Here is a 46786-nt window from a genome sequence, read left to right on the forward strand (position 1 = left end):
TTTATATGCCCGAGGCCCCTGACCCCCGGTGAGCTGAAGGGGACTTTCGTCGCGTAGGACGAGCTGAAGGGGACTTTCCTCGCACGCGATGAGAGGAAAGTCCCCTTCAGCCCACGCTCAGGAGAAGACCTCTCGGAGGAAGGCGGCGGCCTGGGCGTGCGAGCGCGGCGACGCCGGAAGGTCCGTGTAGAGGCCGTAGAAGCCGTGGATCTGCCCGGTGTAGCGGGTCAGTTCCACCGGGACACCGGCATCGGCGAGGCGGCGGGCGAACTCCTCGCCCTCGTCGCGCAGGACGTCGTATTCCGCGGTCAGCACCAGCGCCGGAGGCAGGCCGCCGAGATCGGGCGAACGCAGCGGCAGCAGGTACGGATCGTCCAGCTGCGCCGGATCGGTGACGTACTGCGCGAAGAAGAACCGCATCGCCGCGGCGGTCATCCCGAAGCCCTCCGCGCAGTCCACATAGGACGCGAAGCCGTCGTCGGGATGGCCGTAGACCGGGCAGATCAGCACCTGCGCGGCGATCGGCGGGCCACCGCGGTCGCGGGACATCAGCGAGACCACTGTGGACAGGTTGCCCCCGGCGCTCTCCCCGCCCACCGCGATCCTGGCACCGTCCACAGCGGATCCGGCACCCCCGGCGTGCAGCCACTCGACGACGGCGTAACAGTCCTGCGGCGCCGCCGGGTAAGGGTTTTCCGGCGCGAGCCGGTAGTCCACCGCGACAACGGCGACCTTCGCCGCGTTGCACACCGCCCGCGAGGCGACGTCGTTCTCGTCGATCGAGCCGATCGTCCAGCCGCCGCCGTGGATCCACACGAACACCGGCACCGGCACGTCCGACTCCGGTAAATAGAGCCGGACGCGGACGTCGCCGCCGGGGCCGGGGACCTGATGCTCGGTCACCGACGCCACCGCCTCGACCGAGGCCGGACGAGGCCAGGACGCGTCGAAGGCGGCACGCAGTTCCGCCGCCGTGGGCGGCCTGGCGGGAGCGGCAGAGGAGGCCGATGCGCTGCGGGCGAGCAGTTCCCGGACCGCGGGATCGAGAGCCACGGTCATTCCGCCTTGGCCACGAGGACGCGAGGACTGCCCGGCAGGGTCAGCCGGTCCACCGGGCGCCAGCCCGCGTCCGCCAGCCAGGCCCGCACCTCCGCTTCGGGGTACACCACGGTCCCGTCGATCACGAGGTACTCCCCCGCGTGCAGGGCGTCGAGCGGCCGCTGGACCGCGTCGTCGTCGAGGAAGAAATCGAGCAGCAGCAAAGTCGCGCCGGGTACGGCGGCCGCACGGGCACGGCGCAGGATCTCCCCGTTCTCCCCGGCGCCGAACCGGTGGACGACGTGGTTGACCATGACGAGATCGAACTCCCCCGACGGCCGCGCCTCGGTGGTCGGCTCGCCCACCACGGTGCTCCGCTCGCCGAACCCGGCGTCAGCCACCGCGCGGGTCACCGGCTCGACCGATCGCGGGTCGAAGACGAACGTCGTGTGCAGTTTTTCGTTGGCCCGCATGGCTTCCACAGCGAATTCGCTCGACAGGCCGCCGAGGTCGAGGAGTTTTTCGTACGGCGCGTAGTCGAACGCGGCGGCCAGCATCCGGGCGTGCAGGGCGTTATACGTCATGACACCGGAGAGGAAGGTGTCCCAGCGAGCGCCCTCGACGTCGAGCTTGCCCGGCTCGCCGGTGTCGACGGTGTGCTCGAACTGGAGCCAGTGCGGGTAACTGATCGTTTCGAGGAACGTCAGGAACGGCGAGAGGTCCAGACCGCCTCCGGCGAGGTACGCGGCAGCGTCGGCGCCCAGCTCGTAGCGGCCTTCGACGCGCGAGAGCAGGCCCAGCGAGGACATCGTGTCGCCGAGGATGCGGGCGATCTTCTCCGGTTTCCCGATCTTCGCGGCCAGCGCGGCGGCGTCGAGCGGGCCGTCCGCGAGCGCGGCGAACAAGCCGATCCGGCTCGCGGCGAAGAGTTGTTTCGCCGCCATGTAGCCCACGGCGATGTCCACGATCCGGTCGGGACTGGCTGCTCTGGTTGACCCGGTCACGGTCACTCTCCTCAGGGTTGACTCGCCGGACACTCTACAACCGTAGACAAAAAAATCCAGGGTCGATTTTCCCCGCACAGCAAGCAAAACCGGATGGAAATCGACTTCCTACATTTGTAGAATAAAACCATTGACACGACCGGACACCGGTGTCAACATGCGTAGAACTACCCCTGCCGGAGCCGTTCGCCCGGCAGTCCGGCCCGTGCGATGTGACGGGCACCAGGAAGGGGATTTCATGACGCTGCTCGCGATCAAGGATCTCACAGTCGGCGTCGTCACCGACGATGTCGAGCGTGAGCTCGTGCGAGAGCTTTCCCTCGATCTCGCCGAGGGCCGCACGCTCTGTGTGGTGGGCGAGTCCGGCAGCGGGAAGACCGTGACGGCGCTGTCGATCATCCGGCTGCTCGAGTTCGTCGCGCCGGTCCGCACACGCGGAGAGATCACTGTGGACGGTGTGGACGTCACCACGCTGTCCGCCGAGGAGATGCGCGCCTACCGCGGGCCCCGGATCGGGATGATCTTCCAGGAGGCGCTCGATTCGCTCAACCCCGGCCAGCGCGTGGGGAAGCAGCTGATCGAGGCGTACCGGAAACCCGGTTCCGCGCCACGGCAGGCGGTACGCCGGCGATCGCCGCTGCACCAGGAGGCCGACGCCAAGGCGCGCAGCTTGCTGGCCGAGGTCGGCCTGCCCGACGCGGACCGGATCATGGCGCTCTACCCGCACCAGATGTCCGGCGGTATGCAGCAGCGCGTGATGATCGCGCTGGCGCTGATGGCGGATCCGGACCTGCTCATCGCGGACGAGCCGACCACCGCCCTCGACGTCACCACGCAGGCCGAGATCCTGACCCTGCTCGACCGCGTCCGCCGCGACCACGGCATGGCGTGCGTGTTCATCACCCACGACATGGGCGTGGCCGCGCAGGTCGCCGACCGGATCGCGGTGATGTACCGCGGTTCCCTCGTCGAGTCGGGATCCACAGAGGACATTCTCTTCCGAGCGAAACATCCCTACACACGCGCGTTGCTGAGCTGCGTGCCCCAGCTGGGCGTCAGCAGACGTGACGGATTCCCGACGATCTCGGAGACACTGCTCGAAGCCGCGATGACCGGGGAATCGGCCACTGCCACGGAAACCAGGGCGCTCTCCCCCGAACGTCCCGCCGCCGAGGGCAAGGGCGCGGTGCTCACCATCGACTCGGTGTCCAAAGTGTACGGACGGCGCGGCCGGTTCTCGCTGAGCCGCGAGCCCGAAGTGCACGCGGTGCGTGCGGTGTCACTCGAGATCGCCCCCGGCGAGTTCTTCGGGCTGGTCGGCGAATCCGGCTCCGGCAAGTCGACGCTGGGCCGTCTGGTGAGCGCACTGGAGACACCGACGTCCGGAACGATCACCTTCGGCGAGCACCGCTGCACCGCTGACGGGCTCGACGGCGACGAACGCGCGTTCCGGCGGCGCACGCAGCTCATCTTCCAGGACCCGCAGAGTTCGCTCGATCCCCGCCACACCGCGGCCCGGATCATCGCCGAACCCTTGCGGGAACTCACTCCCCTACGCGGCGCCGAACTCGAACGACGCGTGCGGGATCTGATCGACGAGGTCGGCCTGCCCCGCGACACCGCGGGCAAACTGCCGTCCCAGCTGTCCGGCGGACAACGTCAGCGGGTCTCGATCGCCCGCGCCATCGCCGCCGAACCGGAGCTCATCGTCGCCGACGAGCCGACCTCCGCGCTCGACGTCTCGGTGCAGGGCCAGGTGATGAACCTGCTGCTGGAGCTGCGGCGCACCCGCACCCTCAGCCTGCTGTTCATCACGCACAACCTGAGCCTGGTGCTCTCGGTGGCCGACCGCGTCGGCGTGATGTACCGCGGCGAACTGATCGAGGTCGACACCCCCGACGCCGTCCGGCTCACCCCGCGTCACGAGTACACCCGCCGCCTGCTCGCGGCGAATCCCGAACTCCCCGTCCCCCACACAGGATCGCAGGGCTCATGACCACCACCCCCGTACGGCGGCGCACCGCCGTCCTCGCCGCGCTCGGTGCCGCGGGCACCCTCCTTCTCACCTCGTGCATGGGCAACGCCCCTGGCGCGCAGTCCGCGGACGGCCCGCCCGTGCGCGGCGGCAACCTGACCGTCGCGGTGCCCACCGATCCGCAGTCGCTCGACATGGTCGCCAATCCCGGCCAGGTCACCGCGCACATCGGCAACATGATGTACGAGAAACTGTTCGAAGTGGACAAGACGTTCACCGCGCGGCCGATGCTCGCCGACAGCTTCACGACGAGCCCGGACAAGCTCACCTACACGTTCAAACTGAGGCAGGGGGTCACTTTCCAGGACGGCAACCCGCTCACCGCGAACGACGTAGTCGCCAGCCTGCAGCGCTGGGAGAAGGCGCACCGGACCGGGCAGCTGGTCGCCCCGGACATCGAGTCCGTCACCGGGCCGGACCCGGCGACGGTGGTGATCAAGCTCAAGAAGCCGCGCTACCCGCTGATCGACGAACTCGCCGGCGCGGGCACCGAGATCTACGAGGCGAAGAACCTCGAAGGTCTCCCCGCCACCGGATTCGGGCAGGACAAGGCGATCGGCACCGGGCCGTACAAGCTGAAGAGCTGGGACATCGGCCAGCAGCTGGTGCTGCAGCGCTACGACGGCTACAAGTCACGGTCCGAAGAGGACTGGGGCGGGCAGGCGGGCGCCAAGCACTCGTACCTCGACACCGTCACCTACAAGGTCGTCGCCGATCAGGACGCGCTGATCAACGGGCTGCAGACCGGCCAGTGGGACCACGCGATGCCGACCAACGACCAGTACGAGATCCTCAAGAAGAACCCGGGCGTCGTGGTGCACAACCTGCCGGGCGGCAACGAGAACGTCGTCATCCCGAACTTCAACCCCGGCTCCCGCTTCGCCGATCCGCGGGCACGGGAGGCGCTGAACCTGCTGCTCGACAAGCCCGCGATCAACGCCGCGACGGGCGGCAGCAAGGAACTCACCGTCGAGACCGGCGCGTTCGCTTCCCCGGACAACAAGGCGTTCTACTCGACGGTCGGCGACGACGTCTACCGGCGGCACGATCCCGCGAAGGCCAAGCAGCTCCTGGCCGAGGCCGGCGTCACCGCCGGGACGCCGATCCGCATCGTCACCAGCAACTCCTACCCCGAGTTCGCCAAATGGTCGGTGCTGATCCAGGACTCGCTGTCCAAGATCGGGCTGACCGCCAAGATCGACACCTACGACTTCGCCACGATGCTGGGCACCCTGATGAAGGAGCCGGGCGGCTGGGACCTGACCACCCTGTTCTTCGACGCGGCGCTGACCGCCCCCGCGCAGATGCCCGCGCTCACCCTCGGCACGCTCAACGGCTCGTCCTCCCCCGAGATGGACAAGCTGATGGCCGAGTACAACGCCGCGAATTCGCCCGAGCAGGCCAGGGCGGTCGTCGACAAGTTCCAGACGTTCACCTGGAAACAGCTGTCGGTAATCACGTTGAGCCAGTCCCGGCTGTACGCGGCCTACACGCCGAAGGTGAAGGGATACGGCGACTTCTACCGGGTCTTCTGGAACACCTGGCTGGCCGCCTCATGACCGGAGTGCTGCTGCGCAGGCTGCGCGATCTCGTCCTCATCCTGGTGATCGTCGGCACGATGATGTTCTTCGTCATCCGGCTGATCCCCGGTGACCCGGCGCTGGCGATCCTCGGCCCGACGGCTCGTCCGTCCGATGTGGACGCGCTGAGGGCGAGCATGGGCCTGGACGGGCCACTGTGGCAGCAATACCTGAGCTGGGCAGGGCATGTGCTCCAGGGCGACTTCGGCACCTCGATCACCTATCACGCGCCGGTGCTGCAGGTGGTCGCCGAGCACATCCTCCCGACGCTGACCCTGGCCGTGCTCTCGACCGTCATCAGTTTCCTGGTGTCGGTGGCGATCACCACCTGGCAGGCCGTGTCGCCGCGCAATCCCGTGGCGCGGGCGTTCGACCGGCTGTCCTCGCTCGGGATGGCCATGCCGGACTTCTGGATCTCGCTGGTGCTGGTGCTGATCTTCTCGGTGACGTTGCGCTGGTTCCCGTCCAGCGGCTATCACAACCTGTTCACCGATCCGGTCGCCGCGGTGCCCGCGCTCGTGCTGCCGCTGGCGGTGCTCGTCATCGGGCAGACAGCGCTGTTCGTGCTGACGCTGCGGGAAAGTCTCCTCGGCGAGCTCCCCCTGGCGTACCTGCGCACCGCGCGCGTCAAGGGGCTCTCGGAGCGTCAGGTGCTGCTGAACCACGTGCTGCCCAACGCGATGATGCCGCTGATCACCCAGCTGGGCAGCAACTTCGCCATGCTGGTCGGCGGTATCGTGATCATCGAGTCGATCTTCGTGATCCCCGGCCTCGGCCATCTGCTCATGGGCGCGGTGTCGACCCGTGACTTCCCGCTCATCCAGGGCGTGACGTTGTTCGTCGCGGTGCTGTTCGTGCTGGTCAACATGCTGGTCGACCTGTCGTACGCACTGCTCGACCCGAAGGTGCGTGTGTCGTGAGTGTGGCCCTCGTGGACAAGAGCGAAGCCGTGCCGGCCACCCGTGCCCCGGGCCGTGTGGCCCGGTTGTTCCGCCGCAACCGGGTGCTGGTCGTGTCGGCCGTGCTGCTGGGCCTGATCGTGCTGGCGGTGCTCGTCCTGCCGGTGTTCCTGCCCAGCGTCAGCGCGACCGATCCGGTGCACCGGCTGCTGCCGCCGTCCGGCGCGCATCCGCTGGGCACCGACTCCTACGGCCGGGACGTGCTCGCGCGACTGGTGTCCGGCGGCCGGGCCTCACTGGGCCTGTCCGCGCTGATCACCCTGTGCGCGGCGTTCTCCGGCATGGTGATCGGCCTGGTCAGCGGGTTCTACCCGCGGGTGGACGCGGTATTGATGCGGCTGATGGACGCGTGGATGTCCTTCCCCGCGATCATCCTCGCGATGGCGCTCGCCGTTTCGCTCGGTGCGAGCATCTGGACCGAGCTCATCGCGCTGACGGTCATCTTCACACCGTTCACCGCCCGGGTCGTGCGCAGCCGCGTGCTCGGCATCGCCGGGCGCTCCTACATCGGCGCGGCCAGGGTGTCCGGGATGAGCCGGGGCAAGATCCTGCTGGTGCACGTGTTCCCGAACGTGCTGCCGCTCGCGCTGGTCCAGGTCGTCATCCTGTCGGCGGCCGCGATGCTGGTCGACGGGGCGATGAGCTTCCTCGGCCTCGGCATCGCTCCCCCGACCCCGACCTGGGGCAACATGATCGCCGAGGGCCGGTCCTACCTCGTCGTCGCGCCGTGGCTGGTCGTCGTGCCCGGCGTGACGATCATGCTGTGCGTGTTCCTGCTGAACCTCATCGGCTCGTCGCTGCGTGTCGCCGTCGACGCCCGCGCGCGGACGCTGTCCGAACTGCAACGCCTGCGCACCCGGCGCCGGGCACCCCGCTGAGTAAAGGAAGAAGGATTTCCTTGTCCGCCACCACTTCCCTGGCCGTCGGCCGGTACGTGCCGGAGACGTCCGCAGACACCGGCCCGCCCGTGCTGCTCGTACACGGTTTCGCCTCCGACGGGCACACCGACTGGGTCACCACCGGCTGGCCCGCGGCGCTCACCTCGGCCGGCCGCCCGGTGATCGTGCCCGACTTGCCGGGCCACGGCTCCAGCCCGGCGCCCGCCGACGCCGCGTCCGCCACTCCCGAAGCGATCGCCGGGGAACTGGCGCGGGCCGTCGGCGCTTCGGCCGAACTGTCCGAAGTGGACGTCATCGGCTACTCGCTCGGTGCGCGGCTCGCCTGGGAACTGCCCGAACTCCTTCCCGTGCGGCGGCTGGTGCTGGGCGGGATCAGCCCCATGGAGCCGTTCGGCGCCATCGACGTCGAGGCCGCGCTGGCCTACGCCACCGGCGGGAAGCTGCCCGGCGACCCGCTGACCGCGATGATCGCACGGATGATCAGCGCGCCCGGCCGTGATCCGGTCGCGCTGTGCCGGTGCATCGAAGGGCTCCGGAGCGCGCCGTTCGCCCCGGCCGTCGGCACGCTCCGGGTACCGACCCGGTTCGTGGCGGGCAGGGACGATCCGGTCAGCCAGGGCGTCGAACAGCTGCTCGCGCTGGTGCCGGGCAGCGATCTGGTCACCGTGCCCGGCGATCACGGCGGCGCGTTGCGCGGGGCGAAGTTCAAGGCCGCCGCACTGGAGTTCCTCGGCGCGTTCTGAAGCTGCTGAAGGGGACTTTCGTCTCACTAGATGCGCTGAAGGGGACTTTCGTCGCATCCGACGCGAGGAAAGTCCCCTTCAGCTCAGCCGCCGTCACCAGGTGCCGTCGGGATTCACCGCCTTGTCCAGCCACAGGTGTTCCACCGCGGACCGCACCTCCGCGCCGTGCTCGGTGAACAGCCGCAGCGCGCCCAGGTTGTCCTCCAGCTGAGCGAGGCGGCTCACTCCGAAAAGGACGTTCGCCACCGGCGGATAGGCGAGACAGAAAGCGATGGCGAGTTGCGACACCGTGACGCCGAAGTCCGCGGCGATACCGGAGAGCACATCGGCGGCGTCCATAATGGACTCGCGGATCCCGCCGACGTCGGCGCCGATCTTGCGGTCCGGCAAGCGATTGCCCAGCAGCACCCCGCCCTCGAAGATGTCCGACGCCTGCAAAGCCAGCCTGCCGGACGCGAAATGCTTGGCGTAGAACGGCCCCTCGGCCATCGACCGGCGGACGACGCTGTACTTCAACTGCGCGAAGGCCGGACCCGGCAGCCCTTCGGCGTCCGCGAACTCCAGCGCGCGGCCGAGATCCGCGGCGGCCCAGTTGTTGACGCCCCAGCCGCCGAACCGGCCGGCGCGGATCTGCTCGGCCACCTCGGTGACGATCCGGGGCACGTCCGGCGGCTCCAGGTAGTCGCCGACGACCACGACGTCGGCGCGCTCGACGCCGACCCGGTCGAGCGCGGTTTCCAGCTGCTGTGCGAAACCCGTGCGCGGATAGTCCCACAGCCACAGTTTCCCGCACAGCTGGTAGTGCTCGCGGCGCACTCCGGCGGCCCGGACCGCCTTCCCGAAGATCACGTCGGTCCGGGAGCCCTCGGCGTGCGGGCCCATGTCGTAGTGCGCCACGTCGAAGAGTGTCACACCCGCGTCCACCGCCGCCCGGACGAGACGGACCGCGTCGTCGAAATCCATCCGGTCCCAGGTGTTCCACGAGCCGAGGCCGAACACCGACGTGGTGATCCCGCCCTCGCCGAGCTGCCGCACCGGCACGGTGTCTTTCTCGTTCACAGGATTTCCTTTCACTGGTAACGGAAACCAGTTTTAGTCTACGATCGTAGAATGAACAAGAGAACCGTGGTGGTGACCGGCGGCGCGAGCGGAATCGGCCGCGCCGCGGCCGAAGCGTTCGCGGCCGAGGGCGACAACGTCGTCGTGGCCGACATTTCGGGTGACGCGGCGCGGGACGTCGCGCGGGAACTCGGTGTCGACCACGTCGAGGTCGACATCTCCGACCCCACGTCGGTCGACGCGGCCGTCGCCGCCGTCACCGGGCGGGCGGGCCCGATCGACGTGCTGGTGAACAACGCGGGCCTCGCCGGCGGAGGCGGCCCGCTCACCGCGCTCGACATCGCGGTGTTCGACCGGTGCGTGCGGGTGAACTTCCGGGGGACGTTCCTCATGACCCGAGCGGCCGGGGCACACATGATCGCGGCGGGCACGCGCGGGGCGATCGTGAACATCTCCTCGATCGGCGCCCGCCAGCCCACGCCCGGTCTCGGTCACTACGAAGCGACCAAGGCCGCCGTCGACGCGCTCACCCGGTCGGCCGCCCTCGAACTCGCCCCGCACGGAATCCGCGTCAACGCCGTCGCCCCCGGCCCGGTGCTCACGCCGATGACGGCCGGATTCGCGTCCGACACCGCCGCCCGCCAGGCGTGGGAGGCCCGGATTCCGCTGGGCTCCATCGCGTCGGTGGCGGACGTCGTGCCGTCGGTGGTCTTCCTCGCCTCGGCCGACGCCCGCCACATCACCGGTGCCTGCCTTCAGGTCGACGGCGGGCAACTGCTCGTCTGAGTCCGTTGTGGACTATCCGGAGTGGACGATCTGCCCGGCGGTGACGGTGGTCTCCACCGCGACCCCTGGCAGCTCGGCGGGCGCGATCTCGAGCGGATTCGCCGACAGCACACAGAAATCGGCGACCTTGCCGACCGACAGCGAGCCCTTCCAGCTCGCTGTGCCGTCCTGCGCGGCCGCGGCCGTGGTGTAGCAGCGCAGCAGGCGGGTCATCAGCGCGGGATCGGGGCCGCCGGCTCCCAGCAGCCGGGCGGCGGCGGCCACGTGCACCCGCCAGTCCGGGGTGACCACCGGGGCGTCGCTGCTGAGGGTGAGCGGCACGCCCGAGTCCAGCATTTCGCGCAGCGGCCACGCCTTCGCGGCGACGTCGGCACCCATCGCCGTCGCCATGAGGTCCCCCATCACGGCCGCGATGGCGGGCTGGGTGGTCAGCCCGATTCCCCGCGAGGCCATCCGCGCGAGCTGCTCCGGGGACACGAGGTCGCCGTGCACGATGTGATCGCCCCGCCGGAGCACGCCGAGCACCGCCTCGATGCTCCGATCGCCCGTGGCGTGCACACCGACCGACATCCCGGCCTCGTGTGCCAGCCCGATCATCGCGGTCATGTTCCGCTCACGGTCGGCGTCGTCGGCCCCGTCGACCAGGAGGCGGCCGTGGGTCCCGTCGGCGTAGCAGTGCCGCGTCCACGCCGAACCCATCGGCGGAATGCCGTCGGCGAAGATCTTCACCCCGCTCACGTTGAGCCACAAGGGATCCGATTCCGGCACCGGTGTCGCGAGCCCGCGCTCGAAGTCCGCCAGCGAACTGGGACCGTCGAGCAGACCGAACAACCGCAGCACGGTGACCCGCGCCTTGAGCCGGCCCGCGTGTGCCATCGCCGCGTACTCGTCGAGCACCTCCGGCGCGAAACAACCCGTCTCGCCCGGCCCCAGCCCCGGTTCGGTGTAGCTCGTGATACCCAGCGACGCGCACAATTCGCTGACGAGCAGCAACGCCGCTTGCCGGTCGGAAGCGGTCGTCACCGGTTTCTCCTCGTATTCGGTGAATCCGGTGTCATCCAGCAACGTGTGCGGCCAGCGCGCGCCGAGCCACGCCGCGTGCAGGTGCGTGTCGTTGATCCCGGGCAACACGGTCCGTCCCGCCAGTTCGAGGATCCGGGTGCGCGCACCGACGTGCGCCGAGACGTCGTCCCCGACGGCGACGATCCGGCCGTCCCGCACGGCCAGTTCCCGCGCGACGGTCCCCAGCGAGTTGAAGGTGAGCACCGTGCCACCCCGGACGACCAACGACGCGGGACGGATTCGTTGAAGTGGCAAGGTTTCCTCCCAGGGCATGGACTTTTTCTTCCACGAATGTAGACTAACCGCACACTCAACGGCGAGAGCGGAGACGAAGATCCATGCCGCTTCCCACGACCACCGAAGCCGCGGTGCTCACCGAACACGGCGCCGCGTTGTCGCTGCGGGAACTCCCCCTTCCCGGCACGCTCGAACCCGGCGCCGCGCTGGTCCGCGTCACCTGCACTACCCTGTGCGGCACCGACGTACACCTCTGGTCCGGCGAGATGACCTTCCCCGGCATGCTCCCGATGGTGCTCGGCCACGAGATGGTCGGCGAGGTCGTCGCCACCGGCGCGGGCACCACCGACACGCTCGGCCGGGACATCGCGCCCGGCGACCGCATCGGCTGGTCGGAGGCCACCTGCGGGAAATGTCACGGCTGCGCGATCCTGCGCGAACCCGTGGCGTGCGCCAGCCGGGGCTACGGTTTCCTCCAGCGAGCGGACGAATTCCCTTACGCCACCGGCGGTCTCGCGCGGTACTGCTACGTGACGCCGGGCGCGGCCAAGCTCCTGCTGCCCGGCGAGGTCGGGGACACCCTGGCCGCGATGTCCGGCTGTGCCGGCAAAACCGTGCTGCGCGCGTTCGCCCGGTGCGGCGGCATCCGGCCGGGGGCGACGGTCGTCGTCCAGGGCGCGGGCGCGCTCGGCGTGTTCGCCACCGCGGTCGCCCGGATCTCCGGCGCGGGCACGGTGATCACCGTCGGCGGTCCCGCGGACCGGCTCGAGACCGCGAAGAAGTTCGGTGCCACCGCGACGATCCCGGTCTACACCGAGCCCGCCGACCGGATCGACCGGGTCCGCGAGCTGACCGGCGGCCGCGGCGCGGACCACGTCTTCGACTTCGCCGGCGGCCCGACCATCGGCGAGGAGGCCGCCGGGTTCGCGGCCCAGCGCGGCACCGTCGCGATCGTCGGCTCGACCGGGCCGCGGCCCTCCCCCGTGCCGCTGGGCACGGTCATGGGCAAGGAACTCACCGTCGTCGGCTCGCTCAACGGTGACATCGCCGACTATCACCGCTCGGTCGAGTTCTTCCGCACGTTCGCCGGCCGGATGCCGTGGGACGAGCTGTTCAGCGCGCCCGTCGGCCTCTCCGGCGCCTCCAGCCGCGTCGAGTCGATGTCCCGGCTCGAAGAGCTCAAGGCCGTCATCGATCCCCGCCTTCCCTAGATTCTGTTTCATAAGCGGCGAAGCCGCTTGCTGTGGGCCAGCAGCTCGCACCGCTGCGGGTTCTCAGACGTCCTCTCACGAGGACAGCGTCGACGTGGTGAATTGGCATTCATGAGGAGGCGATCCCGGAGTGAGAGGGCGTCTGAGGTTCCGCTACCCGCACCGCTACGCAAGCCATTTTCAATCCACTCTCTAGGAGTTCCCCATGTCCGTGATTCCCCAACGCAGTATCGGCAGGGACGGCCCGCGTACCGGCGTGCTGGCGCTCGGCTCGTGGCACACCTACGACCGGATGGACTTCCGCGAGGCCGTCACCCTGCTGCGGACCGCGGTCGACGCCGGGATCACCCTGTTCGACGTCGGCGTGTACGGCATCCCCGGCGGCGAGCCGGTGTTCACCGACGTGCTGTTCTCCGCGATGGTGCGCGCGGCCGGGCTCAAGCGCGACGATTACCTGCTGTCCTCGAAACTCTGGCTCGAAGGGTACCCCGCGCACAGCCTGCGCGGGCAGCTCGAGAACGCGCTTTTCCGGGCCGGGACCGACTACGCCGATCTCGTCGTCCTCGGCGATCTGCGGCGCGACGACACCGACCTGCACCAGCTCGTGCTGGATCTCGGCGAGCTGCGCCGGGCGGGGCTGATCCGGCAGTGGGGCGTGAACAACTGGTCCGCCACGACGATCCGGGCGCTGCACGATTTCGCACGGGCCGAGAACGTGCCGGGGCCCGCGATCGCGCAGCTGAAGTACAGCGTGGCCCGGCGGTCCATTCCGGACGGTGAGCCGTTCGCCGCGGTGTTCGGCGAACTCGGCGTTTCCCTGCAGTCCTCGGACATCTTCGAGGGCGGGGTGCTGCTGGGCAAGACGACGGGCGCCCGCCAGATCGGCCGCGATCCCGGCGGGGTTCGCGGCCGCATCGCCGAATCCGCCGTCCAGGTGGCCGAGATCGCGGAGAAGCTGGGCACCACCCCGGCGCAGTTCTGCCTCGCCTTCACGCTCACCCATCCCGCGAACACCACGACGTTGTTCGGGGCCACCAGCACCGAGCAGCTGCAGGACAATCTCGGCGCGGTCGACCTCGTCGAGCGGGTCGGCGCGGCCGAACTGCGGGAGCTGGCCGAGCCGTTGTGGGCGGACCGTGACGCGGTCGATCCGGAGGGGCCATGAGCGAAGCTTGCGAGCGAATCATAGATATCATGCGCCAAAAGGAATCAGGCACAGTCTCGCGAAGCGAGGCGATCGCATGAGTTTTCCGAAGCTGGACCCGGAGCTGGCCGAGGCGCTGCGAGACCTCCCCGACGGCCCTGCGCTGGGCGCCGAAACCCTGCCCGCCATCCGCGCGGCGTTGCGCGAGACCAATCCCGGCTGCGCGGAAGCCGTCGGCGAGCGCGATCTGGTCTGGGAAGACCGGCTCGTGCCCGGTACCGACATCGCGGTCACTGTCCTGCGGCCCCGCGTCCTGGCGCCGGGCGCGCCGGGGTTCTACAACATCCACGGCGGCGGGATGGTGATGGACGACCGGTTCGCCGATCTGCCCCGGATGGTCGGTCTCGTCGAGGAATTCGGGTTCGTCGCGGTGACCGTCGAATACCGGCTGGCGCCCGAGCACCCGCACCCCGCGCCGATCGAGGACTGCTACGCGGGGCTGGTCTGGATGGCGGACAACGCCGCCGAGCTCGGGTTCGACCCGGCGAAGCTCGTCGTGGGCGGCGGCAGCGCGGGTGGCGGCCTCAGCGCCGGTGTCGCGTTGCTGGCCAGGGATCGCGGTGGCCCGGCGCCGGCAGGCCAGTTGCTGCTGTGCCCGATGCTCGACGACCGCAACGACTCACCGTCCACTGTGGAGTACGGGGACAACGGGGTCTGGACGCGGGCGGGCAACGCGTTCGGCTGGCACTCGCTGCTGGACGGCCGGACGTCCGAGTACGCCGCGCCCGCCCGCGCCACCGACCTCGCGGGCCTGCCGCCCGCCTTCATCGAGGTCGGTGCCGTCGAGATCTTCCGCGACGAGGACATCGACTACGCGCGGCGGCTCTGGCAGGCGGGCGTACCGGCGGAACTGCACGTCTGGGCGGGCGCCTACCACGGATTCGACCGGTTCGCGCCCGCGGCGGAGGTGACCAGGGCCGCGCTCGCCGCCCGGTCCTCCTGGCTCCGCCGCATCCTGGGTACTACCGGCTCAGCATGAACCGCGCCGCGCGCTCGCCGACCAGGACGGCGGGCGCGTTGGTGTTCCCGGTGGTCACCGTCGGCAGGACCGACGCGTCGGCCACCCACAGCCCGGTGAGCCCGCGCACCCGCAGCCCGGGATCGACCACCGCGTCCTCGCCGGTGCCCATGCGGCAGGTCCCGACCTGGTGGTGGTAGGTGATGGCGGTGCGGCGCACGTACTCGCGGACGTCGTCGCCGGGCTCGGGATACAGTTCGCGCGCACCCCATTCCTCCGCCAGGGCCGGGGCCCGGCCGATTTCCCGGCACTGCTCGACGGAAGCGACGAGGCTCTCGAAGTCGGCGGGCTCGGCCAGCGCCGCGAGGTCGATGAGCGGGGCGTCGTCCGGGTCCGGTCCGCTCAGCCGGAGACTGCCCCGGCTCGCCGGTGAGACCATGCCCGCCATCAGCGAGAACCCCGTTGGCGGGCCGGTCATCCACGATTCGTACATCGGCACGCTGAAGTGGATCGGCTGGGTATCCGGCACGGCCAGGCCCGGCCTGCTGCGCCAGAACAGATGCGTCTGGGTGACCGAACGTCCCGCCGCCGGCGGTTCGACCTCCCGCCGGTCGGTCGTGAAGATCACCGGGGACAGCAGGTGGTCGTGCAGGTTCCGGCCCACGCCGGGCAGGTCGGCGACGACGCCGATGCCGAGCGCGGCGAGTTCGTCCGCCGGGCCGACACCGCTGCGCAGCAGGATCGCCGGCGAGGCGAGCGCGCCCGCGGCGAGCACCACCCGGTCGGCACGCCATAGCCGCGGCTTGCCGTCGATCTCGGCCACCACGCCCACGGCACGGGTGCCCTCGAACAACAACCGGTGCACCAACGCTCCCGTGTGGACGGTCAGGTTCCCCGACCCCAGCAGCGGCTGGGCGTAGGCGAGCCAGGTGGTGAGCCGCTTACCGTGCCGCAACGTGATGCGCTGCACGGAAACGCCGTCGAGCCGCTCGCCGTTGCAGTCCGGGTTGAACGGCAGCCCCACCTCCATCGCGGCGTTCACAATGGACTTCTGGATCGGGTGCAGCGGCTCGTTCGGGACGACGTCGAGGAGATCCTTCTCGATCTGCTCGAAGACCGGCCGCACGTCTTCCCATGCCCAGCCCGGTATCCCCCAGCTGTCGTAGTCGTGCGGTGCCCCGCGCACCCAGATCATCGCGTTGAGCGCGTGCGAGCCGCCGAGCACCTTGCCCCGGGGCAGATGCAGCCTGCGGTCCGCCGCGTGCCGCTGCGGCACCGTGTAGAGGTCCCAGTCCTCCGGCCCGTGCCACAGTTCCCCCGCCCGCGCGGGGTCGTGGATCGCCGGATTCGCGTCCACGCCACCCGCTTCGAGCAGTGTCACCCGCGCGCCCGCGTCGGCCAGCCGCCGCGCGAGGACCGACCCCGCCGAACCCGCGCCCACCACAATCACGTCCATGATCCCAGCCTCGCAACCCGGCCGCCCACCACCTCCGTTCCGGGAAGATCCCTTCGCTGGGCGACAATCGGCGTGCCTTGGCGGACAAGACCGCGCTAGCCGCCTCCGCCGATACTCGATCACCACAAGGGTCCGTGCGATCCGCCGGTCGAGGAGGAACTTGGGATGACCACACGCCTGTTCATCGACGGACAGTGGACCGCGGCGGGCGGCGGCGCCATCGCGACCCTCGACCCGGCGACCGGCAAGGTGCTCGAGGAGGTGGGCACGGCGTCGCGGTCCGATGTCGACGCCGCCGTCGGTGCCGCGCGCCGGGCGTTGACCGCGCCCGAGTGGGCCGGGCTGCTGCCGGTCCAGCGGGCCGCGCTGCTGTTCCGCCTCGCGGATCTGGTCGACGCGCACCACGAGGAACTGGCGGCGCTGGAAACCCGCGACCAAGGGCAGCCGATCGGCGTCTCCCGCCAGGTGAGCGTGACGGGCACGGCGGAGCATCTGCGGTACTTCGCCGGGTGGGTCACCAAGATCCAGGGCACGACCAACCCGGTGTCGTTCCCGGACACCCTGCACTACACCCGCCGCGAGCCGGTCGGGGTCAACGCGCTGATCACGCCGTGGAACTTCCCGCTGATGATCCTGGCCTGGAAACTCGCGCCCGCGCTGGCCACCGGCAACACCGTGGTGATCAAGCCGAGCGAGGTCACGCCGCTGACCAGTATCCGGCTGGTCGAGCTCGCGCAGGAGGCCGGCTTCCCGCCCGGGGTGGTCAATCTGGTCACCGGGGACGGATCGGTCGGCGCCCTGCTCAGCGCGCATCCGGACGTCGACCACCTGTCCTACACCGGCTCGACGGCGGTCGGGAAGCTGATCACCGCCGCGAGCGCCGAGTCGAACCTCAAGCGCCTCACCCTCGAACTCGGCGGGAAGGCACCGAGCATCATCGCCCGGGACGCCGACATTGACGCGGCCGTGACGGGCAACCTCGCCGGAGCGACGCTGAACACCGGCCAGGTCTGCGCCGCGTACACGCGGTTCTACGTCGACCGGAAGCGGGAACAGGAGTTCGTCACGAAGCTCGCCGACGGCTTGGGCGGCCTGCGGATCGGGCCGGGGCTCGACGAGTCCACCCAGCTGGGCCCGCTGGTTTCGGCCAAACACCGCGAGCACGTCGACTTCCTCGTCTCGACCGGCCGCGAGCAGGGCGCTGAGCTGATCACCGGCGGACAGTCCGTCGACGGCGACGGCTACTTCTACGCGCCGACCCTGTTCGCCGGCGTCGGCGACGACATGACGATCATGCGGGAAGAGATCTTCGGCCCGGTCCTCGCGGTCACGCCCTATGACGACGAGGACGAACTGCTCGCGCGCGCGAACGACACGGAGTACGGGCTCGCCGCGACGGTGTGGACGCGGGACATCGGTACGGCGCAACGGTTCTCGGACGGCATCCGGGCGGGCGCGGTGTTCGTCAACATGCCGCCGATCCCCGACATGGCCGCGCCGTGGGGCGGCTACAAGGCGTCCGGCTGGGGCCGCGAGATGGGCCCGTGGGCACTCGACGCCTACACCGAGACGAAGTCCGTGTGGCTGCACTACGGCCGCTGACGGGGCCTCCGGCCGCAGAATCGTATATCATTTCGGATATGTTGTTCGAGCTTCAGGCAGGAACTCAGCCATGACCAGCGCGTCTCCCCTTCCCGTGCGGCCCGGCAAGATCATCGCGCTGCACCTGAACTACCCGTCGCGGGCGGCGCAGCGTGGACGTACCCCGGCTCAGCCGAGCTACTTCCTCAAGCCGCCCACGTCCGTCGCCGCGAGCGGTGCCGAGCTGGAACGCCCGGCGGGCACCGAACTGCTCGGGTTCGAAGGTGAGATCGCGCTGGTGATCGGTACGCCGGCCCGCCGCGTCAGCCCCGAGGAGGGCTGGTCGCACGTCTCCGGCGTGACCGCCGCGAACGACTTCGGCGTGTACGACCTCCGCTATGCCGACAAGGGTTCCAACCTGCGGTCGAAGGGCGGCGACGGGTTCACCCCGCTCGGCCCGTCGGTCCTGCCCGCCGACGCCGTCGACCCCGCCGCGCTGCGTGTGCGCACCTGGGTCAACGGCGAACTCGTCCAGTCCGACACCACCGCCGATCTGCTGTTCGGCTTCGGGCGGCTGATCGCCGACCTTTCGCAGCTCATCACCCTCGAACCCGGCGACGTCGTCCTCACCGGCACACCCGCGGGCGCGTCGGTCGTCGGACCGGGCGACGTCGTCGAGGTCGAAGTCGACGGGAACGGCCGGTCCACCGGGCGCCTTGTCACCCCGATCGTCGCCGGGACAGTCCCTTTAGGACCGTACGGCGCACTGCCCCGTGTGGACGATCAGCAGCGCGCAGACGCTTACGGGACAACGGAACCCGGGTTCGTCCTCACCGAGGATCTCCGGAAACGGCTCGAGAGCGTCGGCGTGGCGACACTTTCCGCGCAGCTGCGCAAACGCGGCTACGACAACGTGTCGATCGACGGGCTCGCCTCGACGAAGCCGGGTGCGCGTCTGGTCGGCCGCGCGCGGACGTTGCGCTACATCCCGCACCGCGAAGACCTCTTCCGTGAGCACGGCGGCGGCTACAACGCCCAGAAGCGCGCGTTCGACGCGCTCGAACCCGGCGACGTCCTGGTGATGGAGGCCCGCGGCGAGCGCGGGACCGGCACCGTCGGCGACATCCTCGCCCTGCGCGCACAGGTGAAAGGCGCGGCGGGGATCGTCACCGACGGCGGAGTCCGCGACGTCGCCGCGGTCGCCGCGCTCGACATCCCGGCCTACCACGCCGGGGCGCATCCCGCCGTGCTCGGCAGGCGCCACGTGCCGTGGGACGTCGACGTGACCGTCGCCTGCGGTGGCGCGTCGGTGCAGCCGGGCGACGTCATCGTCGGGGACGCCGACGGCCTGCTCGTCATCCCGCCGCGGCTGGTCGAAGAGGTGGTGGACGCGGCGATCGAGCAGGAGCGCCAGGAGGCCTTCATCGCCGAACAGGTGGCCGCGGGCGAGCGCGTCGAGGGGCTCTACCCGATGGACGAGAGCTGGAAGGCGAGGTACGCCGCGTGGCAGCCGAAGCCATGAATTCGCACGCGATGAGCAAATCGCAGATCGCCTACCAGTGGATCAAGGCCCGCATCCACGACGGCACCTTCTCCCCCGGCTACCGGCTCGTCCTCGGCCAGATCGCCCAGGAACTCGGCGTCAGCGTGGTGCCGGTCCGCGAGGCGATCCGCATGCTGGAGGCCGAAGGGCTGGTGACCTTCGAACGCAATATCGGCGCGCAGGTCGCCATGGTCGACGAGACCGACTACCAGCACACGATGCAGACCCTCGCGCTGGTCGAGGGCTACGCCGCCGCGCTCGCCTCCGAGGTGTCACCGCCGGAAGTGCTCGAAAAGGCGAAGGCGCTCAACGCCGAGCTGGCGGCGTGCCTCGACCACTTCGAGCCGAACCGGTTCACCGCGCTCAACCGCGAATTCCACGCCGTGCTGTTCGGCCCCTGCCCCAACCCGCAGGTGCTGGATCTGGTCACCCGCGGCTGGAACCGGCTGTCCGGGCTGCGCAGCTCGACATTCACCTTCGTCCCCGGCCGCGCGAAGGAATCGGTGGCCGAGCACGAAAAGATCCTCGGCCTGCTCGAACGCGGCGCGCCCGCGCACGAGATCGAACTGGCCGTCCGCGAACACCGGCTGGCGACCCTGCACGCCTTCCAGGCGTACCAGGCCGAACGCCATTCGTAGCGAACAGACCCAGGAGGAAGTCCATGCGTTTCCGCGCAGATCCCCAGTCGATCCGGGGTTCGATCGCGCCGCTGATGACCCCGTTCACCGCCGAGGGCGCCGTCGACCACGACGGGCTGGAGAACCTGGTGCGGTGGCAGCTGGCGGCGGGGTCGCACGGCATCTCGATCGGCGGCTCCACCGGCGAGCCCGGCGCGCAGACGATCGCCGAACGCGCCGAGGCGATCCGTACTGTCGCCGCCGAGGTCGGTGATCGCGTCCCGTTCGTGCCTGGCACCGGGTCGGCGAAGCTCGACGAGACGCTGGAGCTCACCGCCACCGCGGCCGAGGCCGGCGCCGACGCGGTGCTCGTCATCACGCCGTACTACGCCCGCCCCACCCAGGAAGCGCTTTACACCTGGTACCGCACGGTGGCACAGGAGTTCCCCGATCTGCCGATCGTGGCCTACAACGTGCCGAGCCGGACCGCGGTGGACATCGCCCCGGAGACCGTCGCCCGGCTGTTCCGCGAACTCGACAACTTCGTCGGCGTCAAAGAGACCACAAAGGACTTCGAGCACTTCTCCCGGGTGCTGCACCTGTGCGGGAAGGAACTGCTGGTGTGGTCCGGGATCGAGCTGCTCTGCCTGCCGCTGCTGGCACTCGGCGGCGCCGGGTTCGTCAGCGCCACCGCCAACATCGCGCCCGCGGCCTGCGCGCGGATGTACCAGGCGTGGCAGGACGGCGACCTCACCCTCGCCCGCGAAATCCACTATGGACTCCACCCGCTGGTCGACCTCCTTTTCGTGGAAACGAATCCCGCGCCGGGCAAGTGGGTGCTCGCACAGCGCGGGCTGATCGGGTCCGGGTTCGTCCGGCCGCCGCTGATCACCCCGACCGACGCGGGCGTGGCCCGGATCAAGGACCTGATGGCCCAGGGCGAGGCCTACCTCAGCCCGGTCGACGGCTTCACCGTGGAAGGAAAGTAGGCATGGCGAAGCACTACATCCCCGAGAACCTGCCCTCCCGGATCCAGCACTACATCGGCGGCGAACTCGTCGACAGCGTCTCCGGGAAGACGTTCGACGTGCTCGACCCGGTGTCCAACCAGACCTACGTGACGGCCGCCGCCGGCCAGGCCGAGGACGTCGACCGCGCCGTGGCCGCCGCGCGGAAGGCGTTCACCGAGGGACCGTGGCCCGGCATGCTGCCGCGTGCGCGCGCCCGGATCCTGAACCGGATCGCCGACGCCGTCGAGGCACAGGACGCGCGGCTGGCGGAACTGGAGACCTTCGACACCGGTCTCCCGATCACCCAGGCGCTCGGCCAGGCCCAGCGCGCGGCCGAGAACTTCCGGTTCTTCGCCGATCTGATCGTCGCTGAGGCCGACGACACCTACCGCGTGCCGGGGCGGCAGGTGAACTACGTGCACCGCAAGCCCGTCGGCGTCGCCGGGCTGATCACCCCGTGGAACACGCCGTTCATGCTGGAGAGCTGGAAACTCGCGCCCGCGCTCGCCTCCGGCTGCACCGTGGTGCTCAAGCCCGCGGAGTTCACCCCGCTTTCCGCGAGCCTGTGGGCGGAGATCTTCCGCGACGCGGGGCTGCCCGACGGCGTGTTCAACCTGGTCAACGGTTTCGGCGAGGAGGCGGGCGACGCGCTGGTCAAGCATCCGGACGTCCCGCTGATCTCGTTCACCGGCGAGTCCGCGACCGGGCAGACGATCTTCCGCAACTGCGCCGCCGGGCTCAAGGGCATGTCGATGGAGCTGGGCGGGAAGTCGCCCGCGATCGTGTTCGCCGACGCCGATCTCGGCGCCGCGATCGACTCGACATTGTTCGGCGTGTTCTCCCTCAACGGCGAACGCTGCACCGCGGGCAGCCGGATCCTTGTGGAGCGCCCGGTCTACGAGGAGTTCTGCACCCGGTATGCGGAACGGACGCGGAACATCGTCGTCGGCGATCCGCACGACCCGGCCACCGAGGTCGGCGCGCTGGTGCATCCCGAGCACTACGAGAAGGTCATGAGCTACGTCGAGCTCGGGAAGTCCGAGGGGCGGCTGCTCGCAGGCGGCGGCCGTCCGTCCGGTTTGGACACCGGGAACTACGTGGCGCCCACGGTGTTCGCCGACGTCGCGGCCGACGCGCGGATCTTCCAGGAGGAGATCTTCGGCCCGGTCGTCGCGATCACCCCGTTCGACACCGAACAGGAAGCGCTTTCCCTGGCCAACGGCGTCAAATACGGGCTCGCGGCCTATCTGTGGACCTCGGACCTGAACCGGGCGCACACCTTCGCGCAGTCGGTCGAGGCGGGCATGGTCTGGCTCAACTCGCACAACGTCCGTGACCTGCGCACGCCGTTCGGCGGCGTCAAGGCGTCGGGGCTCGGGCACGAGGGCGGCTACCGCTCGATCGACTTCTACACCCATCAGCAGGCGATCCACGTGACGCTCGGCGCCGTGCACACCACCCGCTTCGGAGTCCAGAAAGGACAGTCATGACCGCGACACCGCCGGACGTGATCCGCTGCGCCTACGCCGAGTTCGTCGTCAGCGATCTCGCCGCGTCCCGCGCGTTCTACGTCGACGTGCTCGGACTGGTCGTCACCCACGAGGACGACGACGCGATCTACCTGCGGGCGTTCGAGGAATACCTGCACCACTCCCTGGTGCTGCGCAAGGGAACCACGCCCGCGCTCGCTGTGCTCGCCTACCGGGTGCGCACCCCCGGCGACCTCGACCTCGCCGAAGCGTATTACCGGGAACTGGGCGTCCGGGTGGACCGGCGCCCGGCGGGCGCGACGCGCGGGATCGGCGAGGCGGTGCGGATCGAGGACCCGCTGGGGTTCCCGGTGGAGTTCTTCCACGAGGCCGAGCACGTCGAACGGTTCACCCAGCGCTACGACGTCCACGGCGCGGGCGCACTGTCCCGTTTGGACCATTTCAACCTCTGCACCCCGGACGTCCCGGCCGCCCGCCGGTACTACGAGGGGCTCGGTTTCCGGGTCTCGGAGGACATCCAGGACGACGAGGGCACCGTCTACGCCGCCTGGATGTTCCGCAAGCCGACCGTGCACGACGTCGCGCTCACCGGTGGCGACGGGCCGCGCCTGCACCACATCGCCTTCGCCGGCCACGAACGGCACCAGATCCTGCACATCTGCGATCACCTCGGCGCGCTGCGCGAATCCGGCATGATCGAACGGGGCCCCGGCCGCCACGGCGTGTCGAACGCGTTCTACCTCTACCTGCGCGACCCCGACGGGCACCGCATCGAGATCTACACGCACGACTACTACACCGGCGATCCGGACAACCCGGTCATCACCTGGGACGTGCACGACAACCAGCGGCGCGACTGGTGGGGCAACCCCGTGGTCCCCAGCTGGTACGCCGAGGCGTCCCCCGTGCTGGACCTCGACGGCACACCCCAGCCGCTGACCGTCCGCTCCGACACGCGCGAAGCCGACGTCACGATCGGTGCGGACGGCTTCTCCTACACCTCCGGACAACAGGGTTTCAAGCTGGGCCAACAGGTTTGAGCGGCTGCGATCGGGACCGGGTCACGCGGGCACGGCTTCGAGCAGGGACAGGCCCGAGGGCAGCGGAGTGACCCGTTCGATGGTGAGCCCGGCCCGGTCGAACAGCCGTCCGAACTCGGCGCGGGTGCGTTCCTGCCCGCCGTAGATCGTCAGCATGTGCAGGTCGGTGAGCTCCGGATCCCTTGGCCGGTCCGGGCTTCCGCGCTCCGGCAGGATCAGCTCGATGACGAGCACCGTGGCGTGCGGGGGCATCGCGGCGCGGCAGTTGCGCAGGATCGTGACGGCGTCGTCGTCGGGCCAGTCGTGCAGGATCCACTTGAGCAGGTACGCGTCCGCTCCGGCGGGCACCTCGCGGAGGAAGTCGCCGTCGGCGCGGTCGAACACCTGCCCGCGCAGATCCGGATACCGCCGCGAAAGCACCGCGAGCAACGTCCCGTCCCCACCGCCGACATCGATCGCGCTGCGGTAGCGGCCGAAGTCGTGGTGCTCCCCCACTTCCTCGGCGATCGTGGTGGTGTGCCTGCTCATGAACCGGTCGTACCGCGCGTGAAGCTCCGGGGCACCGTCCATGTACTCGAAGATCGGCATGCCGAAGGCCTCGTGGAACCCGCCGCGCCCGGAACGTACCCCGGCCTCCACCGCCGCCCAGGCCCGTTCGGTCACCGGATCGGTGGTGATCCGGACGGTGTCGGACAACGGATCGTCCTCGCGCAACGCGGCCCCGGCCTCGGTGAGAGTGAACACCTCCCGGTCGTCCTCGGCACACAGGCCGATGTCGGCGAACCCGCGCAGCAACCGGATCATCCGCTCCGGCGCCATGTCGCACGCGCGGGCCAGCGTGTCGAGGCTCCCCTGTCCTTCGGTGATCAGCTCGGCAAGGCCCAGCCGGACGAACACGCCCGCCAGGTGTGCCGCCTTCGCGCCGCGCAGCCAGCCGAGCACCGTTTCGCGGGTGGTCATCGCGCCTCGGCTTCGATCAGGGAAAGGCCGGTCGACGGAACGGGCGTGATCGCGGTGACGGCCAGGCCCGCCCGCGCGCACACCGTCTCGAACTCGCTCCGGGTGCGTTCCTTCCCGCCGACGACGACCAGCATGTGCAGGTCCATCAGATACGGGTCGAACAACCGCTCGTCCTCGCTCAGAACGTCGGGCAGCACCGGATCGGCGATCAGCACCCTGCCGCCCTGGTTCATCGCGGCGCGGCAGTTGCCCAGGATGACGGCCGCCTGGTCGTCGTCCCAGTTGTGCAGCGCGCTCTTGATCACGTACAGGTCCGCGCCCTGGGGCACGGCCTCGCGGAAATCCCCCGCCACGACGTCACAACGCTCGGAAACCCCTGCGGCGCCGAGGTTTTCCGCCGCGCCGGTGCTGCCCGCCTCGAGGTCGAACAGAATCCCGCGGGAGCCGGGCGCACTGCGCAGGATCCCGGCGAGCAGGGTGCCGTCCCCGCCACCGAGGTCGGCGATGGTCGCGTACCGGCCGAAATCGTAGTAGCGGGGCGCTGCCTCGGCGAAGTCCCGGGTCCCTTGACTCATCGCCGCGTTGAACACCGCAGACTGCTCCGGCTCGCCCGCGAAGTACTCGAACGCGGAACAGCCGAAGACGTCGTCGAACGCGGGACGTCCAGTACGGAGACTGTCCTTCAACCGCAGCCACGGCTGCTCGGTGACCGAGGTGGTGGACAGCTTCGCGAAATCGAGCAGCGACCCCGGATTGTCCTTGCGCAGCAACGAACCGGCCTCGGTGAGCGCATACACCCGCGGCGCGCGCTCGAAGCAGCAGCCGAGGCTCGCGAACGCCCGCAGCAGGCGGACCATCCGCTCCGGCGGAATGCCGTGCGCGTCGGCGATGACCCCGAGTCCCGCGCCGTCCCCGATGGTGTCGGCCAGCCCGAGGTCCGCGGCGACCCCGATGACGTGCGTGGCCATCGCGCCACTCAGCAGCCGCCGCAATGTTGCCTGTGCTTCCATCTCAGCTCCCTGAAGTTAGGCTTACCTAAATTCTGGGCGCTCAAGTCGGCTTGATGTCAACGGTGATCAACGTCAGTGTCACAAGACATCGTCATGCGGCTGCGCGTGACGAAACCGGCCCGTGGGTGACGAAATCAGTCGGCCGCAGCACGGTCAGGGGCGGTCGAGCTCCCGGCCGGGAGCGACCGGGGCGGCCCCGATCCGCCAGCGCAGCGTCGGCTCGCGTGCGGCTTCGACCCGGCGGGGCCGGTCGTCACGGCGGAGCAGGACGGAAAGCCGGTGCTGGGCGTACGCGAGGTCGCTGCACGCGGCGGCGAAGTCGTGGGCGGCGGCATAAGCCAGTGCGCGCCGGATGTGGTCGAGTGCGTCGGGCTCCGCGGCGGCGAGCAGCTCGGCCGCGGCCGCGGCGGTCTCCCGCAGCGCCGCCGTCATCGTCGCCGTTTCGGGCGTGCCGGGGGCCACCGTGAGCGCCGGGGTGAGGATCGTCAGCTCGGTGTGCAGCTGGTAGAGCACGCGCAGCTCGCCGCCAGATGCCTGCTCGGAGGTGTTCACCGTTGCGTCCTCTTCCTCGATCCGTCGTATGTTACCGGCCGGTTGGGAGACGACGATCACTCGGCCCCATGACGCCGTCCGCCAGGGTTTGTTCCCCGCGACCGGCGTTCGCGCGGCACTCGTTCCACTTCGGACACCGCGCTCCGGGAGGACGTGTTCACCCGGACGATTACCACACACGCTTTCGGTGGCACGGCGGACATTAATTGAGTAGTACCGCCGCGACCGTTTTATGACCGAAACCCCCCTTTCGAGCGATTCACCGGCCGGGACCCGACCTTGGTCGGTAGCGATGCACTTTCCCCGGCAAACAGGGTGATCCCGTCGTGTTTCTTCCGACCCGGCACAACTGGAGATCCCATGACATCCCGGAAAACCCTTGCCGCGTTCGCCGTCCTGTCGACCGCGGTACTGACCACCGGCGTCTGCGTCCAGCAGGCCACCGCCGGCCCGCTGGCCTTCGCCCAGCTTCAGGAAGCGTCGATCACCCAGGCCACCCAGGTCACCGACGCGCTGGGCACGACCTCCGGCGGGTTCTACCTCGACAACGGGAAAGCGGTGGTGACCGTCCTCGACGACGCCGCCGCGAAGGCCGTGCGGGACGCGGGCCTCACCGCGAAGAAGGTCACCCACAGCTTCGCCGCGCTGACCAGTGTCAAGGAGAGCCTCGACGGGATCGGCGCCGCGCCGCAGACCGCGTGGGGCATCGACACCAGCACGAACCAGGTCGTGGTGACCGTCTTCGACGCCGCCACCCCCGCCACCGCGAAGAAGGTCACCGAGGCCGCGAGCCGGCTCGGCGACAGCGTCCGGATCGAGCACGAAACGGGCAAACTCGAACTGCACATCAAGGACGGGGACGCCATCCGGAACAGCAGCGCCCGCTGTTCGCTCGGCTTCAACGTCAAGAAGGGCAGCACTCCGTACCTGCTCACCGCCGGGCACTGCACCAACCTCGGCGGCACCTGGTCCGGCGGCGACGTCACCGGTGCCAAGATCGTCCGCAGCGACTGCCCCGGCGCCGACTCCGGCTACCTGACCCGGCCGAACGGCACCGGCCCCGGCCAGATCAACACCGGGCAGAAGATCACCCGCGCGGCGGCGCCGCGGGTCGGTGAGCGGATGCAGAAGCAGGGTTCGACCACCGGTGGCGGTGGCGGCACCATCAAGTCGGTCGACCAGACCGTGAACTTCGACGTCGGCGTGCTGCGGCACGAATTCGGCACGACCGCGCACACGGACCACGGGGACTCCGGCGGCCCCGCCTACGACGGTTCGACCGGACTCGGCACGCTGTCCGGCGGCAACACCACCGTCAGCTACTTCTACCCGCTGACCCTGGAACTCCAGTCCTACGGCCTCACCCTGGCCTGACCGGCCCTGCCGTGAAGGCCTCCTTCACAGCCTTGAGCGCTGTGAAGGAGGCCTTCACGGCGTCGAGGACCGGGCGACACGGAAGCCGACGTCGTCGATCCGCAGCGTCGGGTGGCTGCGGCGCCGCACCGACGCCCGGCAGCTCCAGCGCTCGTCGAACCAGCCACCGCCGCGAAGCACCCGGTAGCTGCCGTAGACCTCGGCGTCGTAGAGGTCCCAGCACCATTCCCAGACATTGCCGAGCATGTCGCGGAAACCCCACGCGTTGGGCCGTTTCCCGCCCACCTCGTGCACGCGCTCGCCGGAATTGCCGCGATGCCAGGCGATTTCGTCGAGTTCGCCGTAGCGGGCGCCGGTCGTGCCCGCGCGGCACGCGAACTCCCATTCGGCTTCGGCCGGCAGCCGGTATCCGTCGGCGGCGTTGTCCCATTCGGCGTCTTCGGCATCGACGCGATAAACGGGCGTGAAGCCCTCGCGCTCGGACGCGGCATTGCAGAACCGGACCGCGTCCAGCCACGAAACGCCTTCGACCGGCAAGCCATCGCCCTGCGCCGTACTCGGCCGCGCGCCGGTGACCTCCGCGTACCACGCCTGTGTCACCGGCACCGCGCCCAGCAGGTACGGCTCCAGCACTACCGGCCAGCTCCGCCGCGTCCGCCGGTCCGACAACGTCACCTCGCCGCCGGGGAGGGAAATCAGCTCGCCACCCGTGCGCGTGTCCATGCGGAGAAATCTACCGGTGTCCCCGGAACCGGTGACACGACGCCGAACTACGCGGTCTTCAACGGCCCGGCGACCTTGTACGTGTTGACCATGGCGCCGGACGGGGTCGCCGTCGTTCCGGCCAGCTCGAACGACTGCGCCAAGGTCCCTTCCGCGATGAAGCGCTTGCCCGTGCCCACCAGTACCGGATAGACGATCAGCACGACCTCGTCCGCGAGCCCGTTTTCGAGCAGCGCCGAGGTCAACGTGGAGCTCCCCGAGAGCACAAGGCCCGGACCGTCCTGGGACTTGACACGGCGAACGCCCTCGACGACGTCCGGCCCCAGCCCCTCGAACGGGCCCCATTCGAGGCTTTCCGGCCGGTGGGTGACGACGTATTTCTTCGCCGCGTTGAGGCGGTCCACGACCGGACTGCTCGGCGCCTTCGGCCAGAAGCCCGACCAGATGTCGTAGGTGCGACGGCCGAGCAGCAGATCGAAGCTTTCGCCGTGCGCGGCCATGACGGCCTCCCCGCCGGCGGGCGTCCGATAGGGCGCGGTCCAGTCGCTGTAGGGGAAGCCGTCCTCGTCGGCGGAGTGCTGGATCACGCCGTCGAGCGAGATGTGCTCGATGATCTTGAGTTCTCTCATGGTGAATCAGTCCTCAGTGTGCGCAGGGACGGTGACTTCGGCCAGCAGCGCGTCGAGCTGGGGCAGCGCCGCGCGGAGCCCTTCTTCCATACCCGGCAGCGTTTCCTCCATGGCTTCGACGCTGGAAAACCGGCTGACGCCGGTCATGCGCGACCCCGCCGGCGTGGTTTCGAAGGTGAACGTCATCGACATCGGCATGTTCTCGTCCTCGGCGTCGGCGTCGCCGTCGTGCGCCTCGAACGAGTCGATGGGATTCACCGCGGTGAACTTCCAGGAGCCAGACCACTTTTCGCCGTTCGGCCCGGTCAGGAAGTACTCGGCGCGGCCGCCGACCCGGAAATCATGATGGGTGAAGGTGGCGGGCGCGAAGGGCGGGCCCCAGAAACGCTCGAGCTGCCGGGGGTCGGCCCAGGCATCCCAAAGGCGTTTTTGCGGAACAGGGAAGTCGGCCACGATGGTCAGGGTGAGATTTCCGGGATCCTTGAGGACATCGGTGATCGGCATCGTCATTCTTCTTTCGGCAGGAGGACGTCGTCGAGCTGCGCCACGCGCTGACGCCAGATGGATTCGTAGAAGTCGAGAAGCTCACCGGCTCGCCGGAGCCGCGCGCGCTCGGTCGAGACCCGTTGCTCACGGCCGTTGGCACGCTTCTGGATGAGCCCCGCGCGCTCGAGCACGGCGACGTGCTTCTGCACGGCGGCGAAGCTCATCTCGTAGTGCGCGGCGAGTTCGGACACCGACGGCGTTCCCGTGATCGACCGCGCCAGGATGTCGCGGCGCGTGCCATCGGCCAGTGCACGGAAGAGCTGGTTGAGCGACTCCTCACTCTCGTCCCGAAGTACAACCATGTGGTTGTACGTTAGCCGCGCCCGGCCCCTTCCGCAAGCCTGACTTGTCTTCTACTGCTCGCCTTCGGCTTGCCGGCGTCGGTATTCCGCCGCCCTGGTCTCGTAGTTCTGGTGTTCCCGCGCGTGGTCCGGGGGAAGGTGCGGCGCGTCCGGGGACGTCGTGGCGAAGAACCGCGTGAGCGCGGTGTTCGAGCTCACGGCGAGTTCCCCGGAGCGCGGGAACATCGCTGCCTCGTAGCGTGCGACCGCGTCGTCGAGACTGCTCTCCTTCTTGATGGCGTGCGCGAGTTCCGCGCCATCGAGCAACGCGAGATTCGTGCCGTGGCCGCCGAAGGGCGCCATCAGGTGGGCGGCGTCGCCGATCAGGGTGACGCCCGGGACGTGGTCCCAGGTCAGCGGAGCGGGCAGAGCCCAGAAGCTGCGCTGCACGTAGTCGCCGTCGTTGTCGGTGATCAGCGGGCGCATGACCGCGGACCATTCACCGAACTCCCGCACCAGGTAGGACCGAACGGCCTCGCGGTCGGTGATGTCCACGCCTGCCGTGACATGCCAGTCGAGTTCGGCGCGGAAGGCTATGTAGCCGCGGACCACTCCGTTGCTGTTGCGCTGGACGATCACCGCACGGCCGTCGCCGTCGGTGGAGAACATGTGGCCGTCCCCCACGATCGCGGCGACCTCGGGGTGCCGGGTGTCCACGTCGTCGAATCGGGCGTCGAGGAAGTGGACACCGAGGTACTGCGGTACCGCGTCGGTGAGCAGCCGGCGAACCGGCGACCAGGCGCCATCGGCGCCGATGACGAGGTCGGCTTCCGCGCTGGCACCGTTGGCGAACTCCAGGCGGTGTACCCCGCCTCCGAGCGGGGTCGCGCGCACCAGTTTGTGTCCCCAGTGGACAGTGCCGGGCTTCAGGTGCCGGTCGAGCATGACGCGCAGCTGGCCGCGGTCGATCTCGGGAGCCGCCTCGTCGCCCTCCGCGGGAGTGAACTCGGCCAGGACGGTGCCGTGGTGGTCGCGGCGGCTCTTGGCCTGGCCCTCCATCCGGGCCAACGCCAGGAAGGCGTCCATCAGCCCGGCGTCCTCCAACGCGATCTGACCGGCGTCGGCGTGCAAATCGAGCGTTCCTCCCGGATCCCGGGAGTCCACAGCGGTGTCCGCGTCGTAAACCGCAGGCTGGAAGCCGTGTCCCTGCAGGACGCGGGCGCACATCAAGCCGGCGGGGCCGCCGCCGACGATGGCGATGCGAGGTGGGGTCGTCATGAGGTGAGTCCTTTCCACGGGTGCCGTGGCGGCGTGTTCGCCGCCACTGGGTGCGGGCCAGGCAGGCCGGCTCCTCACACCATACGTAGAACCGTTCAAAAAGTCTAACGATTCTACTTTTTGACCCGTTCAACGCAGCGGCTAGGATGGAGACATGCCCGAAACAGGACGCCGCGAGCGCAAGAAGGCCGCCACCCGCCAGGCACTGGCCGACGCCGCGCTGGAACTGTTCCTGGAGCGGGGCTACGACGCGGTCGGCGTGCGGGAGATCGCCGACACCGCCGACGTCTCGGTGGCCACCCTGTTCAAACACTTCCCCGACGGGAAGGAGGCACTGGTATTCGACCAGGACGCCGACCACGAGGCCGCGCTCGTCGCCGCTGTCCGCGACCGCCCCAGCGGGCAATCCATCCCTCAGGCGCTGCGCCGGCTGCTGCGCGACGAGCGCTCCCGGCAGGTCCGCACCGACCCGCGCCTCGCCGACTTCCTCCGCCTGATCGACACCACTCCCGCACTGCGTGAATACTTTCGCCGCATGTGGCTGCGCCACGAGAACGCACTGGCCGCGGCGATCGCCGCCGACACCGGGCTACCCGAAGGCGACCCCGGCTGCCAGGCACTGGCCCATTTCGCCCTCGAAGCCGTCACCCTCGTCCGCGGACGAGACGACGCCGAGTCCGCACTCGACCAGATCTTCACCCTCCTCGACACCGGCTGGGCCGGCACGACGAAGAAATCCAAGAAGTGCCGCGAAACTGGGACTGCTCCTGGGTGACACCAGCCTGAGACTTCCCTCCCGGCTCAGAAGGTGATGACCTGGCGCACGGCGCGACCCTCGTGCAGGCGGTCGAAGCCCGCGTTGATCTCGTCGAGGGTGATCGAGTGCGTCAGCAGCGCCTCCACCGGCAGCAGTCCCGCCTGATACAGCGCGATGAACCGCGGCACGTCCCGCCGGGGTACGCAGGAGCCCAGATAGCTGCCGCGCAAGGTCTTCTCCTCGGCGACGAGGCTTTGCGCGGGCAAGGACAACTCGGCGGAGGGGTCCGGCAGGCCGACGGTGACCGTGGTGCCGCCCGGCCGGGTCGCCTGGTAGGCCTGGGCCAGGGCGGCGACCACTCCGGTGGTGTCGACGGCGTGGTCGGCGCCTCCCCCGGTCAGCTCGCGGATCTCCGCGACGTCGCCCGCCAGGACGTGAGTGGCGCCGAGCGAAGAAGCCAGCTCTCGCTTCGAAGCGACAGGATCGACCGCGAGCAGCGTCGTGGCACCGGCGGCCTTCGCGGCGAGCAGCGCGGAGAGGCCGACACCGCCGAGGCCGAACACGACCACGCTGTCGCCGGGACGCACATCCGCCGCGTTGAACACCGCGCCCGCGCCGGTCAGCACGGCGCAGCCGAACAGAGCCGCGATCTCGAACGGCAGGGTCTTGTCGACCCGCACAGCCGAACGGGCGGACACGACGACGTACTCGGCGAAGGCGGACACGCCGAGGTGGTGCAGCGGGCGCCCGGCCGGGGACGACCAGCGGACGTCCCCGCCGAGCAGGGTGCCGTCCCGGTTCGCCGCGGCGCCCGGGACACACAGCGCGGGACGTCCGGCCGTGCACGGGCCGCAGTCGCCGCAGGAGGGCACGAACGTCAGGACGACGTGCTCGCCCGGGACGAAATCGCTGCCCGATCCTGCCTCGACCACCTCACCGGCGGCCTCGTGCCCGAGCACCATCGGCACCGGGCGCGGCCGCGACCCGTTGATCACCGACAGATCCGAATGACACAACCCGGCCGCGCGCACGCGGACCAGCAACTCGCCCGGCCCCGGCGCGTCCAGTGTCAGCGTCTCGATTTCCAGCGGCTTCCCGACCTCGCGCAGCACCGCGCCACGGACGCGCATCACCGCTCCCCCGCCGGGACGCAGCGGGTGACCTGCCGGTCGGCCAGCAGCGGCACGACCTCGCCGAGCACGATCCGCTTGAAATGCTCCGACGCGCAATGGGCGGTGAAGTCCTGCTCGCTGTCGTACTCCTCGACGATCACCACGACACCCTCCTCGATTCCCGTGTGGACGGTGTACCGGCGGCAACCGGGTTCGCGCCGCGACGCCTCGGCCATCGGCCCGAGCAGTTCGACGACCCGGTCCCGCTCCGCGGTCACATACCGGGCCACCACGACGAAACTCATGCTTCTCCTGTACGTAGCCGGGACCGGGTCAGCGACCACAGCCCCGCATCGGACGACGCGGCGGCCAGCGCGCCCATCGCCAGTGAATGCGCCACCCCGTCGCGGTCGGTGACGAATCCGGCCGCGACGAAGGGTGACAGGACTTCCCGTGCCTGCGCCGACATCCAGGGGATGATCGGCGCCGGCATCAGCTCCACCAGATCCGGGCCGCTGCGCTTGACCGCCTCCAGGCTCCGGTTCAGGTTCGACCGGTCGGTGACGAACACCTTGTGCATGGTCAGCAGCGACAGCGCCCGCCCCCGTTCGATCGGGGCGACCCGGGTGCTGACCACCCCGGCCGCCCCGATCTCCTGGAGGAAGTCCACGCCGCCGCGGTCGGTGGCCAGGCCGGGGCACGAGTCGATGTTGACGAACACGAGCTTGTCCAGCCCGGCCAGCAGCGACACGATCTTCGGCAGCTGCCCGACCGGGACCGACGCCAGGATCCCGACCCGGGCCTCGGCCTTCACGAAGTCCGGCACGCGAGCGGAACCGACCACCGAAGCACACACCGGGACGTCCTCGAACGCCGCCGTGATCCTCTCGTTCATGGCGTCCACCGTTTCATGCCGACCCTCGTGACCGTGCACAGTGGCCGGTCAGCTCGCCGTGTCCAGGGGGTTCGGGCCCAGGTCGCTGGGCAGGCCGAGCTTGCCGGGGTTGAGCAGGCCCCGCGGGTCCAGCGCCCGCTTGACGTCGGCGAACGTGCCGAAGCCGGTCCCGAGCGCGTCGGCGAGGTACGGCCCGCGCAGCAGGCCCGAGCCGTGGTGGTGGCTGAGCGCGGCGCCATGGCGCACGAGGACCGCGTTGGCCGCGTCCCACGCCGAGCGGTACCAGTGCCGCCGCTTTTCCGGCTCGACGTCGCCGCGCAGCGAGAAGTACAGGCAGGCGCCGTCGGTGTAGGCGTGCGACTGGTGCGCGGACGCCCGGAGGGTGCCCGGCACGGCTTCGATCGCGGCCACCACCTCGTCGTAGATGGCGGGCAGCGCGGCCCACGAGCCTGCCATCTCCAAGGTGTCGGCGACGAACCCGGGCCCCGGCGTGAACCCGTCGGCCGACTTGCCGACCAGCATGCGCTCGTCGAGCCAGCGCTCGAACACCGGCTGACCGTCCACTTCGGACCCGGTGGCGGCGCATTCCTCGGCGCTCACCTGGATCATGGCGTCGACCAGGACCGGATCGCCCTCGTCGGCGATGAGCAGCAGGTTGGTGTCCGGCTGCCCGAAGTGCGTTCCGCTCTCCAGTTTGTCGTAGAGCCGCATCGCGGCCGGGGTCGCGCCGCGCTGCATGATCCGGCGGCAGGCGTCCAGCCCCTCGGCGAACGTCTCGAAGCCGTACGCGATCGCCTTCGAGTAGGCCGGCAGCGGGTGCGTGCGCAGGCGCACGGACGTGATCACGCCGAGCGTGCCCTCCGAGCCGACGAACAGCTGGCGCAGGTCCGGGCCGGTGGCCGCGCGCGGGTAGTCGCCGAAGCGGGCCAGTGTGCCGTCGGCGAGCACGACGTCGAGGCCGACGACCATATCCTCGATCTTGCCATAGCGGGTGGACAACTGGCCCGCGCCGCGACACGCCACCCAACCGCCCACAGTGGACATCGCGAACGCCGAGGGCCAGTGCCCGGTGGTGGCGCCGTGGACCTCCTGCAGCTCCTTCTCGAACAGGTCGCCGAACATGCCCGCCTGCACCTCGACGATCTGCGAGGTGGCGTCGAAGGACACGATCTCGTTGAGGCGGCAGACATCCAGCACGACACCGCCGTACACCGGCAGCGCGGCACCGGTGACGTTGCTGCGCCCGGCGGACACGGTCAGCGGCACCCGGTGCTCGCCGCACAACCGGACCACGGCCTGGATCTGCTCCACCGTGCCCACCTCGGCGATCACCGCGTCCGGGGTCGCCGGGGCGTCCGCGGTCTCGCCGATCATCGAGCCCGCCCACCAGTCGCGGGTCCGCAGCACGACCTCGTCGCGGTCGGTGTACACCGCGTCCGCCACGCCGCGCAGTGCCTCGGTCAGCGCCGCCGGTACGTCCACAGTGGACTTCTGCAACGACGCGCCGCCCTGGCCCGGCGCCGTCCGGGCGCCCCAGCGCGGCGGCGTCGGCGCGCCGACCACGTAATTGCCCCGGTTGAACGGGTGGGTGATGGTCTGGCGGCTGATCATGCGTTGTCTCCCAACAGGTTGTCTCCGAACAGGATCGACTTCTCCCGGGCGACGCCCGCCCGGTACTCCTTCACTTGCGCGGCCACGGTTTCCTGGCTGAGGCCGAGTTCCGCGCCGAGCAGCTCGCCCACTAGCGGGGCGGCTTCGGCCGACGCGTCCCTGGCGAACAGCCGCAGCCGGGTCCGCCGGGACAGCACGTCGTCCACCGAACGCGCCATCTCCGAGCGGGCCGCGAACACGACCTCGGCCTTGAGGTGCGGCTGCCCCGGGATGAGCGGCTCGCCCAGCGACGGGTCCTCGTCGACAAGCGCGCTGACGAAACGCGCCTCGGTGCCGTAGCGGCCGCCGAGGTGCGCGGCGATGCCGCCGGTCGCGGCGGTCGCCTCCGCGTCGTAGCCCGCGCCGCCGACCAGCGGCAGGTTCTTGGTGCGGCAGCGGGCTTTCCGGCCCAGCAGGCCGAGCGCCTTGTCCACCACCAGCTCGCCCATATGCCTGCTCGTGGTGAGCTTGCCGCCGGTCACCGTGACCATGCCCGCCGAAACGGTGATGTGGTGGTCGCGCCGCATGTCCAGCGTCGCGCCTTCCTTGCCGCCGACCAGCGGGCGCAGGCCGGCGTAGCTGCCCAGCACGTCACCGGCGTCCAGCTTGGTGTCGAACGCGATCGTGGCGCCTTCGAGCAGGAACTCCATCTCCTCGCGGGTGCAGTGCACGTCGTCGGTCGAGCCGTCGTAGTCGGTGTCGGTGGTGCCGACCACGACGACGTCGCCCCAGCGGGTGCAGGTCGCGCGCCGCGCGCGGCCCGGGATGGGCACGGTGACCGTGCAGTCGTTGCGGATCTTCGACCACGGCAGCACGATGTGGACGCCCTTGGCCGGGCGGACCTGCGGCCGGTGGCCCTCGTCGGCCATGCCGTCCACGTTGTCGGCCCAGACGCCGGTCGCGTTGACCACAACCCGGGCGCGGACGTCGATCCGTTCGCCGCCGGCCTCGACCGTGGCCCCGGTGACCCGTCCGCCGGAGGTGCGCAGGCCGGTCACCTCCGCGCCGTTGGCCACGACGGCGCCGAGGTGCGCCGCGCTGCGCACGATCGCGAGTGTCAGCCGGGCGTCGTCGGCGCGGCTGTCGTAGTACATCAGCCCGCCCTTGAGATTGTCCGCGCGCAGCGTCGGGGCGTGCGCCAGCACCTCGTCGACGGTGAGCCGCTGGTGCAGCTTGCCGATCCGCCAGCCGCCGGCGAGGTCATAGGTCCACAACAGACTCTCGAAGGCCTTGGCGATGCGCGCGTCGAAAACACCGTCCTTGGCCAGGATCGGGAACAGGAACGGCAGCCGCTGCACCAGATGCGGGGCGTTGCGGCGGAACCGCTGACGCTCCAGCAGCGAATGCCGGACCAGATCGAGGTTGCCCTGTTCGATGTAACGCAGCCCGCCATGGACCATTTTGGACGATTTCGACGACGTCCCGGACGCGAAGTCGTCGCGCTCCACCAGGGCCACCTTCAGGCCACGGGAGGCGGCGTCCAGCGCGGTGTAGGCGCCGGTGACGCCGCCCCCGATCACCAGCACGTCGAACGTGCCGGTGTCGAGACTCTTCAGCGCCGCGCGACGATCCAGCCGCAGTGGCGCGGAAAGGGTCGCCCTCGCGGCGACGGCGTTCGGCCGTCGGGACGGCAGTGTGAACATGAGCTTGTCTCTCCACTCAGGACAGGACCCGGACGTCACCGGGCCCGCTTGTAACGTCCACTAAGGACAGTATGAAAAGGACGGTCAGGACAACGAGACCGCGAGCACGTCCTGCCAGCGTGCGCGCAGTTCCCGCCGGTCGTCTTCGGGCAACCGGGGCTCGAAGACCTCGCCCGGCTTCTGATAGCCGACGGCGTCGGCCAGCGACGGCCACACCCCGAGCCGGGCACCGGCGAGGTAGGCCGCGCCACGCAGGCTGGCGGTCGCCGAATCGGCCACCCGCTCGATCGCGACACCGGCGAAATCGGCCTGGCTCTGGAGCAACGCGTCGCTGGCGGCCAGCCCGCCGCCGACCCGCAGATGGGTCATCGGCCGCTTCATCGTCGCCCGCAGCGCGTCGACCGTGTCGCTCACCGCGTGCGCGATCCCGTCGAGGACCACGCGCGCCAGCACTTCACGCGAGGTCGCCAGGCTCAGCCCGACCAGCAGCCCGCGCGCGTCGGGCCGCAGCACCGGCGTGCGCAGCCCGGCCAGCGTGGGCACGAACCAGGTCGTCTCACTGCTCGGCTGCCCCGCCGCCAGCGCGCTGATCTCGGCCGCGGAACCGAACAGCCCGAGGTCCTCGGTGAGCCAGCGCAGCGCGGACCCGGTGGTCGAGGTGTAGGCCTCCAGGCTGAACCGGCTGTGCCCCGCGCTGCGCCAGCCGACCAGGCACAGCACGCCGTCCACCTCGCCGAGCCCATCCGGTGGCTCGTCGCCGACGAGCGCGCCGACGAACGTGCCGGTGCCGTGCACGCAGGTCCCCTGCCCCGGCGTCAGCGCGCCGAGGGCGATCAGCGAGGCGTGCTGGTCGCCCATCACCGCCGCGATCGGCACGCGGATGCCGAGCAGTTCCGGGTCGGTGCACCCGAAGTCGCCGTCATCGTCGAGCGGCGGCGGGGCCAGCTCGGCCGGAAAACCCAGCCGTGCCAGCCATTCGGCGTCCCAAGCGTGCTCGCGCAGCCGGTACCCGCCGAACGCGACGGCGTTGGTCGCCGAAATCGCGTACCGCTCGCGGCCGCTCAGATGCCACACCAGCCAGGTGTCCACCGAGCCGAACAGCACGCGATCCGCGGGTATGTCGAGCTGGTCGAGTTGCCGCGCCGCCCACAGGAACGGCGCGCGGGTGCCGACCGGGCGGCCGGTTCCCGCCCACAGGACCGGATCCCATTCCGGCGCCAGCTTCGCCAGCTCGGCGGCGTACCGGGTGTCCTGCCACACCACGGCCGGGGCCAGCGGCCGCCCGGTCTCGCGGTCCCACAGGATCGCGGTCGCCCGCTGAGTGCAGACCGACATGCCCACGATCTCGACGTCGTTCTCCCCCGCCCAGGCCACGGCCTGCCGGGCGACGTCGACGGTATGCCGCAGCAGTTGCTCCGCGTCCTGCTCCACTCGGGACGGTTCGGGATGCACGACGTCGATGGCGGTGTAGAACGACGGCCCGCACACACCGTCCTCGCCGACCACCGCCGCCCGTGTGCCGGTCGAGCCCTCGTCGACGGCCAGGATTCCGCGCCGTGTCATGCCGCGCTCCCGGCGAACTTGATGTCGATCTCCTCGTCGTCGGGGTCGACGCCGCTGCGGGTCGGGTCCCACCGCACGAGCAGGCAGGAGACGAGACCGAGGAACGGCACCACCGCGAGCAGCGCGATCGTCGGGCCGAGCCCCAGCGCCTCCTTGATCTGCGGGAACACGTACAGGCCGACCACGCTGCCGAAGCTGCCGAGCATCCCGGTCACGCCGGTGCCGAGGGTGCGGATGTCGCTGCGGTAGGACAGCGCCGCGATCGACTTGCCGTTCGCGCCGGGGCCGGCCGAGTGGAAGAAGATGAACAGGAACGGCAGCAGGAACCCGATCGCGATCGGGAGCTTGCCGAAGCCCAGCCCCATCACCAGCAGGATGGCGAACGCGAAGGCGTACCCGATCGCGGAGCTGACGCGCAGCCCGATCCTGCGGCCGAAGTAGGCCGAGAGCGCGCCGCCGACGATCCCGGCGACGTTGAAGATCATCGACCCGAGCGTGGCCGTCTCGAACTTCTGCCCGAAGATCGCCAGGCTGATCACCGGCAGGTACCAGCCGACGGCGAAGTACTGCATGGACTGGGTCAGCGAGATCGCCGTGGACAGGAAGGTACGCGGCAGATAGGGCTTGCGGAACAGCACGCCCGCCTGCCGGAACCCGATCTTCCGTTCCTGGGCCGGGACGTCCTCGTCCGCGGCGGTTCCCGGGGTCACCTGGAAACCGTAGATCCGCCGCAGGCTTTTCGCCGCTTCGGGCAGCCGTCCCTTGGTCGCCAGCCACGACGGGCTTTCGGCGAGGAACACGACCTGCAGCACCAGCAACGCGATCGCGAAGACCCCGGCCGAGCCGACCGACCAGCGCCAGATCTCCACCGAGACGCCGAGGTTGTAGAACAGCAGTGTCAGCGCGAGGTTCACCGTGGTGGCGACGTACCAGACGGACTGCCACAGGTTCAGCCGCCCGCGCAGCTTCGCCGGGGTGTACTCGGCGAGCAGCGCCATCGCCACCGCGAAGTCGATGCCGTAGGCGATGCCGACCAGCCCGCGTCCGAACCAGACCGCCTCGAAACTGCCCGCGGTGGCGGTGAGCACGGCGCCGAGCGCCGCGATCGCCTTCGCGGCGATCAGCGGTTTGACCCGGCCGATCCGGGCCGCCAGCCAGCCGCCCGCCGGGTTGAACAGGATGGCGATCGCGGGCGCGGTCGCGGTGAGCACGCCGACCTGGGTCGCGCTGAGCGTCAGCTCCTTGGTCATCGGCGAGAGGCCCGCGCCGAGCGCGGCGTTCGAATAGGCGTCCAGGAACAGGCCGCCCAGCACCAGGTACCACAGCAGGTTCGCCTTGCGCGGCAGCTTCGACAGAGTGTTGATCAGCGCGGTGACCTGCGAAACGTTCGCAATCGATCGCGACGTTGCGACCGTGGGTGAACTCATGGACCGCCAACTTTCTGCGCTGGCTGTCAGCGATCCGACACGAAAAAACAGACACGACGAAGACCGCTGACAGTGGCTCTTCGTCTGTGCCTGTCTGAAGTGGAAAGACTAGGTCGCGAATCGGCACGCGTCAAGACGCCCCGGCGGCTCAGCCTGGGGACAGAGGGCGGGCCGGTGAATCTCCGTCGCGCGGCAGATGTCCGGCGGTGCCGCTCGGCCATAGCGTTTCCCATGACAGCAACGACTTTTCGCCTTCGGAGGCAGTCATGAAACCCGCCCGCCGCGCCCTCGCGGTACTCGTTTCCGGTGGCCTGCTCACCGTCACGGCCGGTGTTTCCGCCGCCACGGACGACATGACCCGGTTCGAGCGGCAAACGATCGCCTGGCACGGCTGCCGGACCGGCGACGCGGACGAGACCGGTGCGCGGCTCGACGCGGCCGGGGCGCGCTGCGGCGAGGTCACCGTCCCGCTGGACTACGCCGACACCGGCGGGCGAACGATTTCGGTGGCGGTGGCCCGGCGGCCCGCGACCGATTCCGCCCACCGGATCGGCACACTGGTGGTCAACACCGGCGGTCCGGGCCCTTCGCGGGAGGGCGTCACGCTTCTGGCACAGGGCCTTCCGCCCGACATGCCGCGAAGCGCCCCGGAGCTCGCGGCGCGGTATGACCTCGTCGGGATCGACCCGCGGTTCTTCGGCCGCAGCACGCCGCTGGAATGCGGCTGGCCCACCGGTCTTTACCTGCGCAGTGCCCAGCTCGCCACCCCGGACCGCGCGACGTTCGACCGCAGCGTAGTCACCGCGAAGGAGCTGGCGTCCCGGTGCTCCGCGCACCGCGATCTGCTCCCCCACGCCTCGACCCGCGCCATGGCGCGCGATCTGGACGTCGTGCGTGCCGCGCTCGGCGCACCGCGGATCTCGTACCTGGGCTGGTCCTTCGGCAGTTACCTCGGCGCGGTCTACCTCCAGCTGTTCCCCGGCCGCGCCGACCGGGTCGTGCTCGACAGCGCCGCCTCCCCCGACGCCGCCGGACCCGGCCTGACCCGCGAGACCGCGCCCGCCGACGCCGCCGCGCTGACGGACTGGGCGCGATGGGCCGCTGTCCACAATGGACAATACGGCCTCGGTGACAGCGTGCTGGGGGTGCTGGCCACCATCGACCACATCGGACGGTCGGCCGCCCGTGCCCCGCTGCGGGTCGGCAGCCACCGCGTCGACGCGTCGATGGTTCCCGGGCTACTGCTCACGGTCAGCGACAGTGACGAGGCGTACGCGGAATTCAGTGCCCAGGTGCGGGTGCTGTGGGACGCGGCACGAGGCGCGGCGGTCACGCCGACTCCCGCCCAGGAGTGGAAGCTGGCCCTGTACACCAGTTCCGAGGTGCTCCCGGACTTCGGGTTCAGCGCCACGATCGCGAACCAATGCGCGGATCGGGCGGCCTCGCGCGACCCCGAGACGTACTACCGCGACATCCAGGCGCATCTGCCCACCGAGCCGAGGTACGGTCCGCTGGCCCGCCACCTCACCCCGTGCGCGTTCTGGCCCGCCGTCCCGGTCGAGGCGCCGACCCGGATCGGCACCGGCCACGCCGCGCTCCTGGTGGGCGCCACCGGTGATCCGGCCACCCCTTACCCCGGCCAGCGAGCGATGCACCGGGCCCTCACGGGCTCGCGGATGGTCACCCTCGACCGCGCGTTCCGGCACGGGGTGTACCTCCTCTCCGAGCCCGGCGCCGCCACCCACTGCGTCGACGAGACGGTCCTGGGTTATCTGCTCGGCGGTGCCCTGCCCGCCGCCGACCGGATCTGCGCCAGGGGCTGAGCCCACGGCGGGCGTCACCGGTCCCCGGGCCGGACGACGCCCGCCTCGTAGGCCATGACCACCGCCTGCACCCGGTCACGGACCCCCAGTTTGGCCAGGATGTTGCGCACGTGCGTCTTCACCGTTCCTTCCGCCACCACCAGGCTCCCGGCGATCTCGGCGTTCGAGAGGCCGCGGGCCATCGCCACCAGCACCTCGCGCTCGCGTCCGGTCAACGTCGCGGCCAGCCGCGCCGCCTCCGGGTCGAGCGCGGGCGCCAGCCGCTCCAGCAGTCTCCGGGTGGTCGACGCCGCCAGCACCGCGTCACCGGCGTGCACCCTGCGCACCGCGGCGAGCAGGTCGGCCGGGGCCGCGTCCTTGAGCAGGAACCCGCTCGCCCCCGCCCGCAGTGCCGCCAGCGCGTGCTCGTCGACGTCGAACGTGGTGAGCACGAGGACCTTCGGCGGTTCCGGGAGCGCCAGCACCCGGCGGGTCGCCTCGACGCCGTCGAGCACCGGCATCCGCACGTCCATCACCACCACGTCGGGACAGTGCCGCCGCGTCTCCCGCACCCCGGCCAGGCCGTCCCCCGCCTCGCCCACCACGGTCAGGTCCGGCTGGGAGTCGAGCACCATCCGGAAACCGGCCCGCACGAGCTCCTGATCCTCGACCAGCACCACCCGGACGGTCACGACGGCACCGGGATCCGGGCGCTGAGCACGTGCCCGCCGCCGGGCCGCTCGCCGAAGGTCACGGTGCCGCCGTGTGCCCCGGCGCGCTCCCGCATCCCGGCCAGGCCGTAGCCACCGCCCGCGCCCGGACCGGTGCGCGGCGTGCCGCCCTCGTCCCGCACGTCGATCGCGAGACCGCCGTCTTCCCAGCGGATCGCCACCTCCGCGCGAGCGCCCGCGCCCGCGTGCTTGAGCACGTTGGTCAGCCCCTCCTGCACTATCCGGTACAGCACCAGCCCGAGCGCGGGTTCGACGGGCACCGGGAGTTCCATGGTCAACCGGACGTCGAGCCCGCCGGCCCGGACCCGTTCGACGAGCTCCCGCACGTCCGCCGCGCCCGGCTGCGGCGCGACGGACTCGCCGGAGTCGCTCCGGAGCACGCCGAGCACCCGCCGCACCTCCCCGAGTGCCTGCCGGGCGTGGTCGCCGATCGTCGCCAGCGCGGACGTCGCGGTTTCCGGGGACGTCGCCGCCGCGTACCGCCCACCGTCCGCCTGGGCGATCACCACCGCGAGCGTGTGCGCGACGACGTCGTGCATCTCGCGAGCGATCCGGGTCCGTTCCCCCAGCACGGCGAGCCGGGCCCGCTGATCACGCTCGGCCTCCAGGAGCCTGGCCCGCTCGGCGAGCATGTCCACCTGCTTGCGCCGGACCCGGTGCAGCACGCCGACGGCCCACGCCGCCACCACCGTGCTGCCGAGCAACGCGCCGAGGACTACGTGCAGCGACACCGGAACCGGCAGCTGGGGCCAGCTCCATCCGCCCAGCACGGCGCCGAGCAGACCGGCCGCCGTCGCGAGCCTGCCCGCCCACACCGGGCCATGGGCCACCGCGGCGTGGACCGCGATCGGCACCGCCACATCGGCGGGGAGCGCGCCGATGCTGTCGCGGACGGTCAGCCACTGGGCGAACGCGGCGGCCGACACCAGCGCCGCGCACAGCACCGGCACGCGCCTGCGCACCGCGAGCGGAACGGTCAACAGCAGCGACAGCACGAAATAGCAGGCGTCGGCGTCGAACTGAAGTCCTAAAAGGACACTGCAGCCGGCGAGCACGAGCGCTGCCACGGTATCGGCGGACAGTGCGTGCCCGCGCATCCACGAATCAACCCGCTCGCCGAGCACGGCCTCACTCTACGTCCGGGCAGCCGGGCGGCACCTCGGCAAAGCGGCCGATACCGGCTACGCCGCCAGGCCTAGCCCGAACGGCGTAACCGGACGACGCGGCGGGGCGGCCGCCGTGCTCCGGCGACCGCCCCGTCCGTTCACTGCGTCAGGATCACCGGATCAGCAGGGGCCCGAGTCCTCCCAGACCGCCCACGACTCCGGCGCGCCCGGCTCGGCGCCGACGGAGTACCACGTGGACTTCCACCGGTGCCCGTTGTGGGAGACCTCGTCACCCGGCGCGTAGGCCTGGGTGGCGTTCCACTCCGGGAGCGAGCCACAGCCGCCCTGTTGCTCGACGGTCAGGGTGAACGTGGCCGTGTGCGTCACCGAACCCGTGCCCGACACCGTGATCGAGTAGGTCCCCGGCGCCGTCGTGGCCGACGTCGTGACGGTCAGCTTCGCCGAACCGCCGGAGGTGACCGACGAGGGATCGAAGGCCGCGGTCGCGCCGGAGGGCAGGCCCGAGGCGCTCAGCGTGACCGTCTGGTCGGTACCGGCGGTCGTCTTCGTCCCCACGGTCGAGGTCGCGGCTTCGCCGGGCTTGACGGTCGCGGCCGCCGGGTCGAGCGTGAGCGAGAAGTCGTTCTCCGGCGGCTTACCGCCCACGGTCAGGTTGTAGGTCGCGGTGTGCGTCGCGCTGCCCGCGCCCTTGACCGTGATCGGGTAGGTGCCCGCGGGCACCGACGCCGTCGTGGCCACCGTCATCGTCGAGGACTGCCCGGAGGTCACCGACGCCGGGTTGAACTGGATGTTCACGCCGGAGGGCTGCCCGCTCGCGGTGAGCGCCACCGTCTGCGGGTTGCCCGAAGTGGTCGCCGTCGCCACCGTCGCGCTCGCCTTGCCGCCCGCCTGGACCTGGCCGGACGCGGGGTTGAGCGTCAGGCTGAAGTCGTCGGTCGGGTTGCCGACACAGGTCGGGTCACCGGGCTGGGCGGGCAGGCTGATCGCGTCCCAGGCCGCCTTGACCGAGGTGAACTGGGCACAGCTCGGGTCCAGGTTCTTGGCCGCGGTCAGCGTGGCGGTGCGGTAACGCTTGTAGGTCATGCCCGAGGTCTTGAGCAGCATCGCGTTGTAGAACACGCGACCGGCGTTCTGGATGCCGATGCCCTTGACCGTGGAGCTGTTGCAGGTCGGGCTGTTCGCCGAACCCTCGGCCAGCAGGTAGAACCAGTGGTTCAGCGGGCCGGCGGCCTTGTGCACCTCGGTGCCGGGGATCGAGCTGGAGTAGCAGTTGGGGTCGTTGTTGACCCGGGAGGGATCCCGCATGTCGCGGATCGGGCCGTTGCCGACGAGGTTGACCGACTCGCCGACGGTGTAGTCCGGGGTGTCGTACGGCGCCGGTTCGTTGGTGTAGGCCTCGGTCAGCGCGCCGAAGATGTCCCCGGTCGCCTCGCCGAGCCCGGCTTCCTGCCCGGCACCGCCGGGGGTGTACTGGTCGATGGCGTGGCCGTGTTCGTGGCCCACCACGTCCATGGACCCGATCCACTTGCCTGCCTGGTTGTGCCCGATCTCGATGTGGTCACCGGTCCAGTAGGCGTTGACCGCGTTCAGCCCGACCTGCACGGTCACGCCGCGGCCGTTGCCGTCGATCCCGTTGCGGCCCAGCCACGCCTTGAGCATGTCCCATTCGTGCTGGGTGGACCAGAGCACGTCGACGCAGCCGGTCTCCTTGCTGCTGGCGTTCCCGTTGCCGAAGGTGTCGTTGGCGTTGGTGAAGGGCTGCTTGCTGCTGTAGTCGACACAGCGCACACCGGACCGCTTCGGGTCGACCGTGCTGTTGTTGCTCGTGTCGATGGTCAGCGGGTTCGGGCCGTTCCACTCGCTGGTGCCGCGCCCGGCGGAGGAGTCGTCACGGCTGCCGACGACGGCGCCGGTTTGGGCGTCGACGTAGACGTGCGGCCTGCTGGGGACGTTGCCCGCCTTGTGCCCGGTGAGCACGGTCTCGAAGACCAGCTTGCCGCTGCCCTCGGCCAGCACCGAAAGCGTGCTGCCCACCACACTGTCCACTTGGGACAAAGTGGTCTTCGCGACGGCCGCCGCCTGGTCGCCGGTCAGCTTCGGGACGGTGTCGACGGTGAGGTCGGCCTTAGGGGCCGCCATGGTGTCGAGCACCTTGCCCGCGTTGTCGGTGGCGACCACGGCGTCCCCGCCGATGACCGGGAGTCCCTTGTAGGTCCGGTCGTACGAGACGTAGAACAGGTCCCGTTTACCGGGAACACCGCCCTGATAGACGTTCACTCTTCTGAACTGCTCGTCGGCGCTCTTGTGGAGCGCGTCGAGGCCGGAGTCGGCCGCCCGGTCGGCGGCCGCGACGGCGAGTGCCACGGAGTTGGGGGCCGGTGCGGCCGGTGGCGCCGCCTCGGCGACAGCGGTGATCGCTTGAATGGAAAGGGCCGCCAAGCACGCTGCCGATAACAGTCCTGCTGCGCGTTTCACGCTTGCTCCTAGAGGAAGGGTTTTCTGCCTGAACAGCAGGAGCAAAGTATGAGCTTATAAACATGAATGTCAACTAAACCGAATGCTTGACGCTGTTCGGCCGCACGCATTAGGTCGATCGGCACTGAGCGGCGATATTATGCCCCGCGTTATGGCGTGGTCCGGCCTATTCCCCCGCCACCCACGGGCCGGCGGTTTCCCTGTCCCGCCCGGCCACCTCGGCTTCCCAGTAACGGCAGGGATATTCGGCGAGGACGCCGGCCTGCGGACCGGTAGCGCAAGTGGTCTGGTCCAGTTAGGCAGCGGCGCCGAAATCCATCCCTTCGACGCTTGACAGAAGACCGGTCGCCACCCACGACGGCCACCACCGTACACCCGATCCGCCACCGCGGAAACCACGCGGGCAATCCGCGGCCACCATTTTTCCCAGCGTCTGTCAATCCGCATTCTCACCGTTGCCGGAGTGAATTCGATCTCCGCCGGGCACACCTCGGGTCCGGGAAGGACTCCTTACCGGCGCTCACCGCCGTGAAGGGGGCCACCGCCCGCGGCGATGTCCCGAACGCGTCGTTGACGACGTTGATCGTCTCGAACGCGTCGTTCGCGACACAGTGGGGCGGCTGGGCACCACACCCCTTGTGCCGGGGGGGGCCCGCTCCGCGGGGGGGGTGGGTGTGCGAGAGCGAGGGAGTGAGAGCGCGCGCGCGCCGCACCCGCGCAGAGAGAGAGGCGGTCGGGG

General features: G+C 70.2%; 41 protein-coding genes. 18 read left to right on the plus strand and 23 right to left on the minus strand.

The window, feature by feature from the left end; all coding sequences use genetic code 11:
- Positions 1 to 117: 117 nt before the first annotated feature.
- Both ACFWX1_RS01200 and ACFWX1_RS01205 read right to left on the minus strand, forming a co-directional pair.
- Positions 118 to 1059, minus strand: a complete 942-nt coding sequence (locus tag ACFWX1_RS01200) for an alpha/beta hydrolase (protein WP_378382788.1) — start codon at positions 1057 to 1059, stop codon at positions 118 to 120.
- Positions 1056 to 2042 (minus strand): methyltransferase dimerization domain-containing protein, encoded by a 987-nt coding sequence (locus ACFWX1_RS01205; protein ID WP_378382789.1) that lies wholly within the window; start codon positions 2040 to 2042, stop codon positions 1056 to 1058. Before ACFWX1_RS01205 ends, ACFWX1_RS01200 begins: the two co-directional genes overlap by 4 nt.
- Positions 2043 to 2280: 238 nt before the next feature.
- Here ACFWX1_RS01205 and ACFWX1_RS01210 point away from each other — a divergent pair, with 238 nt between their 5' ends.
- The 5 genes from ACFWX1_RS01210 to ACFWX1_RS01230 are packed head-to-tail and all read left to right on the plus strand — an operon-like array spanning position 2281 to position 8258.
- Positions 2281 to 4038 (plus strand): dipeptide ABC transporter ATP-binding protein, encoded by a 1758-nt coding sequence (locus ACFWX1_RS01210; protein ID WP_378382790.1) that lies wholly within the window; start codon positions 2281 to 2283, stop codon positions 4036 to 4038.
- Positions 4035 to 5636: an ABC transporter substrate-binding protein gene (locus ACFWX1_RS01215; RefSeq protein WP_378382791.1), complete on the plus strand. Its 1602-nt coding sequence runs from the start codon at positions 4035 to 4037 to the stop codon at positions 5634 to 5636. The genes ACFWX1_RS01210 and ACFWX1_RS01215 overlap by 4 nt, the downstream gene beginning before the upstream one ends.
- Positions 5633 to 6577 carry an ABC transporter permease gene (locus tag ACFWX1_RS01220; RefSeq protein ID WP_378382792.1) on the plus strand — a complete coding sequence of 315 codons (945 nt, stop codon included), beginning with the start codon at positions 5633 to 5635 and terminating at the stop codon, positions 6575 to 6577. The genes ACFWX1_RS01215 and ACFWX1_RS01220 overlap by 4 nt, the downstream gene beginning before the upstream one ends.
- A complete protein-coding gene (locus ACFWX1_RS01225) occupies positions 6574 to 7494 on the plus strand; it encodes an ABC transporter permease (protein ID WP_378382793.1) in 921 nt (306 codons plus the stop codon). The genes ACFWX1_RS01220 and ACFWX1_RS01225 overlap by 4 nt, the downstream gene beginning before the upstream one ends.
- 20 nt (positions 7495 to 7514) lie before the next feature.
- Positions 7515 to 8258: an alpha/beta fold hydrolase gene (locus tag ACFWX1_RS01230; protein ID WP_378325444.1), complete on the plus strand. Its 744-nt coding sequence runs from the start codon at positions 7515 to 7517 to the stop codon at positions 8256 to 8258.
- 93 nt (positions 8259 to 8351) lie between these two features.
- Here ACFWX1_RS01230 and ACFWX1_RS01235 read toward each other — a convergent pair whose 3' ends face one another.
- Positions 8352 to 9317 carry an aldo/keto reductase gene (locus ACFWX1_RS01235; RefSeq protein WP_378382794.1) on the minus strand — a complete coding sequence of 322 codons (966 nt, stop codon included), beginning with the start codon at positions 9315 to 9317 and terminating at the stop codon, positions 8352 to 8354.
- Between the two features lie 51 nt (positions 9318 to 9368).
- Between ACFWX1_RS01235 and ACFWX1_RS01240 the strand changes: the two genes are divergently transcribed.
- Positions 9369 to 10103: an SDR family NAD(P)-dependent oxidoreductase gene (locus ACFWX1_RS01240; protein ID WP_378382795.1), complete on the plus strand. Its 735-nt coding sequence runs from the start codon at positions 9369 to 9371 to the stop codon at positions 10101 to 10103.
- 12 nt (positions 10104 to 10115) lie between these two features.
- On the opposite strand, the gene ACFWX1_RS01245 is transcribed toward ACFWX1_RS01240, so the two are convergent.
- On the minus strand, positions 10116 to 11420 hold the full coding sequence (locus ACFWX1_RS01245; RefSeq protein ID WP_378382796.1) for an amidohydrolase: 1305 nt from the start codon (positions 11418 to 11420) through the stop codon (positions 10116 to 10118).
- An 83-nt stretch (positions 11421 to 11503) separates the two neighbouring features.
- Here ACFWX1_RS01245 and ACFWX1_RS01250 point away from each other — a divergent pair, with 83 nt between their 5' ends.
- The 3 genes from ACFWX1_RS01250 to ACFWX1_RS01260 all read left to right on the plus strand — a co-directional run bounded on the left by ACFWX1_RS01250 (position 11504) and on the right by ACFWX1_RS01260 (position 14796).
- The gene (locus ACFWX1_RS01250) at positions 11504 to 12613 is read left to right on the plus strand and encodes a zinc-binding dehydrogenase (RefSeq protein WP_378382797.1); all 1110 of its coding nucleotides are present in this window, start codon (positions 11504 to 11506) and stop codon (positions 12611 to 12613) included.
- Between the two features lie 205 nt (positions 12614 to 12818).
- Positions 12819 to 13778, plus strand: a complete 960-nt coding sequence (locus ACFWX1_RS01255) for an aldo/keto reductase (RefSeq protein ID WP_378382798.1) — start codon at positions 12819 to 12821, stop codon at positions 13776 to 13778.
- 76 nt (positions 13779 to 13854) lie between these two features.
- Positions 13855 to 14796 carry an alpha/beta hydrolase gene (locus ACFWX1_RS01260; protein WP_378382799.1) on the plus strand — a complete coding sequence of 314 codons (942 nt, stop codon included), beginning with the start codon at positions 13855 to 13857 and terminating at the stop codon, positions 14794 to 14796.
- Here the strand turns inward: ACFWX1_RS01260 and ACFWX1_RS01265 are convergent.
- On the minus strand, positions 14780 to 16231 hold the full coding sequence (locus tag ACFWX1_RS01265) for a GMC family oxidoreductase (protein WP_378382800.1): 1452 nt from the start codon (positions 16229 to 16231) through the stop codon (positions 14780 to 14782). The genes ACFWX1_RS01260 and ACFWX1_RS01265 overlap by 17 nt on opposite strands.
- Before the next feature lie 165 nt (positions 16232 to 16396).
- Here ACFWX1_RS01265 and ACFWX1_RS01270 point away from each other — a divergent pair, with 165 nt between their 5' ends.
- The 6 genes from ACFWX1_RS01270 to hpaD all read left to right on the plus strand — a co-directional run bounded on the left by ACFWX1_RS01270 (position 16397) and on the right by hpaD (position 23512).
- Entirely contained in the window at positions 16397 to 17833 is a 1437-nt protein-coding gene (locus tag ACFWX1_RS01270) for an aldehyde dehydrogenase family protein (protein ID WP_378382801.1), read from the plus strand.
- Between the two features lie 70 nt (positions 17834 to 17903).
- Entirely contained in the window at positions 17904 to 19334 is a 1431-nt protein-coding gene (locus ACFWX1_RS01275) for a fumarylacetoacetate hydrolase family protein (protein WP_378382802.1), read from the plus strand.
- The gene (locus ACFWX1_RS01280) at positions 19331 to 19993 is read left to right on the plus strand and encodes a GntR family transcriptional regulator (protein WP_378382935.1); all 663 of its coding nucleotides are present in this window, start codon (positions 19331 to 19333) and stop codon (positions 19991 to 19993) included. The genes ACFWX1_RS01275 and ACFWX1_RS01280 overlap by 4 nt, the downstream gene beginning before the upstream one ends.
- 23 nt (positions 19994 to 20016) lie before the next feature.
- Positions 20017 to 20961, plus strand: a complete 945-nt coding sequence (dapA, locus tag ACFWX1_RS01285) for a 4-hydroxy-tetrahydrodipicolinate synthase (RefSeq protein WP_378382803.1) — start codon at positions 20017 to 20019, stop codon at positions 20959 to 20961.
- A gap of 2 nt (positions 20962 to 20963) precedes the next feature.
- Positions 20964 to 22472: a 5-carboxymethyl-2-hydroxymuconate semialdehyde dehydrogenase gene (gene hpaE / locus ACFWX1_RS01290; protein WP_378382804.1), complete on the plus strand. Its 1509-nt coding sequence runs from the start codon at positions 20964 to 20966 to the stop codon at positions 22470 to 22472.
- Positions 22469 to 23512, plus strand: a complete 1044-nt coding sequence (gene hpaD / locus ACFWX1_RS01295; RefSeq protein WP_378382805.1) for a 3,4-dihydroxyphenylacetate 2,3-dioxygenase — start codon at positions 22469 to 22471, stop codon at positions 23510 to 23512. The genes hpaE and hpaD overlap by 4 nt, the downstream gene beginning before the upstream one ends.
- Positions 23513 to 23533: 21 nt before the next feature.
- Here hpaD and ACFWX1_RS01300 read toward each other — a convergent pair whose 3' ends face one another.
- From ACFWX1_RS01300 to ACFWX1_RS01310, 3 genes are all read right to left on the minus strand, one after another.
- On the minus strand, positions 23534 to 24472 hold the full coding sequence (locus tag ACFWX1_RS01300) for a methyltransferase (RefSeq protein ID WP_378382806.1): 939 nt from the start codon (positions 24470 to 24472) through the stop codon (positions 23534 to 23536).
- Positions 24469 to 25482 (minus strand): methyltransferase, encoded by a 1014-nt coding sequence (locus ACFWX1_RS01305; RefSeq protein WP_378382807.1) that lies wholly within the window; start codon positions 25480 to 25482, stop codon positions 24469 to 24471. The genes ACFWX1_RS01300 and ACFWX1_RS01305 overlap by 4 nt, the downstream gene beginning before the upstream one ends.
- 153 nt (positions 25483 to 25635) lie before the next feature.
- The gene (locus tag ACFWX1_RS01310) at positions 25636 to 26034 is read right to left on the minus strand and encodes a hypothetical protein (protein ID WP_378382808.1); all 399 of its coding nucleotides are present in this window, start codon (positions 26032 to 26034) and stop codon (positions 25636 to 25638) included.
- Positions 26035 to 26394: 360 nt separating this feature from the next.
- Here ACFWX1_RS01310 and ACFWX1_RS01315 point away from each other — a divergent pair, with 360 nt between their 5' ends.
- Positions 26395 to 27408: a S1 family peptidase gene (locus tag ACFWX1_RS01315; RefSeq protein WP_378382809.1), complete on the plus strand. Its 1014-nt coding sequence runs from the start codon at positions 26395 to 26397 to the stop codon at positions 27406 to 27408.
- 54 nt (positions 27409 to 27462) lie between these two features.
- On the opposite strand, the gene ACFWX1_RS01320 is transcribed toward ACFWX1_RS01315, so the two are convergent.
- From ACFWX1_RS01320 to ACFWX1_RS01340, 5 genes are read right to left on the minus strand one after another with little or no spacing between them, the layout of a single operon-like run.
- Positions 27463 to 28131: a formylglycine-generating enzyme family protein gene (locus tag ACFWX1_RS01320; protein WP_378382810.1), complete on the minus strand. Its 669-nt coding sequence runs from the start codon at positions 28129 to 28131 to the stop codon at positions 27463 to 27465.
- A 47-nt stretch (positions 28132 to 28178) separates the two neighbouring features.
- Positions 28179 to 28760, minus strand: coding sequence for a dihydrofolate reductase family protein (locus tag ACFWX1_RS01325; protein ID WP_378382811.1), 582 nt, complete (start codon positions 28758 to 28760; stop codon positions 28179 to 28181).
- A gap of 6 nt (positions 28761 to 28766) precedes the next feature.
- Positions 28767 to 29264 carry an SRPBCC domain-containing protein gene (locus ACFWX1_RS01330; protein ID WP_378382812.1) on the minus strand — a complete coding sequence of 166 codons (498 nt, stop codon included), beginning with the start codon at positions 29262 to 29264 and terminating at the stop codon, positions 28767 to 28769.
- A 2-nt stretch (positions 29265 to 29266) separates the two neighbouring features.
- Positions 29267 to 29608 (minus strand): ArsR/SmtB family transcription factor, encoded by a 342-nt coding sequence (locus tag ACFWX1_RS01335; RefSeq protein ID WP_378382813.1) that lies wholly within the window; start codon positions 29606 to 29608, stop codon positions 29267 to 29269.
- 51 nt (positions 29609 to 29659) lie between these two features.
- On the minus strand, positions 29660 to 30865 hold the full coding sequence (locus ACFWX1_RS01340; protein WP_378382814.1) for an FAD-dependent oxidoreductase: 1206 nt from the start codon (positions 30863 to 30865) through the stop codon (positions 29660 to 29662).
- A gap of 154 nt (positions 30866 to 31019) precedes the next feature.
- On the opposite strand from ACFWX1_RS01340, the gene ACFWX1_RS01345 reads away from it, so the two are divergent.
- Complete coding sequence (locus ACFWX1_RS01345; RefSeq protein ID WP_378382815.1) at positions 31020 to 31640, plus strand: TetR/AcrR family transcriptional regulator; 621 nt, start codon at positions 31020 to 31022, stop codon at positions 31638 to 31640.
- Between the two features lie 26 nt (positions 31641 to 31666).
- Here the strand turns inward: ACFWX1_RS01345 and ACFWX1_RS01350 are convergent, their stop codons facing one another.
- The 7 genes from ACFWX1_RS01350 to ACFWX1_RS01380 form a co-directional block, all read right to left on the minus strand.
- On the minus strand, positions 31667 to 32752 hold the full coding sequence (locus ACFWX1_RS01350) for a zinc-binding dehydrogenase (RefSeq protein ID WP_378382816.1): 1086 nt from the start codon (positions 32750 to 32752) through the stop codon (positions 31667 to 31669).
- Positions 32752 to 33039, minus strand: coding sequence for a putative quinol monooxygenase (locus ACFWX1_RS01355; protein ID WP_378382817.1), 288 nt, complete (start codon positions 33037 to 33039; stop codon positions 32752 to 32754). The genes ACFWX1_RS01350 and ACFWX1_RS01355 overlap by 1 nt, the downstream gene beginning before the upstream one ends.
- The gene (locus ACFWX1_RS01360; RefSeq protein WP_378382818.1) at positions 33036 to 33629 is read right to left on the minus strand and encodes a glycerol-3-phosphate responsive antiterminator; all 594 of its coding nucleotides are present in this window, start codon (positions 33627 to 33629) and stop codon (positions 33036 to 33038) included. Before ACFWX1_RS01360 ends, ACFWX1_RS01355 begins: the two co-directional genes overlap by 4 nt.
- Before the next feature lie 48 nt (positions 33630 to 33677).
- Complete coding sequence (locus ACFWX1_RS01365) at positions 33678 to 35240, minus strand: FAD-binding oxidoreductase (RefSeq protein ID WP_378382819.1); 1563 nt, start codon at positions 35238 to 35240, stop codon at positions 33678 to 33680.
- Entirely contained in the window at positions 35237 to 36922 is a 1686-nt protein-coding gene (locus tag ACFWX1_RS01370; RefSeq protein ID WP_378382820.1) for an FAD-dependent oxidoreductase, read from the minus strand. Before ACFWX1_RS01370 ends, ACFWX1_RS01365 begins: the two co-directional genes overlap by 4 nt.
- Before the next feature lie 84 nt (positions 36923 to 37006).
- A complete protein-coding gene (locus tag ACFWX1_RS01375; RefSeq protein ID WP_378382821.1) occupies positions 37007 to 38485 on the minus strand; it encodes an FGGY family carbohydrate kinase in 1479 nt (492 codons plus the stop codon).
- Positions 38482 to 39912, minus strand: a complete 1431-nt coding sequence (locus tag ACFWX1_RS01380) for an MFS transporter (RefSeq protein WP_378382822.1) — start codon at positions 39910 to 39912, stop codon at positions 38482 to 38484. Before ACFWX1_RS01380 ends, ACFWX1_RS01375 begins: the two co-directional genes overlap by 4 nt.
- A 266-nt stretch (positions 39913 to 40178) precedes the next feature.
- On the opposite strand from ACFWX1_RS01380, the gene ACFWX1_RS01385 reads away from it, so the two are divergent.
- The gene (locus ACFWX1_RS01385) at positions 40179 to 41735 is read left to right on the plus strand and encodes an alpha/beta hydrolase (protein WP_378382823.1); all 1557 of its coding nucleotides are present in this window, start codon (positions 40179 to 40181) and stop codon (positions 41733 to 41735) included.
- Between the two features lie 14 nt (positions 41736 to 41749).
- Here ACFWX1_RS01385 and ACFWX1_RS01390 read toward each other — a convergent pair whose 3' ends face one another.
- From ACFWX1_RS01390 to ACFWX1_RS01400, 3 genes are all read right to left on the minus strand, one after another.
- On the minus strand, positions 41750 to 42406 hold the full coding sequence (locus ACFWX1_RS01390) for a response regulator (RefSeq protein WP_378382824.1): 657 nt from the start codon (positions 42404 to 42406) through the stop codon (positions 41750 to 41752).
- Positions 42403 to 43569: a sensor histidine kinase gene (locus tag ACFWX1_RS01395; RefSeq protein ID WP_378382825.1), complete on the minus strand. Its 1167-nt coding sequence runs from the start codon at positions 43567 to 43569 to the stop codon at positions 42403 to 42405. Before ACFWX1_RS01395 ends, ACFWX1_RS01390 begins: the two co-directional genes overlap by 4 nt.
- A 162-nt stretch (positions 43570 to 43731) precedes the next feature.
- The gene (locus ACFWX1_RS01400) at positions 43732 to 46047 is read right to left on the minus strand and encodes a M4 family metallopeptidase (protein ID WP_378382826.1); all 2316 of its coding nucleotides are present in this window, start codon (positions 46045 to 46047) and stop codon (positions 43732 to 43734) included.
- Positions 46048 to 46786 lie beyond the last annotated feature (739 nt).

Origin of the sequence: Amycolatopsis sp. NPDC059021 (assembly GCF_042739895.1) — a bacterium.
GTDB lineage: Bacteria > Actinomycetota > Actinomycetes > Mycobacteriales > Pseudonocardiaceae > Amycolatopsis.

Bases quoted from the DNA above. Each gene is read 5' to 3' on its own strand.
- ACFWX1_RS01370 (WP_378382820.1), bottom strand. From the start codon at position 36,922: ATGTTCACACTGCCGTCCCGACGGCCGAACGCCGTCGCCGCGAGGGCG.
- ACFWX1_RS01305 (WP_378382807.1), bottom strand. From the start codon at position 25,482: ATGGAAGCACAGGCAACATTGCGGCGGCTGCTGAGTGGCGCGATGGCC.
- ACFWX1_RS01380 (WP_378382822.1), bottom strand. From the start codon at position 39,912: ATGAGTTCACCCACGGTCGCAACGTCGCGATCGATTGCGAACGTTTCG.
- ACFWX1_RS01275 (WP_378382802.1), top strand. From the start codon at position 17,904: ATGACCAGCGCGTCTCCCCTTCCCGTGCGGCCCGGCAAGATCATCGCG.
- ACFWX1_RS01280 (WP_378382935.1), top strand. From the start codon at position 19,331: ATGAATTCGCACGCGATGAGCAAATCGCAGATCGCCTACCAGTGGATC.
- ACFWX1_RS01210 (WP_378382790.1), top strand. From the start codon at position 2,281: ATGACGCTGCTCGCGATCAAGGATCTCACAGTCGGCGTCGTCACCGAC.
- ACFWX1_RS01315 (WP_378382809.1), top strand. From the start codon at position 26,395: ATGACATCCCGGAAAACCCTTGCCGCGTTCGCCGTCCTGTCGACCGCG.
- ACFWX1_RS01200 (WP_378382788.1), bottom strand. From the start codon at position 1,059: ATGACCGTGGCTCTCGATCCCGCGGTCCGGGAACTGCTCGCCCGCAGC.
- dapA (WP_378382803.1), top strand. From the start codon at position 20,017: ATGCGTTTCCGCGCAGATCCCCAGTCGATCCGGGGTTCGATCGCGCCG.
- ACFWX1_RS01375 (WP_378382821.1), bottom strand. From the start codon at position 38,485: ATGACACGGCGCGGAATCCTGGCCGTCGACGAGGGCTCGACCGGCACA.
- ACFWX1_RS01255 (WP_378382798.1), top strand. From the start codon at position 12,819: ATGTCCGTGATTCCCCAACGCAGTATCGGCAGGGACGGCCCGCGTACC.
- ACFWX1_RS01260 (WP_378382799.1), top strand. From the start codon at position 13,855: ATGAGTTTTCCGAAGCTGGACCCGGAGCTGGCCGAGGCGCTGCGAGAC.
- ACFWX1_RS01325 (WP_378382811.1), bottom strand. From the start codon at position 28,760: ATGAGAGAACTCAAGATCATCGAGCACATCTCGCTCGACGGCGTGATC.
- ACFWX1_RS01360 (WP_378382818.1), bottom strand. From the start codon at position 33,629: ATGAACGAGAGGATCACGGCGGCGTTCGAGGACGTCCCGGTGTGTGCT.
- ACFWX1_RS01250 (WP_378382797.1), top strand. From the start codon at position 11,504: ATGCCGCTTCCCACGACCACCGAAGCCGCGGTGCTCACCGAACACGGC.
- ACFWX1_RS01335 (WP_378382813.1), bottom strand. From the start codon at position 29,608: ATGGTTGTACTTCGGGACGAGAGTGAGGAGTCGCTCAACCAGCTCTTC.
- ACFWX1_RS01300 (WP_378382806.1), bottom strand. From the start codon at position 24,472: ATGACCACCCGCGAAACGGTGCTCGGCTGGCTGCGCGGCGCGAAGGCG.
- ACFWX1_RS01270 (WP_378382801.1), top strand. From the start codon at position 16,397: ATGACCACACGCCTGTTCATCGACGGACAGTGGACCGCGGCGGGCGGC.
- ACFWX1_RS01265 (WP_378382800.1), bottom strand. From the start codon at position 16,231: ATGGACGTGATTGTGGTGGGCGCGGGTTCGGCGGGGTCGGTCCTCGCG.
- ACFWX1_RS01330 (WP_378382812.1), bottom strand. From the start codon at position 29,264: ATGCCGATCACCGATGTCCTCAAGGATCCCGGAAATCTCACCCTGACC.
- ACFWX1_RS01340 (WP_378382814.1), bottom strand. From the start codon at position 30,865: ATGACGACCCCACCTCGCATCGCCATCGTCGGCGGCGGCCCCGCCGGC.
- hpaE (WP_378382804.1), top strand. From the start codon at position 20,964: ATGGCGAAGCACTACATCCCCGAGAACCTGCCCTCCCGGATCCAGCAC.
- ACFWX1_RS01385 (WP_378382823.1), top strand. From the start codon at position 40,179: ATGAAACCCGCCCGCCGCGCCCTCGCGGTACTCGTTTCCGGTGGCCTG.
- ACFWX1_RS01355 (WP_378382817.1), bottom strand. From the start codon at position 33,039: ATGAGTTTCGTCGTGGTGGCCCGGTATGTGACCGCGGAGCGGGACCGG.
- hpaD (WP_378382805.1), top strand. From the start codon at position 22,469: ATGACCGCGACACCGCCGGACGTGATCCGCTGCGCCTACGCCGAGTTC.
- ACFWX1_RS01240 (WP_378382795.1), top strand. From the start codon at position 9,369: ATGAACAAGAGAACCGTGGTGGTGACCGGCGGCGCGAGCGGAATCGGC.
- ACFWX1_RS01220 (WP_378382792.1), top strand. From the start codon at position 5,633: ATGACCGGAGTGCTGCTGCGCAGGCTGCGCGATCTCGTCCTCATCCTG.
- ACFWX1_RS01215 (WP_378382791.1), top strand. From the start codon at position 4,035: ATGACCACCACCCCCGTACGGCGGCGCACCGCCGTCCTCGCCGCGCTC.
- ACFWX1_RS01345 (WP_378382815.1), top strand. From the start codon at position 31,020: ATGCCCGAAACAGGACGCCGCGAGCGCAAGAAGGCCGCCACCCGCCAG.
- ACFWX1_RS01320 (WP_378382810.1), bottom strand. From the start codon at position 28,131: ATGGACACGCGCACGGGTGGCGAGCTGATTTCCCTCCCCGGCGGCGAG.
- ACFWX1_RS01365 (WP_378382819.1), bottom strand. From the start codon at position 35,240: ATGATCAGCCGCCAGACCATCACCCACCCGTTCAACCGGGGCAATTAC.
- ACFWX1_RS01350 (WP_378382816.1), bottom strand. From the start codon at position 32,752: ATGCGCGTCCGTGGCGCGGTGCTGCGCGAGGTCGGGAAGCCGCTGGAA.